Source organism: Chloroflexota bacterium (assembly GCA_040902225.1).
Classification (GTDB): domain Bacteria; phylum Chloroflexota; class Limnocylindria; order QHBO01; family QHBO01; genus CF-167.
Genome location: JBBDXT010000005.1, coordinates 1 through 55,907 on the forward strand (window position 1 = coordinate 1; position 55,907 = coordinate 55,907).

General features: G+C 68.7%; 55 protein-coding genes, 5 tRNA genes, 1 rRNA gene and 1 other RNA gene (1 of these 62 running past the window's edge). 21 read left to right on the forward strand and 41 right to left on the reverse strand.

Features of this window, described 5'->3' with window-relative positions:
- The 9 genes from WEB29_07630 to WEB29_07670 form a co-directional block, all read right to left on the reverse strand.
- Positions 1-1,080, reverse strand: a 16S ribosomal RNA gene (locus WEB29_07630); the annotation flags it as partial.
- 252 nt (positions 1,081-1,332) lie between these two features.
- The gene (locus WEB29_07635) at positions 1,333-1,638 is read right to left on the reverse strand and encodes a hypothetical protein (GenBank protein ID MEX2136810.1); all 306 of its coding nucleotides are present in this window, start codon (positions 1,636-1,638) and stop codon (positions 1,333-1,335) included.
- Between the two features lie 171 nt (positions 1,639-1,809).
- Positions 1,810-2,424 carry a recombination mediator RecR gene (gene recR / locus WEB29_07640; protein MEX2136811.1) on the reverse strand — a complete coding sequence of 205 codons (615 nt, stop codon included), beginning with the start codon at positions 2,422-2,424 and terminating at the stop codon, positions 1,810-1,812.
- A 10-nt stretch (positions 2,425-2,434) separates the two neighbouring features.
- Positions 2,435-2,752 (reverse strand): YbaB/EbfC family nucleoid-associated protein, encoded by a 318-nt coding sequence (locus tag WEB29_07645; protein ID MEX2136812.1) that lies wholly within the window; start codon positions 2,750-2,752, stop codon positions 2,435-2,437.
- Positions 2,749-4,350 (reverse strand): DNA polymerase III subunit gamma/tau, encoded by a 1,602-nt coding sequence (gene dnaX / locus WEB29_07650; GenBank protein ID MEX2136813.1) that lies wholly within the window; start codon positions 4,348-4,350, stop codon positions 2,749-2,751. The genes WEB29_07645 and dnaX overlap by 4 nt, the downstream gene beginning before the upstream one ends.
- A gap of 62 nt (positions 4,351-4,412) precedes the next feature.
- An RNA gene (gene ffs / locus WEB29_07655) (signal recognition particle sRNA large type) lies at positions 4,413-4,678 on the reverse strand.
- A 46-nt stretch (positions 4,679-4,724) separates the two neighbouring features.
- A tRNA-Ser gene (locus WEB29_07660) sits at positions 4,725-4,812 on the reverse strand.
- Positions 4,813-4,826: 14 nt separating this feature from the next.
- A tRNA-Ser gene (locus WEB29_07665) sits at positions 4,827-4,913 on the reverse strand.
- Between the two features lie 25 nt (positions 4,914-4,938).
- Entirely contained in the window at positions 4,939-5,382 is a 444-nt protein-coding gene (locus WEB29_07670; GenBank protein MEX2136814.1) for a nucleoside deaminase, read from the reverse strand.
- Positions 5,383-5,527: 145 nt separating this feature from the next.
- On the opposite strand from WEB29_07670, the gene WEB29_07675 reads away from it, so the two are divergent.
- The gene (locus WEB29_07675) at positions 5,528-6,979 is read left to right on the forward strand and encodes a phospholipid carrier-dependent glycosyltransferase (protein ID MEX2136815.1); all 1,452 of its coding nucleotides are present in this window, start codon (positions 5,528-5,530) and stop codon (positions 6,977-6,979) included.
- Here WEB29_07675 and WEB29_07680 read toward each other — a convergent pair.
- Positions 6,976-8,322: a DEAD/DEAH box helicase gene (locus tag WEB29_07680; GenBank protein ID MEX2136816.1), complete on the reverse strand. Its 1,347-nt coding sequence runs from the start codon at positions 8,320-8,322 to the stop codon at positions 6,976-6,978. The two genes, WEB29_07675 and WEB29_07680, sit on opposite strands and share 4 nt — an antisense overlap.
- A 188-nt stretch (positions 8,323-8,510) precedes the next feature.
- Between WEB29_07680 and WEB29_07685 the strand changes: the two genes are divergently transcribed.
- Positions 8,511-8,846, forward strand: coding sequence for a hypothetical protein (locus WEB29_07685; protein MEX2136817.1), 336 nt, complete (start codon positions 8,511-8,513; stop codon positions 8,844-8,846).
- Positions 8,847-8,938: 92 nt separating this feature from the next.
- Complete coding sequence (gene dps, locus WEB29_07690) at positions 8,939-9,442, forward strand: DNA starvation/stationary phase protection protein Dps (protein MEX2136818.1); 504 nt, start codon at positions 8,939-8,941, stop codon at positions 9,440-9,442.
- Here dps and WEB29_07695 read toward each other — a convergent pair.
- From WEB29_07695 to WEB29_07705, 3 genes are all read right to left on the reverse strand, one after another.
- Positions 9,439-9,936, reverse strand: coding sequence for an SRPBCC domain-containing protein (locus tag WEB29_07695; GenBank protein ID MEX2136819.1), 498 nt, complete (start codon positions 9,934-9,936; stop codon positions 9,439-9,441). The two genes, dps and WEB29_07695, sit on opposite strands and share 4 nt — an antisense overlap.
- Entirely contained in the window at positions 9,908-10,291 is a 384-nt protein-coding gene (locus tag WEB29_07700; GenBank protein MEX2136820.1) for a metalloregulator ArsR/SmtB family transcription factor, read from the reverse strand. Before WEB29_07700 ends, WEB29_07695 begins: the two co-directional genes overlap by 29 nt.
- A gap of 155 nt (positions 10,292-10,446) precedes the next feature.
- Positions 10,447-10,959 (reverse strand): hypothetical protein, encoded by a 513-nt coding sequence (locus WEB29_07705; GenBank protein MEX2136821.1) that lies wholly within the window; start codon positions 10,957-10,959, stop codon positions 10,447-10,449.
- 313 nt (positions 10,960-11,272) lie between these two features.
- On the opposite strand from WEB29_07705, the gene cax reads away from it, so the two are divergent.
- Positions 11,273-12,352, forward strand: coding sequence for a calcium/proton exchanger (cax, locus tag WEB29_07710; GenBank protein MEX2136822.1), 1,080 nt, complete (start codon positions 11,273-11,275; stop codon positions 12,350-12,352).
- Positions 12,353-12,466: 114 nt separating this feature from the next.
- Positions 12,467-12,889 (forward strand): SRPBCC family protein, encoded by a 423-nt coding sequence (locus WEB29_07715; GenBank protein MEX2136823.1) that lies wholly within the window; start codon positions 12,467-12,469, stop codon positions 12,887-12,889.
- A 131-nt stretch (positions 12,890-13,020) separates the two neighbouring features.
- On the opposite strand, the gene WEB29_07720 is transcribed toward WEB29_07715, so the two are convergent.
- The 3 genes from WEB29_07720 to WEB29_07730 all read right to left on the reverse strand — a co-directional run bounded on the left by WEB29_07720 (position 13,021) and on the right by WEB29_07730 (position 14,618).
- Positions 13,021-14,232, reverse strand: coding sequence for an adenylate/guanylate cyclase domain-containing protein (locus tag WEB29_07720; protein ID MEX2136824.1), 1,212 nt, complete (start codon positions 14,230-14,232; stop codon positions 13,021-13,023).
- Between the two features lie 207 nt (positions 14,233-14,439).
- Positions 14,440-14,515 (reverse strand) — tRNA-Arg (locus WEB29_07725).
- An 11-nt stretch (positions 14,516-14,526) separates the two neighbouring features.
- Positions 14,527-14,618, reverse strand: a tRNA-Ser gene (locus tag WEB29_07730).
- Between the two features lie 54 nt (positions 14,619-14,672).
- On the opposite strand from WEB29_07730, the gene WEB29_07735 reads away from it, so the two are divergent.
- The 3 genes from WEB29_07735 (at position 14,673) to WEB29_07745 (ending at position 16,487) form a co-directional block, all read left to right on the forward strand.
- Positions 14,673-15,548, forward strand: coding sequence for a hypothetical protein (locus WEB29_07735; protein MEX2136825.1), 876 nt, complete (start codon positions 14,673-14,675; stop codon positions 15,546-15,548).
- Between the two features lie 9 nt (positions 15,549-15,557).
- The gene (locus WEB29_07740; GenBank protein MEX2136826.1) at positions 15,558-16,133 is read left to right on the forward strand and encodes a thymidine kinase; all 576 of its coding nucleotides are present in this window, start codon (positions 15,558-15,560) and stop codon (positions 16,131-16,133) included.
- Between the two features lie 111 nt (positions 16,134-16,244).
- Positions 16,245-16,487 carry a hypothetical protein gene (locus WEB29_07745; GenBank protein MEX2136827.1) on the forward strand — a complete coding sequence of 81 codons (243 nt, stop codon included), beginning with the start codon at positions 16,245-16,247 and terminating at the stop codon, positions 16,485-16,487.
- 72 nt (positions 16,488-16,559) lie between these two features.
- Here WEB29_07745 and WEB29_07750 read toward each other — a convergent pair.
- Positions 16,560-16,647 (reverse strand) — tRNA-Ser (locus WEB29_07750).
- A gap of 396 nt (positions 16,648-17,043) precedes the next feature.
- Between WEB29_07750 and WEB29_07755 the strand changes: the two genes are divergently transcribed.
- The gene (locus tag WEB29_07755; GenBank protein MEX2136828.1) at positions 17,044-17,520 is read left to right on the forward strand and encodes an OsmC family protein; all 477 of its coding nucleotides are present in this window, start codon (positions 17,044-17,046) and stop codon (positions 17,518-17,520) included.
- 218 nt (positions 17,521-17,738) lie between these two features.
- Complete coding sequence (locus tag WEB29_07760) at positions 17,739-18,629, forward strand: adenylate/guanylate cyclase domain-containing protein (protein ID MEX2136829.1); 891 nt, start codon at positions 17,739-17,741, stop codon at positions 18,627-18,629.
- 134 nt (positions 18,630-18,763) lie between these two features.
- Here the strand turns inward: WEB29_07760 and WEB29_07765 are convergent, their stop codons facing one another.
- The gene (locus tag WEB29_07765) at positions 18,764-20,551 is read right to left on the reverse strand and encodes an adenylate/guanylate cyclase domain-containing protein (protein MEX2136830.1); all 1,788 of its coding nucleotides are present in this window, start codon (positions 20,549-20,551) and stop codon (positions 18,764-18,766) included.
- A gap of 415 nt (positions 20,552-20,966) precedes the next feature.
- On the opposite strand from WEB29_07765, the gene WEB29_07770 reads away from it, so the two are divergent.
- A complete protein-coding gene (locus WEB29_07770; GenBank protein MEX2136831.1) occupies positions 20,967-21,683 on the forward strand; it encodes a hypothetical protein in 717 nt (238 codons plus the stop codon).
- A gap of 72 nt (positions 21,684-21,755) precedes the next feature.
- Here the strand turns inward: WEB29_07770 and serS are convergent, their stop codons facing one another.
- The 6 genes from serS to WEB29_07800 all read right to left on the reverse strand — a co-directional run bounded on the left by serS (position 21,756) and on the right by WEB29_07800 (position 30,611).
- The gene (gene serS / locus WEB29_07775) at positions 21,756-23,027 is read right to left on the reverse strand and encodes a serine--tRNA ligase (protein MEX2136832.1); all 1,272 of its coding nucleotides are present in this window, start codon (positions 23,025-23,027) and stop codon (positions 21,756-21,758) included.
- The gene (gene lysS / locus WEB29_07780) at positions 23,024-24,628 is read right to left on the reverse strand and encodes a lysine--tRNA ligase (GenBank protein MEX2136833.1); all 1,605 of its coding nucleotides are present in this window, start codon (positions 24,626-24,628) and stop codon (positions 23,024-23,026) included. Before lysS ends, serS begins: the two co-directional genes overlap by 4 nt.
- A 14-nt stretch (positions 24,629-24,642) precedes the next feature.
- Positions 24,643-25,104, reverse strand: a complete 462-nt coding sequence (greA, locus tag WEB29_07785) for a transcription elongation factor GreA (GenBank protein MEX2136834.1) — start codon at positions 25,102-25,104, stop codon at positions 24,643-24,645.
- 188 nt (positions 25,105-25,292) lie between these two features.
- The gene (locus tag WEB29_07790; GenBank protein MEX2136835.1) at positions 25,293-26,138 is read right to left on the reverse strand and encodes an undecaprenyl-diphosphate phosphatase; all 846 of its coding nucleotides are present in this window, start codon (positions 26,136-26,138) and stop codon (positions 25,293-25,295) included.
- Between the two features lie 24 nt (positions 26,139-26,162).
- Complete coding sequence (locus tag WEB29_07795) at positions 26,163-28,370, reverse strand: sodium-translocating pyrophosphatase (protein ID MEX2136836.1); 2,208 nt, start codon at positions 28,368-28,370, stop codon at positions 26,163-26,165.
- Between the two features lie 165 nt (positions 28,371-28,535).
- On the reverse strand, positions 28,536-30,611 hold the full coding sequence (locus WEB29_07800) for an Ig-like domain-containing protein (GenBank protein MEX2136837.1): 2,076 nt from the start codon (positions 30,609-30,611) through the stop codon (positions 28,536-28,538).
- Positions 30,612-30,666: 55 nt separating this feature from the next.
- On the opposite strand from WEB29_07800, the gene lepB reads away from it, so the two are divergent.
- Positions 30,667-31,386: a signal peptidase I gene (gene lepB / locus WEB29_07805; GenBank protein MEX2136838.1), complete on the forward strand. Its 720-nt coding sequence runs from the start codon at positions 30,667-30,669 to the stop codon at positions 31,384-31,386.
- On the opposite strand, the gene ndk is transcribed toward lepB, so the two are convergent.
- The 4 genes from ndk to WEB29_07825 all read right to left on the reverse strand — a co-directional run bounded on the left by ndk (position 31,332) and on the right by WEB29_07825 (position 34,407).
- Positions 31,332-31,799, reverse strand: a complete 468-nt coding sequence (gene ndk / locus WEB29_07810; protein ID MEX2136839.1) for a nucleoside-diphosphate kinase — start codon at positions 31,797-31,799, stop codon at positions 31,332-31,334. The genes lepB and ndk overlap by 55 nt on opposite strands.
- A gap of 25 nt (positions 31,800-31,824) precedes the next feature.
- Positions 31,825-32,616: a hypothetical protein gene (locus WEB29_07815; protein MEX2136840.1), complete on the reverse strand. Its 792-nt coding sequence runs from the start codon at positions 32,614-32,616 to the stop codon at positions 31,825-31,827.
- Positions 32,613-33,875: a pitrilysin family protein gene (locus WEB29_07820; protein MEX2136841.1), complete on the reverse strand. Its 1,263-nt coding sequence runs from the start codon at positions 33,873-33,875 to the stop codon at positions 32,613-32,615. The genes WEB29_07815 and WEB29_07820 overlap by 4 nt, the downstream gene beginning before the upstream one ends.
- Before the next feature lie 64 nt (positions 33,876-33,939).
- The gene (locus tag WEB29_07825; protein ID MEX2136842.1) at positions 33,940-34,407 is read right to left on the reverse strand and encodes a hypothetical protein; all 468 of its coding nucleotides are present in this window, start codon (positions 34,405-34,407) and stop codon (positions 33,940-33,942) included.
- 101 nt (positions 34,408-34,508) lie between these two features.
- Between WEB29_07825 and WEB29_07830 the strand changes: the two genes are divergently transcribed.
- The 3 genes from WEB29_07830 to panC are packed head-to-tail and all read left to right on the forward strand — an operon-like array spanning position 34,509 to position 37,476.
- Positions 34,509-35,354 (forward strand): type III pantothenate kinase, encoded by an 846-nt coding sequence (locus tag WEB29_07830; GenBank protein MEX2136843.1) that lies wholly within the window; start codon positions 34,509-34,511, stop codon positions 35,352-35,354.
- Positions 35,351-36,619 carry a bifunctional phosphopantothenoylcysteine decarboxylase/phosphopantothenate--cysteine ligase CoaBC gene (gene coaBC / locus WEB29_07835; GenBank protein MEX2136844.1) on the forward strand — a complete coding sequence of 423 codons (1,269 nt, stop codon included), beginning with the start codon at positions 35,351-35,353 and terminating at the stop codon, positions 36,617-36,619. Before WEB29_07830 ends, coaBC begins: the two co-directional genes overlap by 4 nt.
- A gap of 2 nt (positions 36,620-36,621) precedes the next feature.
- Positions 36,622-37,476 (forward strand): pantoate--beta-alanine ligase, encoded by an 855-nt coding sequence (gene panC / locus WEB29_07840; protein ID MEX2136845.1) that lies wholly within the window; start codon positions 36,622-36,624, stop codon positions 37,474-37,476.
- 158 nt (positions 37,477-37,634) lie between these two features.
- On the opposite strand, the gene WEB29_07845 is transcribed toward panC, so the two are convergent.
- From WEB29_07845 to folE, 13 genes are all read right to left on the reverse strand, one after another.
- On the reverse strand, positions 37,635-38,213 hold the full coding sequence (locus tag WEB29_07845; protein ID MEX2136846.1) for an HhH-GPD-type base excision DNA repair protein: 579 nt from the start codon (positions 38,211-38,213) through the stop codon (positions 37,635-37,637).
- Positions 38,214-38,247: 34 nt separating this feature from the next.
- Positions 38,248-39,336: an AAA family ATPase gene (locus WEB29_07850; protein ID MEX2136847.1), complete on the reverse strand. Its 1,089-nt coding sequence runs from the start codon at positions 39,334-39,336 to the stop codon at positions 38,248-38,250.
- Positions 39,333-39,938 (reverse strand): hypothetical protein, encoded by a 606-nt coding sequence (locus WEB29_07855; protein MEX2136848.1) that lies wholly within the window; start codon positions 39,936-39,938, stop codon positions 39,333-39,335. Before WEB29_07855 ends, WEB29_07850 begins: the two co-directional genes overlap by 4 nt.
- Before the next feature lie 10 nt (positions 39,939-39,948).
- Positions 39,949-41,217 (reverse strand): Glu/Leu/Phe/Val dehydrogenase, encoded by a 1,269-nt coding sequence (locus WEB29_07860; protein MEX2136849.1) that lies wholly within the window; start codon positions 41,215-41,217, stop codon positions 39,949-39,951.
- 117 nt (positions 41,218-41,334) lie between these two features.
- On the reverse strand, positions 41,335-42,516 hold the full coding sequence (locus WEB29_07865) for an acetyl-CoA C-acetyltransferase (protein MEX2136850.1): 1,182 nt from the start codon (positions 42,514-42,516) through the stop codon (positions 41,335-41,337).
- Between the two features lie 39 nt (positions 42,517-42,555).
- On the reverse strand, positions 42,556-44,496 hold the full coding sequence (locus tag WEB29_07870) for a long-chain fatty acid--CoA ligase (protein MEX2136851.1): 1,941 nt from the start codon (positions 44,494-44,496) through the stop codon (positions 42,556-42,558).
- Positions 44,493-45,677 (reverse strand): acyl-CoA dehydrogenase family protein, encoded by a 1,185-nt coding sequence (locus tag WEB29_07875; GenBank protein MEX2136852.1) that lies wholly within the window; start codon positions 45,675-45,677, stop codon positions 44,493-44,495. Before WEB29_07875 ends, WEB29_07870 begins: the two co-directional genes overlap by 4 nt.
- Positions 45,677-46,549, reverse strand: a complete 873-nt coding sequence (locus tag WEB29_07880) for a 3-hydroxyacyl-CoA dehydrogenase NAD-binding domain-containing protein (protein ID MEX2136853.1) — start codon at positions 46,547-46,549, stop codon at positions 45,677-45,679. Before WEB29_07880 ends, WEB29_07875 begins: the two co-directional genes overlap by 1 nt.
- Before the next feature lie 57 nt (positions 46,550-46,606).
- Positions 46,607-47,536: a methylmalonyl Co-A mutase-associated GTPase MeaB gene (meaB, locus tag WEB29_07885; GenBank protein MEX2136854.1), complete on the reverse strand. Its 930-nt coding sequence runs from the start codon at positions 47,534-47,536 to the stop codon at positions 46,607-46,609.
- Positions 47,537-47,541: 5 nt separating this feature from the next.
- Complete coding sequence (locus WEB29_07890; GenBank protein ID MEX2136855.1) at positions 47,542-47,955, reverse strand: cobalamin B12-binding domain-containing protein; 414 nt, start codon at positions 47,953-47,955, stop codon at positions 47,542-47,544.
- On the reverse strand, positions 47,948-48,874 hold the full coding sequence (locus WEB29_07895; protein MEX2136856.1) for an LLM class flavin-dependent oxidoreductase: 927 nt from the start codon (positions 48,872-48,874) through the stop codon (positions 47,948-47,950). Before WEB29_07895 ends, WEB29_07890 begins: the two co-directional genes overlap by 8 nt.
- The gene (locus tag WEB29_07900; GenBank protein MEX2136857.1) at positions 48,871-49,173 is read right to left on the reverse strand and encodes a 4a-hydroxytetrahydrobiopterin dehydratase; all 303 of its coding nucleotides are present in this window, start codon (positions 49,171-49,173) and stop codon (positions 48,871-48,873) included. Before WEB29_07900 ends, WEB29_07895 begins: the two co-directional genes overlap by 4 nt.
- Positions 49,174-49,177: 4 nt before the next feature.
- Positions 49,178-49,759 (reverse strand): GTP cyclohydrolase I FolE, encoded by a 582-nt coding sequence (gene folE, locus WEB29_07905; protein MEX2136858.1) that lies wholly within the window; start codon positions 49,757-49,759, stop codon positions 49,178-49,180.
- A gap of 104 nt (positions 49,760-49,863) precedes the next feature.
- On the opposite strand from folE, the gene WEB29_07910 reads away from it, so the two are divergent.
- The 6 genes from WEB29_07910 to WEB29_07935 form a co-directional block, all read left to right on the forward strand.
- The gene (locus WEB29_07910; GenBank protein ID MEX2136859.1) at positions 49,864-50,430 is read left to right on the forward strand and encodes a hypothetical protein; all 567 of its coding nucleotides are present in this window, start codon (positions 49,864-49,866) and stop codon (positions 50,428-50,430) included.
- Positions 50,420-52,486 carry a DUF2298 domain-containing protein gene (locus tag WEB29_07915; protein MEX2136860.1) on the forward strand — a complete coding sequence of 689 codons (2,067 nt, stop codon included), beginning with the start codon at positions 50,420-50,422 and terminating at the stop codon, positions 52,484-52,486. Before WEB29_07910 ends, WEB29_07915 begins: the two co-directional genes overlap by 11 nt.
- The gene (locus WEB29_07920) at positions 52,483-53,616 is read left to right on the forward strand and encodes a betaine/proline/choline family ABC transporter ATP-binding protein (GenBank protein MEX2136861.1); all 1,134 of its coding nucleotides are present in this window, start codon (positions 52,483-52,485) and stop codon (positions 53,614-53,616) included. Before WEB29_07915 ends, WEB29_07920 begins: the two co-directional genes overlap by 4 nt.
- Complete coding sequence (locus WEB29_07925) at positions 53,613-54,275, forward strand: ABC transporter permease (protein MEX2136862.1); 663 nt, start codon at positions 53,613-53,615, stop codon at positions 54,273-54,275. The genes WEB29_07920 and WEB29_07925 overlap by 4 nt, the downstream gene beginning before the upstream one ends.
- A 3-nt stretch (positions 54,276-54,278) precedes the next feature.
- Positions 54,279-54,992 carry an ABC transporter permease gene (locus WEB29_07930; GenBank protein MEX2136863.1) on the forward strand — a complete coding sequence of 238 codons (714 nt, stop codon included), beginning with the start codon at positions 54,279-54,281 and terminating at the stop codon, positions 54,990-54,992.
- Positions 54,993-55,087: 95 nt separating this feature from the next.
- On the forward strand, positions 55,088-55,907 hold the 5' portion of the coding sequence (locus tag WEB29_07935; protein MEX2136864.1) for an ABC transporter substrate-binding protein. It continues 107 nt past the right edge of the window; only the first 820 of its 927 coding nucleotides appear in the window; it begins with the start codon at positions 55,088-55,090; its stop codon lies beyond the right edge, outside the window.

Genomic DNA, 55,907 nt, shown 5'->3' on the forward strand with positions numbered 1-55,907 from the left:
CTCGTTGCGGGACTTAACCCAACATCTCACGACACGAGCTGACGACAGCCATGCAACACCTGCATGACGGTCCCTTGCGGGAGGACGACGTTTCCGCCGTTTTCCGCCACATGTCAAGTCCTGGTAAGGTTCTTCGCGTTGCGACGAATTAAACCACACGCTCCGCTGCTTGTGCGGGCCCCCGTCAATTCCTTTGAGTTTTAGCCTTGCGGCCGTACTCCCCAGGCGGAACACTTAATGCGTTAGCTACGGCACAGCCGGGGTCGATACCGACTACGCCTAGTGTTCATCGTTTACGGCTAGGACTACCGGGGTATCTAATCCCGTTTGCTCCCCTAGCTTTCGCGCCTCAGCGTCAAGAATAGGCCAGGTAGTCGCCTTCGCCACTGGTGTTCCTCCCGATATCTACGCATTTCACCACTACACCGGGAATTCCACTACCCTCTCCCACCTTCAAGCCGATCAGTTTCCGATGCAGTTTCCCAGTTGAGCCGGGAGATTTCACATCGGACTTGACCAGCCGCCTGCGCGCTCTTTACGCCCAGTAAATCCGGACAACGCTTGCCACCTACGTATTACCGCGGCTGCTGGCACGTAGTTAGCCGTGGCTTATTCCTCAGGTACCGTCTTGGATCTTCCCTGAGAAAAGAGGTTTACGACCCGAGAGCCTTCGTCCCTCACGCGGAGTTGCTGCCTCAGACTTTCGTCCATTGGGCAAAATTCCCGACTGCTGCCTCCCGTAGGAGTCTGGGCCGTTCTCAGTCCCAGTCTGGCTGATCATCCTCTCAGACCAGCTACCGATCGTCGCCTTGGTGAGCCGTTACCCCACCAACTAGCTAATCGGACGCAGGCCCCGCCGGAAGCGGATTACTCCTTTGGACGACGAAACGAATCGTCGACCGTATGCGGTATTAGCCACCCTTTCGGGCAGTTATTCCCCACTTCCGGGTAGGTCACCTACGCGTTACTCAGCCGTCCGCCACTAGGTTGATCGAGCAAGCCCGCTCAACCCCGTTCGACTTGCATGTCTCATGCACCCCGCCAGCGTTTGTCCTGAGCCAGGATCAAACTCTCCAAACAAAAACAGTGGTCTTGCCCGAGGGCTCCACCACCGTTCACAGTTCAGACGTTTGTCCCGTTGACTCGTGTGGGTTCCTGTCACTCTTCAGCTGTTAAGGTCACGTTACCGACGGATCGGTCTCGCTCGATGCTTGGCCTCCGTGATGGGAAGCTTGGCGCGGAGCGTGCAACCCGGGCGGGTCGCCGTTCTCCCTTCGCCTGCCGGCTGCATGCCGGCGCGATCTCGGAGTCTACGCGGCGTCCGCTCGCAGGTCAAGCCGCGACGGGCCGTGGCGAGGCCGCCTCGAAGGCGAGCTCGGTGGTCAGCCCGATCGTATCGCCAGGATCGAGGGCGTGGAGCCCGCCCGGCTCGCCGTTCAGGAACCGGCGCAGTCCCTGCGGGGCATGGGTCTGTGGCTCGACTGCGACCGCGTCCAGCGAGCTCGGGCTGGCGACGACGATGCAGACGCCGGCGCCGGATCGGACCCGCATCGTGGCCGTGACGCCGATCGCGGGCCAGTGCAGCTGCACCGCGGGGTCCGCTGGCGCGAGCCATGTCGCATCAAGGTCGTCCGGCACGCGCGAATGGCACGCAGGTCCCAGGGGCCGGAGGCTGTTTGAACTGATGCGTCAGGATCCAGGTTCGAGGGCAGGACCGCGTCGGCATGGATCGCCAGATCGAGGGGTCGCCGGAACCATGGGTGGAGTCCCAGGCCGGCGGGCATCGGACCATCGGAGAGAAACGACCACTCAGGACCGGTCAACCTGCCGGCGACCCTGGAGCGAGCGGATGAGGGTCACGTCGTCGGCGTACTCCAGGTCGCCTCCGACCGGTAGCCCGCGCGCGATGCGCGACACCATCGGGACGTACGGTGCCAGCAGGTCGGCCAGGTACATGGCGGTCGCCTCCCCCTCCAGGTTGGGGTTGGTGGCCAGGATTACCTCCTCGACCCCGCCGGCCGCCACGCGCGCCACCAGCTCGCGGGCCCGGATCTGGTCCGGGCCGATGCCGTCGATCGGGCTGATGGCCCCGTGCAGGACGTGATACCGGCCGCGGTACTCCCCCGTGCGGTCGATGGCCAGCACGTCGAGCGGCTCCTCCACCACGCAGATCCGCGTGGCGTCCCGTCGGTCATCGGCACAGAAGGCGCAGGGATCGACTCCGCGGTCGGTGATGTTGCAGCAGGTCGAGCAGTAGGCGACCTCCTCCTTCACCGCGACCAGGGCTGAGGCGAGGCCGCGAGCCTCGTCCGCCGGGGCGCGCAGCATGTGGTACGTGAGGCGCTGGGCGGTCTTGCGTCCGACCCCCGGGAGCTTGCTGAACTCCTCGATCAGGCGCGCGACCGGCGCGATCAGGCCAGTCACGCCGGCCGATTCAAGGCAGCCCCGGCAAGCCGGGGAGGCCCATCCCACCGGCCACCGACGCCATCCGCTCGCGCTCGAGCTCCTTGCTCCGCGCGATGGCATCGTTGACCGCCGCCATGACCAGGTCCTGCAGCATTTCGACCTCGGCCGGGTCGACAGCGGCCGGGTCGATCTCGATCAGGCGCACCTCCTGCGCCCCGGTGACCACGACCCGCACCGCGCCACCGCCGGCGGTGGCCTCCAGCGTCATCTCCTTCAGCTCGGCCTGCGCCTGGGCCATCTGGGTCTGCATCTGCTGGGCCATCTTGGCGATCTGCCCGATGTTCACGATCTGACCTCGGGGGCTTCGACCAGCTCGCCGCCAGTGATGCGCAGGACCCCCTCCAGCAGCGCCAGGCCGTCGGTGTCATCGGGGCTGGCGACGACCGCCTCGGCAACGGTCAGCGGCTCCAGCTCCACGTTGCTGGCGACGCACTCGATCGCCCAGCTCCCGCCCAGCACGGTGCTCAGCAGCTGCTCGATGGCCGGGGCCCGGGTGGCGGCCTTGGCGCGCATGAAGGAGCGCTCCTCCGGGAATGCCAGCGTCACGCGAACGCCGTCGAACGCGATCGGCCGGCACTCGCGCAGGAGCGGCTTGATGGCGGGGGCCGCACGTTCGACGACGTCGCCCCAGCGCGACCGAAGGCCAGTCAGCTCGGTCGGCGGGGCGTCTCCGTTGGAGGGTTGCGGTTGGGCCGATGGCGGTGCCTCCGCGGCCGGCGCCTGCGCTACGCGCGCGGGCGGTGGAGCAGGCAGCTCCTCGGCTGGCGCGGCAGGTGCCGGTGATGGTGCAGCGGCCGCGATGGGCACCACAACGGGTGCCGACACGGCGGCGGCGGGGCGAGGCGCCTCGACCGCCAGCAGCTCGAGCGCCAGGCGCGCACGGCCCTCACGGGCACCGACGGTCGCCGCCTCGGCCAGGGTGCGCAGCATGCCTGCCAGGCGTCGCGCCAGGGCCGGATCGGAGGCCGATCGCAGCAGCCGCCGTCTTGCCTCTCCCTCGGCCTGCGAGGCGACCTGCCCCATGTCGCGCCCGACGTCGGCCAGGGTTTCGATCCGGTCGAGGGCGGCTCCGGCATCGCCAGCCAGGTAGGCGTCGATCAAGCGGCTGATCTCGCCCTCGTCGGCCAGGCCCACGGCTTCGCGCACGCCGTCTGCCGTGACTCGCTCGCCTGCGTAGGCGAGCACCTGGTCCAGCAGCGACTCGGCATCCCGCATCCCTCCGTCGGCGAGCTGGGCGATCACCTCGAGCGCCTCCGGATCGGCCTGTGCGCCGTCCGCGGCAACGATCCGCGTCAGCTTCTCCACGATCAGCGGCACGGAGATGCGCCGAAAGTCGAAGCGCTGCGTACGGCTGATGACGGTGGCCGGCACCTTGTGCGTGTCGGTGGTGGCGAGGATGAAGACGACGTGCGGTGGCGGCTCCTCGATCAGCTTCAGCAGCGCGTTGAAGGCGTGAGCGCTGAGCATGTGGACCTCGTCGATGATGTACACCCGTCGGCGTAGCTCGGAAGGCGCGGTCAGCGCCCGCATCACCAGGTCGCGGGCGTCCTCCACCAGCCCGTGGCTGGCGGCGTCGATCTCGATGACGTCCATCGCGCGACCCTCGCGGATAGAGACGCAGGCGGGGCATCGGTCACATGGCTCGCCGTCGGATCCGCGCTCGGTGCAGTTGATGGCCTTGGCCAGGATGCGGGCCATGGAGGTCTTGCCGGTGCCGCGCGGGCCAACGAACAGGTAGGCGTGCGCGATCTTGTCGGCGGCCACGGCGTTGCGCAGGGTGGTGACGATCGGCTCCTGCCCGATCAGCTCCTCGAAGCGCTGCGATCGCCATCGGCGATAGATGGCGGATGGCTCCGGAGATGCTGCGGCTGCGGGTTCGACCATGGCCTCCTAACCGTACACCGAACCGCGGCTCGGTCGCGGTCGCCGATGAGCAGATGAATTGGCCGTGCACCCGACGTCGATCGATCGCTTCCGCACACACGTCCATCGACCGGCTCCAGCCAGGTCGTCCCACGGCACCCGAGGGCGATCGCTTACCGCTGCTTCCTTCCGGACCTGACGGGGTTCACGGACTCTCGCTGCGTGGGACCCGACTCTCAACGTCGGTCAATGTCGTAGGAGACGAAGGCGGATCAGCCTCGGCCGGGGATTCAGTCCCGCTGTAGCGGATTGCGGGTGCAGGGCACCGCTAGTTCCCCACCTAGCACGGCCGCCGCGATGGTAGCCGCGGTCTAAGACATCGGTCAATCGAGGGCTGGCGGAGAGGGGGGGATTCGAACCCCCGACGGGTTTCCCCGAACCGCATTTCCAATGCGGCGCCATAGGCCACTAGGCGACCTCTCCGAGGGTGCGGCGCGTGGCGGAGAGGGTGGGATTCGAACCCACGGTGCTCATCGCACACCGCTTTTCGAGAGCGGCACCTTAAACCACTCGGACACCTCTCCGGCTGGGGAGTCTAGCAGCGGAGGGTCAGGCCGGAGCCTGGGCGATGGCCAGCAGGCGGCGCGCCTCGTCCTCCCGTACGCCGGAGATGACGGAGATCTGGTGCGGCATGCCGGGGGCGCGCGCGAGCTGCACGGCGCCACCGGCGGCGCCTCGTTCGTGGTCCGGCACGGCATACACCAGCGTCCGAACCTGGGCCTCGAGGAGCGCGCCCACGCACATGGCACAGGGCTCATGGGTGGTGAACAGCGTCACCTCGGGGAGGCGCTTGGCATCCAGCTTGCGCGCCGCCGCCTGGAGCGTGAGCAGCACGGCGTGCGCGGTCGGGTCGCGCTGGAGGAGGATGCGGCGGTGGTCGCGGGCGATCATGGCGTCGTCCAGGACTGCCACCGCGCCGATCGGCTTCTCCCCCTCCTCGGCGCCCCGGCGAGCCTCGGCGATCGCCTCGGCCATGTACAGCTCGTAGTTCACGGCTCGGAGTCTAGCAGCCCGTCCGCGGGCCTCCGCGCCCGCTAGCATGGACCGGCGGCCACCGACGGGCCGCGCTCCCTGGCAGCTCGAAAGGGGTCCAGCCATCCAGCAACTGCCGGCCTGGGCACGCCGCGATTGGGTGGCCATGGCGCTGGTCGCCGTTGGCGCTGCGACGGTGCGGCTGGTCGGCCTGACGACTCCGGCTGGCTTCGTCTTCGACGAGATCTTCTACGCGCGCAACGCCTGCCGCTTCGTCATCGACACGGCCCAATGCGGGATCGACGACCTGGTGAGCGGTGCCCATCCGCCGCTCGGCAACTGGCTGATCGGGATCGGCATCCGGCTCTTCGGCTACGACGAGTTCGGGTGGCGCATCGCCTCGGCCGTGGCGGGCACGTTGAGCGTGGCGCTGCTGTACGCACTGGTGCGCAGGCTGCTGGCGGGGCACGTATCGCGCACCGCCGCGACGGTTGGCGCCACAGCCGCCGCCGCCCTGCTGGCCACCGACTTCCTGGACCTCGTGCAATCGCGCGTCGCCATGCTCGACTCGTTCGTGGCCATGTTCGTGATCGCCGTGGTCCTGTGCGTGGTGCTGGACGGGGGCCGGCGACGCGGGCCGCGAGGCGAGGACCTTGGCGCGCCGCGCTGGCTCCAACGCCTCTCCCTGGGCCGGCCCTGGAGGCTGGCAGCCGGCCTCGTGCTTGGATCGGCGGTGGCGGTCAAGTGGTCGGGTGGCTACGTGGCGATCGGCCTGGTGCTGCTGCTGGTTGCCTGGGAGGTCGCGGCCTCCGCCGCCCGGCCGGGCGAGGATTCGCGCCGCGGCTGGCGGGCGGCCCTCGGCAACTCGTTCCGGCGCGAGGCGGGCCCGTCGCTGGTGCTGCTGGGCATGGTGCCGCTGATCGTCTACGTCGCCTCGTACGCCGGGCGGGTGGACGGCGACCTGGTTGCGCTCCCCTGGCGCGAGGGATCAGCCTGGCGGGAGATCCTGGAGCATCAGCTGGCGATGCTTCGCTTCCACGTCGGCCTGGCAGGCGACCACGCGTACGAGTCGGCGCCATGGTCGTGGATCCTGCTCAAGCGCCCGGTCGCCTACTCGTGGGCGTTGGACGGGAGCGCGTACCGCGAGGTCCTGGCGATCGGCAACCCGCTGACCTGGTGGCCGGGAGGCGTCGCGCTGGTGGCAGCCGGGGTGCGGTTGCTGCGATCCGGTTCCCCCCTGGCCCGTCCGGAGGTCGTAATACTCGTGGCGGCGCTCTCGACCCATCTCCCCTGGCTGGTCCTCTCGGGCTCACGCTCGCAGGTCTTCATCTGGTACCTGCTGCCGACGATCCCGTTCCTGTACGCAGCGCTCGGCCTGTGGGCGGCACTGGCGTGGAGTTCCCTGCCGGGGCGGATGGCAATCGGGCTGGGGGCGATCGCAATCGCCGTCTCGTTCGCCTTCTTCTATCCGATCTTGACCGCCGCTCCCCTGACTCCGGATGAGTGGCGATCCCGAGTCTGGTTCACCGATTGCAGCCGGCCGGGAGCCCCGACCCTGACGCTGCCTGACGACGAGATCGACCGGGGACCGCCACCGTTGGGGTGGTGCTGGATCTAGCGGTGCGTTCGCTCGCCGGGGAGACTTACCCAGGAGCCGCTGCGCTGACCTGATCCCGACCCGGTCGGGCGACGGTGTGGCCGCCTGCCGGGACGTGGCCGCCAGCCATTGGCCGATGCGGCTGGGGCGGGACGACGCAGTCCACGTGATCCCTGCGGACGGCCGCCGCCAGCGCTGCGGAGGCGGATCGGCTCGGGACGGATCGATGGATCGATGGCAAAGCCAGGCACGACCTCCGACGGGATGGGCTGGCCGAGCAGGCGCTCGATCTCGCGCAGCATCGGTGCCTCGTCGATGCAGACGAGGGAGATGGCGTCACCCTCGATCCCGGCACGGCCGGTGCGGCCGATGCGGTGCAGGTAGTCGGAGGGGACCATCGGCAGCTCGTAGTTGACGACGTGCGGCAGCTGCTCGATATCCAGGCCGCGAGCCGCCACCTCGGTGGCGATCAGCAGTGTCACCCGTCCGGCCTTGAAGTCGTTGAGGGCGCGCACACGCTGCGGCTGCGACTTGTTGCCGTGGATCGCGGCGGTGGCGATGCCATCCTCGAGCAGCTGCTTGGCGAGCCGATCGGCGCCGTGCTTGGTGCGGGTGAAGACGAGCGCCTGATCGACCGCATGGGTGCGCACCAGGTGCGAAAGAAGCTCCCGCTTTTGAGCGCGGTCGACGGGATGCACGACCTGGCGCACCAGGTCGGTGGGCGTGTTGCGCGGCGTGACCTGGACCGATGCCGGCCGATCGAGCAGGCCCTCGGCAAGAGCGCGGATCTCATTCGAGAAGGTGGCGCTGAAGAGCAAGTTCTGTCGACGGGGTGGAAGCAGGCCGATGATCGAGCGGATGTCGCGGATGAAGCCCATGTCGAGCATGCGATCCGCCTCGTCGAGGACGAGGATCTCGACCGCACCAAGGTCGATCGTCCCCTGCCGCGAGTGGTCGAGCAGCCGACCGGGAGTGGCGACGACGATCTCCGGACCGTTGCGCAGCGCGCGCAGCTGACCGGGGAAGCCGACCCCGCCGTAGATGGTGGTCGAGCGCCGGCTGTTCGAGCCGTAGACGCGGACGCTCTCCTCGACCTGGATCGCCAGCTCCCGGGTGGGGACCAGGATCAGCGCGCGGATGCGCGGCCGTCCACTGGTACGCGGTGGGGTCGTGGCGAGCAGCTGCAGCATCGGCAGCACGAAGGCGGCCGTCTTGCCCGTGCCGGTCTGGGCGCCGGCCAGCAGGTCGCGTCCGGCGAGGACGAACGGGATCGCCTCGCGCTGGACGGGAGTTGGTTCGGTATAGCCCTGCGCTGAGACGGCGCGGAGCAGTCCGGGCGCAAGCCCGAGCGTGGAGAAGGACATGAGAGCTCCTGACGAGGCCCTCCCGCTTCAGATGCGGGGCCCGGTCAGGGCAAAGGATTGGATCGGGATCGGGACGGGGTTGAAGCCGCGGCCGCGGACCGGAGCGCCTATCGAACACGTTTTCGAAATGATACACGATCGGCGTCAAGGCGCGGAAGTGGTACCCTTGGGGCCCCACGAAGGACGCCATGACGGACCCCTGCATCCACGGATTCCGCACCGAAGAGTGCACTTCCTGTCGAACCTGCCCCCACGGGCTTGTCACCTCCCGGTGTGGCCGATGCATCCGAGCTTCCAGCACGCCGGCCGGTCGCAAAGCGCTCCTCGTCGCCAAGGGTGATCACCCGTCCGAAGAGCGCGCCGGGTTCGAGATCGTGTACGTCCCCGAGCTCAGCGGATGGCAGGTGCGCTCGGGCGACTCCGCCACGTCGGACGAGTCCTATCGGTCCATCTTCCTTGCCCGCAAGGCCGCCGACGACCTGGCCGCGGCAGCGTCCGCCAAGGAGTTGTCCCGCGCTGACTGACCGTCCCCGCGACGGACGGTGCATCGGATCTAAGAGGCGGACCTCCGTCCGATAGGGTGTCCTCGAAATCATCGGCAGCGATGATGCTCGACATGCCAACCACCAAAGCAGCAACCCGCTCGTTCACGACGAGCGTCGACCTTCCCGCCGCCGATCGGGCCAAGGCGATCAAGCTCCTCAACCAGCACCTGGCCGATGCCTCCGACTTCTGGAGCCAGGCCAAGCAGGCGCACTGGAACGTCAAGGGCGCCGACTTCTGGCAGCTCCACAAGCTGTTCGACGACGTCGCCGGCGAGGCGGCGGCGTGGGTCGACGAGTTTGCCGAGCGCGTGACTGCGCTGGGCGGCTACGCAGGCGGCACCGTGCGGATGGCTGCCTCGAGCAGCACGCTGCCGGAGTTCCCTACCGACATCACCGACAGCATGGAATACGTGAAGGCGGTCGCCACGCGGCTCGCGGCCTTCACCAACTCGGCCCGCGAGGCGATCGACACGACCGACAAGCTCGGCGACGCCAATACCGCCGATCTCTTCACCGAGATCAGCCGATGCGCCGACAAGTACCTCTACTTCCTCGAGGCGCACCTGCAGGACTAACTGGCGAGCAGGGCCTCGAGGCGGTCCCAGGTCTCGATCGCACCACCGACCATGCCGGTCGCCAGCGCGCCCTCGATGATCTCGGGCGACCCCATGTGGCCGATGGAGGTGACCTTCGTCTTCCCGTTGACTTCTTCGAGGATGAAGGTCTCCGGGCCTCCCTGCGGGCCGACCCCCTCCACGTCGAACATGAAGGTCCATTTGAAGCCGTTGGGCGGGTCGATCTCCAGATACTCCCCGTAGAAGGCCACCTCGTCGCGATCGGGTGCGCTGCTGACGTAGCGCCACTTGCCGCCCGGCCGTACATCCATCTCGGCGACCGTGGTCGTGGTGCCGTGCGGACCCCACCAGCGTGGGACCTGGTCAGCATCGGTGAAGGCCTTCCAGACCCGCTCGCGCGGCGCGTCGAAGGTGCGCTCGAAGACGAGGTCGCCGCCCTCTGAGTAGATAGTCGTGGTGTCGGTGCTACCTCGGTCGATTCGAGTGTCGGTCATCGTCGTCTCCATTTCCTTGCTCCTGCCTTTCGTTCAGCTCGCGTAGATAGGAATCCAGCCGCTCGAAGCTCTCCTCCCAATGGCGCCTGTACTGGTTGACCCATTCAGAGATGTCCCGCAGCGGGCCTGCCCGCAGCCGACGCGGTCGCCACTGCGCCTGCCGACCCTGCTCGATCAGCCCTGCCCGCTCCAGCACCCGCAGATGCTTGGAGATGGCCGGCTGGCTCATCTCAAATGGCGCAGCCAGGTCCTTCACCGATGCCTCCCCCTCAGCGAGGCGAGCCAGGATGGCCCGGCGCGTTGGATCGGCCAGTGCCGCGAAGGTCGTGCTGAGTGCGTCCTGCTGCGTGTCCATCACCTCTTGGTTATATAACCTTCGGGTACTGTACACGCTCCGACGTGATAGTCAACCCCTCAAACGAGAAAGAGGCCCCGAAGGGCCTCCTTCTCTCACCATCGTGAGACTCAGGTGCAAGCCGCAACGGCATGCACGCGGACCTCGTCGATTTGTCAGGGCGTGACCGCCTCCCAATTGGTGTACACGCCATTTGAATCACCAGGGGCCTCGTCACCGATGAAGAAGTAGAGCGGCAGCCCGTTGTAGGTAACCTGGATGGTGCCGTCGTCGGCGCGGGTGATCGTCCCGAGCGTACCGGACACCCCGGTTCCACCACTCGGTGTCACACCCGCAGGAACGGTCAGGGCCGGCCAGTTGACGAGGCAATCGCCGGTGCAATTGCTCGTGCCGCTGTCCTTGACGTCCATCGTGAAGGTGTAGACGGTCATCCCGTTCGAGCCGGCGACCAGGACGGTTCCGAGGCTGCCCACCTCGGTCGCCTCAACGGTCACTTCTCCGGCCGGGGCCGATGGAGCGGCAGCCGAGGCCGATGGAGCGGCTTCAGATGGAGCCGCGGTCGAAGGCGATGGTGCTGCTTCAGAAGGCGATGAGCCCGCGTTGCTGCAGCTGGCCAGAACGGCGGCGGCAAGAACGGTCGTGGCGATGGTCAGGAATTTCGCGCGCATGTGCTCTCCCCTGGAACGGTTGCGTCCGGCGACGATTCCCCCGTACACAGGTATGTACGGACGCGGTTTCGCGGATTCCCCACGGGGCGCGCGGCGGCAACCATGGTCTGCCGCTGAGAGAGAACATGGCGTGCCCGAGAGGACTCGAACCTCCGACCTTCAGGTCCGCAATATGGGAGCGACCCTCACTCGCCGTCCCTCGACGTCACTCTGGAAGCGGCGCAGGCGATCCAGCCCGAGGGCGACCGGCGGCGCGCTCGCCGCCATCCAGCGCGCCTTCGCGTCCGGCTGAGCCCGCGCTACCATCGACGGTATGGTGAAGCGGATCGCCTACGGCGTCTCGGCGGTCGGCACCCTGGCCGCCGTGGCCATGCGTTTCACGGGCGTGGACGAGACGATCACCTTCGGGGTGGCCGCCCTGGCCATCCTTGGCCTGGCCTTCACCCTGGGTCACGCCACCGAGCAGCTGGGCGCTGCGGCCGGCCCGCGCATCGGCGGCATCATGAATGCCACCGTCGGGAACGTGGGCGAGATCATCATCGCCGCCTTCCTGATCCTGGACGGCAAGATCGAGATCGTCCACGCCTCGATCACCGGCTCGATCGTCGGAAACCTGCTGCTGGTCCTGGGCGCTTCGCTGCTGCTGGGCGGCCTGAAGAACGGCGTGCAGCGCTACGACGCCGAGGTGACGGGCATGAACGCCGCGTCCCTGATCCTGGCCACCATCGGCCTCGTCATCCCGGCCACCTTCGCCTTCCTGATCGGCGGCGGCGAGGGGACGGGACCGGGCGATCCCGAATTCTTCAGCATTGAGGCGCTAACGATCGGGGTGGCCACCCTGCTGCTGGTCACCTACGCGGCGCAGACCTGGTTCTTCCTCCGCTCGCCGGAGTCGTCCACCACCGCCCAAGAGCCCGAGGAGCCGCCCGAGTGGAGCTGGCGGATGTCGCTTGGCGTGCTGCTCGTTTCGGCCGCGGCGCTGACCGTAACCAGCGAGATCCTGGTCCATACCCTGGAGCCGGCGGTGGCCTCGCTGGGCATCAGCGAGTTCTTCATCGGCATCATCCTGATCCCGCTGATCGGCAACCTGGCCGAGCACGTGGTCGGGATCACGCTGGCCTGGAAGAACAAAATGAACTTCAGTCTGATCACCTCCATCGGCAGCGCCACCCAGATCGCCCTATTCGCCGCGCCGGTACTCGTATTCTTCGGCCTGATCGTCGGCAACCCAGTGACGCTGGTCTTCAGCCCGCTCGAGGTCGTCTCAGTGGCGGTGGGCGTGATGATCGCCGCCTACATCGCCCTGGACGGCCGCAGCAACTGGGTCGAGGGGCTGCAGCTGGTCAGCGTCTACCTCATCTTGGCGATCGCCTTCTTCTTCCTGACCCCGTGACGGCCACGCGGGAACGGACGGCCGCTGGAAAACGCTGCGCTTTGAGGGACTCGCGTCCCGGCTAGACTGCGCCCATGTCTAACTCCCTGGTTCCGTCTGAGCAGACCGCCCGGCATGCGCTTTGAGAAGTCGATAGATATAGATGCTCCTCAGCAGCGCGTCTGGGACGTGCTCAGCGCCCTCGAGGCCTGGCCGCAGCGCATCGAGACCGTCGAAATCGTCGAGCTCCTGACGCCGGCGCCGATCAGCAATGGCAGCCGCGTGCGGCTCAAGCAGCCGAATCTACCCGAGGGCACCTGGGACATCACGGTCTGGGATGCGCCGTCCTACTTCGAGTGGACGCAGAAGACGGGCGGCACCACCAGCGTCGCCGGCCACCGCGTCGAAGCGCTGGGAGAGGGTCGGGCACGGCTCACGCTGACACTTGACATGCGCGGCTTCCTGATCCCGATCATCGCCCTGTTCTACAAGAAGCTAACCAACCGCTACATGAACCTCGAAGCCGAGGGCATGAAGCGGGCAGCCGAATCGGACTAAGCACGGCCGCGTGAATCGGTGGCGTGCCCGAGAGGACTCGAACATTCGCTAGCCACCTGTGGCTCCGACCACTCACTGGACTTCCCAATCGTCGGGCGCGACCAGTGAGAGCGGGCAACCGGCTAGGCGATTCACGCCGACCGCGCGCGGCAGGATCGAACGGCGTACGCAGCCGTCGCCGTGCTGAAGCCCTTGAGCTCGAGGTCTGCGACGGCATCGGCCTCGACCGAGTCCTCGACGATCGCCATCACTCGCTGGCTGATCAGGATCTCGGCGGCCTTGGCGGCCGACGAGAGCCGCGAGGCGAGGATGACGGACGTCCCGATCGCGGCGTAGTCGTAGCGGCCCTCGAAGCCGATGCGACCAACTGTGGCGTAGCCCGCGGCGATCCCTATCCCAAGGCCAAGCTCGTAGCCGCGCTTGCGCCAGTCGGTCGCCAGGACGGCAAATCGATCCCGCATCTCGCATGCCGTTCGAACCGCCGCGAACTGGTGGTCGGCGATCGGCGTCGGGTCGTTGAAGAAGACCATGAGACCGTCGCCCGCGAAGTGCTCGACCGTGCCACCGTTGGCGACGGCCAGCCGGCCGACCGTCGAGTGGTACTGCCGCAGGACGCCAAGCACCTCCTCCGGATCCGCGCGCTCCGCGAACGCCGTGAACCCGCGCAGGTCCGCGAAGAGCGCGGTGATCTCGCGGCGGTGGCCGGCGAGGAGCTGCTCGCCCTCGGCCGATGACAGCAGCTCGGCCGCCTGCGGCGCAAAGCGCGCCAGCTCGGTTCGCTGGCGCTCGACGGTCGCGAACAGCTGGGCCAGGACGATCGCGATTGCGGCCTGGTCAGCGAAGTGCTCCACGAGCCCGATCTCCCGCTCCGAGAACGGGCGAACCTCGTTCCGGGCGGCTGCGATCACCCCGATCAGCTGGCCGTCATTGCGGATCGGCACGCCCAGGTCCGTTCGGATGCCGCCGGCCCGCCGGACCGCTGCCTGGAACGGGTTCCCCCTGAGCTCCGGGTCGGCGAGGACGTCCTCGATGTGCACGACGCGCCCGTCCAGGATGGCTCGGCCCACCACCGATTCGCGATCCGGCGCGTACATCACGCCCCGCACGAGCTCCTCGAACTCGGGCGAGAACCCGGTGAAGGCGCGCATCCGGTAAGCGTTACCGTCGCGAACGGCGATGTTCGCGGAGTCGGCATGGCACAGCTGTGCGGCCTCTTCGACAACGGCCTGCAGGACCTCGTCGAGGTCGAATCGGGAACGCGCGATCGATGCGAGCGTGCGACCGAGGGCTGCAAGAGCGGCGGCTTCGCGCTGCTGTTCTGCTTCGATCGGACGATCCTTCATGCGTCGGGGACGTTCGACCCGCTCAGACCTGGGTCAGGATCTCGGGGCCGTTGGCGGTGATCGCAATAGTATGCTCGAAGTGGGCGGCGAGGGCGTCGTCGACGGTCGCGACACCGAAGTCGCGGCGGATGTGGTCAGTGCGTGGTCAGGGCGGGAATGACGAAGGGCCTCCGGACGGCTCCAGGGGCCCATTCGTGCGTGAATCTGTGGCGTGCCCGAGAGGACTCGAACCTCCGACCTTCAGGTCCGCAACCTGACGCTCTATCCACTGAGCTACGGGCACCCGGGGAGGCGTGGCGGAGAGGGAGGGATTCGAACCCTCGGAAGAGGAAACCCCCTTCAACGGTTTAGCAAACCGCCGCACTAGGCCACTATGCGACCTCTCCGCGAGCGGCGCCGATGATAGCATCAAGGCCCTTCCCGCCAGGCAGAGCCGACCCGTGCAGCGCCTACCCGTCATCGGCCAGTCGTTCGCCCATTCCGCCGTCGAGGCGGTGCAGCGGGCCGCCTTCGAGGCGAGCGGCCTGCCGATCGCCATCGAGCGCTGGGAGCGCCGGCCGCACCAGCTGGCGGATGCCATCGATGCCCTGCGCGACGGGGCATTCGCCGGTGCTCTCATCGCGGCTCCCCACAAGGAGCGCACGGCCAGCCTGGCGGACGCCCTCTCTGATGACGCGAAGATGAGCGGCGCAGCCAACCTGGTCGTGCGCGACGGCGCTCGACTGCGCGGCCACAACACCGATGTCGACGGCGTGCGGGCCGGCCTCGCGGCCATTCTCCCCAAGGCACAGGCGGCGTGGCCTCGCCAGGCCGTGGTGCTGGGCGCCGGCGGCGGGGCTCGGGCGGTGGTGGCGGTCCTCATCGGCTCAGGATTCCAGCGGATCGCGGTCTTCAACCGGCACCTCCACAAGGCCGAGGCAGTGGTCGCCCACTTCGCGCGGGCTGCCCGAGGGTTGGACCTGCGCGCGCTGCCGTGGCACGAGACCTTTCTGGAGGTCGAACTTGGGCGGGCCAAGCTGGTCGTCAACGCCAGCGGGATCGGCGTGGAGGAGGGAACCAGCGCCCTCCCGGCCGAGATGCTCGGCTCAGGCCTGTTCGTGCTTGACCTGGTGCTGAATCACGCCAGCACCCCGCTGATGATCGACGCGCTGGCCCGAGGAGGCACGGTGGCCAACGGGCAGGCCTCGTTCCTGTCCGCATCGGCGGAGACGTTTCAGCTGCTCTCCGGGCAGGAAGTGCCAACGGAGGTGATGCGCAGCGCGCTCGCCGTTGAGCTGGGGCTCCCAGAAGAGGGCATCGCCGTGGTCGGCGACTAGACAGGCCCGATGTTCTACACCGCCGGCTGGGTGCACGTGATCTGCGGCTGCATGTTCTGCGGCAAGACCGACGAGATGCTCCGCCTCCTGCGTCGCTTCTCGATCGCCGGTCGCACGGTGGTGCTGGTCAAGCCCCGGCTGGACACCCGCACCGAGGATGGCACCGTCATCTCGCGCTCCGGCGCGCACCACACCGCCGTGGCGGTCGACGACTCGCGGCAGATCGAGGACCTGGTGGGCAATTCCGATATCGTGGCCATCGAGGAGGGCCAGTTCTTCGACGAGCGGCTGCCTGAGGTGGTTGGCCGCCTGGCCGACGCGGGGAAGCAGGTGCTGGTGACGGGGCTCGACCAGGATTTTCGCGGGATCCCGTTCGGGCCGATGCCACGCCTGATGGCGCTCGCCGACGAGGTCACGAAGCTGACTGCCATCTGCGTGGTGTGCGGCGAGCCGGCCACCCGGACTCAGCGGCTGATCGATGGGCAGCCGGCGCCCGCGGACTCACCGCTGATCGTGATCGGCGGCATCGGAGACGAGAAGTACGAGGCTCGCTGCCGGCTGCACCACGAGGTGCCGCCGGCGTAGGGAGCGGTCAGACGGTGGTGCACCGCCGCCCCGCTTTCGTCGCATTTGGATGCACGGGGATATCGACGGCACCAGGGCGAGAACTTCACCAACGGCAACCTGGGCACCTGCATGGATTACACCAACAGCCCAGGGACCAACCAGCATCCGAACAACCACGACTATCAGGAGCTGGAGATCATCTATAGCCATCTCGACAGCACCACCACGGTGGGCTCGGTTGTCACTGGCTCCGCCACGGCGAGCGGCTGGGGACGGCTCGTCAGTTCGTCAGCCAGCAAGCATTCCTCGATTTATCGGCTGGACCTCGGCAACGGACAGAGCATGCTGACGCACGTCATCTGGGCCGAGTAGTCGATCGAGGCCTCACGCGCACAACGCCCCCGCCGAGCGCAGGGGCGTTGTCATGTCACAGCCGGGGTCCGGTGGCGGAGGGGGTGGGATTCGAACCCACGGAGGCTTGCACCTCAGCGGTTTTCAAGACCGCCGCATTCGTCCACTCTGCCACCCCTCCGGGACTCAATCCTAGCGTGGGACCTTTTTCGGTCAGGTGCGTGAGTCTGCGGTGGTGCGAGAATCTTGCCATCTGGGCCTCCGCGGCAAGCCGTGACCACAGATCCTCGAAATCGCGACGAGAGAGGCCGCCCACTATGACAGCAAGTAGTGTCTCCTTCGGGTCCAGGAGGTTCTTGACCGCGACCCAGGACCTGTCGCCAGCTGGTTTCGCTTCGCGGGACCTTGAGAGGCCGGATCGAGAGGGCCAACCTGTATCTCGAAACGCGGCGTCGGACGTTACGGGCGGCAAGCAGAACGCCAGGGCTTACACTGCGACAAGCACTCCGCAGTCAACACGAAGGGAGCTAGGCACGTGGTCACGACGCGAACCGGCCCGCGGCTTAACGGGTTGGATGTGGACGAGCTGCGGGAGTACATCGACTCCGTGACGGCCGACGCCACCCAGGCTGACCGTAATCCAATGGTCACTGCCCGCTGGGTCGGCGGTACCCGAGCCGAAGTGATGTCGACCGTCGGGGGACCGCCCGTCTACATGGGCGGCGACCATGACCCGAGCGCTATGGGAATCCTGCTGCGGGCCCTCGCGGCGTGCGACGTCGAGGTCGTCGTTACGCGCGCGACGCTGCTCGGGATCGAGATCGAGGACCTGACGATCGAGGCGAAGGGCTACTTCAACGTCGCTGGCTACCTGGGTGTGGAGGCGCCCTCCGGGGCCGGTTACCAGCGGGCCTCGTACATCGTCCGCCTCAAGACGAAGGGGGGCGCGAGCCCTGAACAGATTGCCGACCTCAGGGCGGCTCTGGAGGCGTCGCCCGTCGGCGACACGTTCGAGCGGAACGTCCCGGTCACCTTTGAGTTCGACGTGAGCTGAGGGAGCTTGCCCGCGACCATCGCCATCATCTCGAACGCAAAACTGCAGGACGGACGCACCGCGATCCGGGCGTGCATCGTCAATATCAGAACTAGTTGCGATGAAGTCGAGGCACTCGTCATAGCGTGCCGCGATCTCGGCGAGGGGCGGGCCTCCTCCGTCTGACGGTGAACCGGCCGACACCCTGCGTGGCACCATTCAACACACGAGACAGATAAATGGCACACCTGCAGCGACGCCGATTCACGGACCCGGATGACGTCCGGACAGTTCCCCACGGCCGGATCGATGTCGTCGAGCTCGATGACCGGGTCGTCGGCCGGATGACCTACGAGCCGGGGTGGAGATGGTCGGTGGATGTCAAGCCGATCGCCGCAACGGACTCGTGCCAATTCCATCACGTCGGGGTCACCCTCAGCGGCCTCTTACGAGCTCAGATGGGCGATGGGACTGAGCTCGAGATTGGGCCGGGCGACGTCTTTGAGATCCCGCCCGGGCACGATGCTTGGGTGGTCGGCGATGAGCCATGGATCTCGGTCGATTTCGAGGCTATGCGCGCGTACGGACGCGCCGAGCCCGCCAGCGGCCGACGCACGCTGTTCTCGATCCTGTTCACCGATATCGTGGACTCGACCGCGCAGGCCGTCGCTCATGGCCCGGCCGCCTGGCGCGACATCGTCAGGGGCCATAACGAGTTGGCCGAACGGGAGATCGACCGATATGAGGGACGTCTGGTCAAGACCACGGGCGATGGCGTGATCGCCCTGTTCGACAGCGCCGAGCGGGCAGTTCGCGCAGGCGCCGCGCTCGGCGACGTGCTGAAACCGCTTGGCATCCGGGTTCGGGCGGGAGTCAATAGCGGCGAGGTCGAGCTCGCCACCGGAGACGTCCGCGGTGTCGCGGTCCACGGCGCTGCGCGGATCATGGCGCTGGCGTCCCCGGACGACGTGTGGGTCTCTGCGACTGTGCGTGAACTCGTCGACGGGACCGGGCTCGAGTTTGTCGACTGTGGGCTCCATGAATTGAAGGGCCTCCCGGGGAAGCGACAGCTCTACGCGCTCGTCCGACCCCGCAGCGCCCGCGTCAGACCCCTTGCCGGCGGGCAGTAGCGACGTCCCGTTGGTGGACCTTTGGCCCGTTGGCTCCCGGCCGCACACAGCGGCGGCCGCCTCGGAGGCACTGGTCCGTGGCCGCGAACTCGCCATCCAGTTCCATCTCCCCGGGGCTGCGTGCTGGCGCACGGCTATTGGCTGCGTCGCCCGATCACATAGTAGGTCGCGGTCGGTCCCAGCCCCTTGACCTCGATGGTGCCGCGCGGCTCGAACTTGAACGCGTGCCGCAGCCGGCGGTAGGTCGACTCGGCGACCTGAATGCGCCCTGGCTCGCCCAATGTCTCCATTCGGCTCGCCACGTTGACGGTGTCGCCCCACACGTCATAGATGAATTTCTTGAGGCCGATCACGCCCGCCACCGCCGGCCCGACGTGCATTCCGATCCGCACCTCCAGGCCCGGGAATGACGAGGCGCGCAAGCGCGCCACCTCGTTCAGCATCTCCAAACCCATGGCCGCCACACGCTCGGGGTGGTCCCCGCCAGGCAGCAAGCCGCCGGCTACCATGTAGGCGTCGCCGATCGTCTTGATCTTCTCCAGGCCGTGCTGATCGGCCAGGCTATCGAAGGCGGAAAAGACCTGGTTCAGCTTGTCGACCAGCTCGGCCGGCGGGAGCCGCGATGACATCTCAGTGAAGCCCACGCAGTCGGCGAAAAGGACCGTCAACTCGTCGAAGCGATCCGCGATCACCGTCTCCCCGCCGCGCAGCCGCTCGGCGATGGAGGCAGGCAGGATGTTCAGCAGCAATCGCTCGTTCTCCCGGGCCAGGCGCTCGATCTGGCGCGCGGCGGTCACATCGGTCCCGTACAGGTTGATCGAGTCAAACTCATAGACCGATACCACCAGCAGCTCGTAGATGCGCCCATCGGCCTCCACCTCCATGGTGCCGCCCGCGTCTGCCTCCAGCATCTGCTGGATCTGATCGCAGAACTCGCGTGGCAGGTCGTCGCCGACGTCGGTGCGCAGTGCCTTGCGCACGAGGGCGCTGGCCGAGTTGGCGTAGGTCAGCCGGCCGTCGCGGGTCATGCGCAGCACCGGGTTGGGGTTCTGGTCGGGGAACTTGTCGATCGCCTTGGTGGCGGTCACATCGGTGCCGTAGATGTTCGTGAAGCCGAACTCCTCGATCAGCACCGGCTTGAGGGTGTAGGTCCGCCCCTCGTATTGCACCTCGATAGGGTCGGCCAGATTTCCGGCACGAGCGCGACGTAGTGGGTCCGCCACCTCGGCGGGGATCGGCTCGCCGATCGCGACGCCAGTGGCATTGACGATTCCGGAACTGGCCGCGTTGGCGTAGATCAGGGTCCCCCGCTCATCCATGCGCAACACCGGGTTGGGGTTCTGGTCGGGGAACTTGGCCACCACTTTGACGGCGGTGACATCGGTCCCGTAGACGTTCATGAAGTCGAACTCTGGAACGTGAACGGGGAACAGGGCGAAGGTCTGTGTGCGGCTGCGCACCTCGACCTTGCCGCCGGCGTCAGCCGCCTGCCGGAGGTCGCGCAGCAGGTCGGCCGCGAGCGGCTCACCGACAGTGAGCGCTTGCCCGGACATGATGGGTGCGCTGGCCAGGTTGGCATAGGTCAACTCCCCGTCGCGCGAGACGCGCATGACCGGGTTGGGGTTCTGGTTCGGGAAGCGATTGATCGTCTCGATTTGCTGTCCGGTGAGCAACAGGTTGTGCTGATCCATGCGTCGCTGCCGGTGCATGGCGGTCACGCTCGCCACGCTGGAGACCACGAACGGCGCGAGGTAGAGCAGCCCAATCTGCCAAACGAGCCCGGTGTCCCAGTTGGGCGAAAAGAGGACATCACCGTGAGTGATGAGCGTCAACACCGTGCCCACTACGAGCGCCGTCAGCAGGCAACGTTGCAGGACCGAGCGATCGGCGGCGGTCCGGAGCCAATCGGCGATCCACTTCACGGCGAGCAGGATAGGGCAGGCGCGAACCGCCCGAGCGTTGCCGAGCGGGTTGACCCGCACGAGGTCCCGACCCTCCCAGGCGCCAGGCCCAGACTACTTGCTCGCCGGTAGGCGCGAAAGGTCGTGTTCCCCTGGGTCGACGGTCCGTGCCGTCAGAAAGCGCTGGTCCCAGGCTCTCCCCGGAGGTACGTCCTGAAGTCCCGTGTCAAACAGGTTTCGTTGTCTGAGCCGATTGCGAAGCCCGATCAGCATGCAGAGGGCGATCGGCCCCGGCAGCCGATACCAGGAAAAGCGTCGGTCAAGTCTTTCGGCGACGTTGCCGATCAGCGACGAGAGGACCCCCACCACCATCCCTCCGATAAGGTTCCGGCCTAATGTTACGCAGACGACCTAGCCCGATGACCGGGGAGGACCGATGGCCACCAGCATGGAAGACGATCCGCTCGTCGCCGCACTCGTCGACCAGCTGCGTTCGATGCGGGAAGCGGAACGCGACGTGTTCGGGAAGCTCGACCCTGCCGTTCGGGATCGACCGATGCGCCCGGGCGACTGGTCGCCGAAGGATGTCCAGGCGCACCTGACTGCCTGGAAGAGGATCCAGAGCGAGCGGATGCGCGCCGCCGCCAAGGGTGAAACGGTCGCAGCTGACACTCGCGAGACGGATGAGCTCAATGCCGAGCTGCAGGCCGAGCGAGCGGACTGGCCCTGGGCGGACGTCGTGCATGAAGCCGATGAGGTCAGCGACCATCTCCAGGCCGAGATCCGCGCGGCCGGCGCGCCGATGCTGATCGAGACCGATGGACTGGTGGGCCGGATCTACGGGAACAGTGCCGCCCACGCCCTGACCCATTTCGCCTGGCTGGTGGCCGCGGGGGTCGGCGTGGACGAGTCGCGGGTCGCCGACTTTTTGGACGAGCACGAGCGACACCTGGACAGTGCTCCGCTGCCCGATGCGGACCGTGGCGTTGCCCTCTACAACCTGGCCTGCGCCCACGCCGTCGCGGGGCGGCTCGATCGCGCGCGACCCCTGCTTCGCATCGCGTTCGGCGCTCGGCCGGATCTCGCCGAGTTCGCGAAGCAGGATCCCGACCTGGTGGAGCTGCGCGAGGAGCTGCCCACGCTCGCCGGCTGACCGCCAGCTAGCTGGATCTCTGCAAGCCGGGGATGTCGTGACGGTCCATAAAGAGTGGCATCGTCGGCTCCTTCAGCGAATCTCGGCCGCGCCGAAGTGGGGCTGGAGCGCGGCGGGGATCCGAATCGAGCCGTCCGGCTGGAGGTGCGTCTCGAGCAGCGCGGCGTAGGTGCGCGACATGCCGAGCGCCGAGCCATTCAACGTGTGGAGCAGCTCGGTGCGCGCGTCGGCGGCCGCGCGATAGCGCAGGTTCATGCGCCGGGCCTGGAAATCGGTGTAGTTCGAGCACGAGCTGACCTCGAGCCACTTCCCCACCCCGGGTGACCAGGCCTCGAGGTCGTAGCCCTTGGCCTGGGAGAAGCCAAGGTCGGCGGTGCAGCGCTCGACCGTGCGGTACGGGATCTCGAGCGCCTCGAGCACCGCTTCTGCGTTGCGGGTGAGCGTCTCGAGCTCATCCCAGCTCGTATCGGGGTGCACGAACTTGACCATCTCGACCTTGTCGAATTGGTGGACCCGCAGCAGGCCACGCGTGTCCTTGCCGGCCGCGCCGGCCTCGCGCCGGAAGCACGGCGTGTAAGCGGCGTGGTAGATGGGCAGGTCGTCGCCTGGCAGGATCTCGTCACGGTACAGGTTGGTGACCGGCACTTCGGCCGTCGGGATCAGGTACAGGTCGTCGCGCTCGACGACGTACATCTGCCCTTCCTTGTCGGGCAGCTGTCCGGTGCCCCGCGCCGAGGCCGCGTTGACGAGGATCGGCGACCAGACCTCCCGGTAGCCGTGTCGCTCGGCGAGCTCGAGCATGAGGGCGATGAGGGCGCGCTGCAGGCGCGCGCCCGGTCCGGTGTACAGGATGAAGCCCGACCCGGAGATCTTCGCGCCGCGCTCGAGGTCGAACAGCCCGAGCCGCTCCCCGATCTCCCAGTGCGGTGGCGAGCTGCCCGCGGCGGCCGGCTTGCCCCAGGAGCGGACGACCGGGTTGTCGGCCGCGCTGGCGCCGTCCGGGACACTTTCGTGCGGAAGATTCGGGACAAGGAGCAGGTCGGCCTCGATCGCGGTGTCGACCTCGGCCAGCTCCGCAGCGAGCGCGTCGATCCGCGCGGAGAGCGGAGCCATCCGGCCCTTCAGCGCGTCCGCATCGTCGCGCTGCGCGTTGCGCATCAGTTCGCCCAACTCGCGGTTGCCGGCGTTGCGCTCGGCGCGCAGATCGTTGGCCTCGGCCTGCAGCTGGCGGCGGCGCGCGTCGGCAACAAGCAGGCGGTCGACAGCGTCCGGAAGCTCTCCCTTGCGCGCGATCGCCCCCTTCACCGCGTCGGGGTCGTCGCGGATCAGCTGCAGCGAGATCATGCGGTGAGCGTATCCGGCGTGGAGGCGGCACGCAGCCGGTCGACGACGAAGTCCCTGGGCAGTGACGCCAGCAGCCAGCCGGCGCGCGGGCCGCTCGGCTGACCGAGGAAGGACAGGTACAGGGCGGCGAACATGCGCCCGGCGGGAAGGCCCGCGCTGCGGGCCGCGTCGAAGATGGCCGCCTTGAGGGACTCACCGTCCCATGCCCCTGCTGTTTGCAGGGTCGCCGCGAGGCCGCTCAGCGCACGGCGCTGGTCCTCAGCCAGCTCGGCGGCAGCCGGCGGCAGCCCGTCGCGGCGCACCTGGATCCGGGCCCGCTCTGGCGCATACACCTCGAGCCAGCCACGCGCGGCGCGCATGCGCTCCTCGAGAAGCGCCCGCTCGGCGTCGGTGAGGGGCGCGCCCTTCTCGGCCTCCATCCGGGCTGGCACGTCGACGCCCGGCACCTGCAGCAGGAGGGCGAGGTGCGCGAACGGCGGCCGATAGGCGGAGCCGGCGGCCTGGAGGTCGGCATCGGGATCGACCAGCGATGCCGCAAAGACCCGGTCGTGGTCGGGCGGCAGGTCGCCCTTGACCTCGATGCCGGCGCTTGCCGCGGCGATCCGGTCCGATTCGTCGAAGAGCCGCGGGATGGCATCGGTCCCGTCGGGGTCGAACTCGATGGCATGGTTCGGGCGCGGTCGAATCATCAGCAGGCGCAGCTGCTCGGCAGGGACCACCTCGGCGATCTCGTGCGCAGCCGCTCCTCGCCCCTTGCTGCTGCTCATCTTCCGCCCGCCGATGTTCAGAAACTCGTACGGGAGGTTGCGTGGCGGCTGGCGGTCGAAGACCTCGCGCGCGATCGCGTCCGATCGGTCGCGGGACCCTCCCGCGGTGGCCAGGTCCTTGCCGCACGGCTCGATGGTGACGCCGAACATGCTCCACTGCACCGCCCAGTCGAGGTTCCACGGCAGCTTGGCGGCGCCGCCGAACGGCGCGATCCGACCGGTCGCCGAGCAGCCGCTCGCCCAGGTCACCAGGTCGGGGAGGCACTCGAAGGCGACCGTCTCGCCATCCCAGTCGCGCGCCAGAGTGGTTCCCACCTTGCCGCAGGTCGGACAGATGACGTGCACCGGCAGCCAGCCCGGTGGCCGCTCGACGCGGCTGACGCGGCGGTAGATGTCACGCACCACCTCCGCCCGATCGAGGGCGGTGCGGATGAACGGGTCGACCTCCCCGCTGGCGTAGATCTCGCTCATCCAGTAGTAGCGATCGGGATGGATGCCGAGGCCGCTGAAGGTGTCGATGAAGAGCGCCGCGAAGTGCCGCGCGTAGGACGGATGGCAATCCCCCACCGGGTCGGGCACGTTGGCGAGGGGCGCTCCCATCCAGCGCTGGCTGGCATCGGCGGTGAGCATCGCCTGCGCGTCCATCGGGTCCAGGTCGTCGACCCCGTACAGCAGGGTCGTCGGCAGGTTGCGCGCACGCAGCGCCCGCACGATCACGTCCAGGATCACCGGCCCGCGCAGGCTCCCGACGTGCACAGTGCCGGAGGGAGTCTTGGAGTCGTTGACGACCTGCGGGCCCTCGAGGCGCGCCGCCAGCTCGTCGGCCCAGAACACGTGATCGGGCGCGGCTAGTGGATGCTGACGACCGTGAAGGTGGATGCCCCGGCCGGGGCCTCAACGACGACGGTGTCGCCCTTCTTGTGTCCCATCAGGGCGGCGCCGACCGGCGACTCATTGCTGATCCGACCTTCGCGTGGGGCGGCCTCTGCCGAGCCGACGATGGTGAAGGTCTCCTGGCCGTCCTCTCCGCGGATGACCACCTTCGATCCGATCCCGACCTTGTCGCCGTTGGTCTTCTCGATCACCTCGGCGTTCTTGAGCTGCCCCTCAAGCGTGCCGATCCGACCCTCCAGGAACGACTGCTCCTGCTTGGCGTCCTCGTACTCGGCGTTCTCGGTGATGTCGCCATCCAGCTTCGCGTCATGAATTCGTGCAGCCACGCGCGGCCGCTCGACGGTGATCAGGTGAATCAGCTCCGCCTTGAGCTTGGCGAGCCCTTCGGCGGTGAGGTAGACGGGCTTGTTGTTCATGGTCATCCACTAACAAAAAATGCTCCAGGTCCCGCCATCGGCTCTCGCGTGGCGTTCCTGAAGCTGGCCGTCGGCCAGGTGTGCGGTCGGCCCTCCCTGCGTGGGTGGTCCGGCGTCGCCGGATTGTAGGCCCGCCGCGGAGTGGTGTCAAAGGTCGCCGGGACCCTCGGAGCGGCCTCGATTCGACCTCAGCGGCCCACGATCACCAACACGACGATGAGTCCGGCAAACAGCAGCCGATAGACACTGAAGACGGTGACTGACCGGGTCCGCAGCCACGACAGCAGGAATCCGATGGCCAGCATCCCCGAGATGGCCGCCGCGACGAAGCCCGCGGCGATCGCCAGCCACTCAGTTCCGGTGTGACTCACGTCGAGCAGCTTGCGGGAGCCGTACAGGCCGGCGCCAAGGGTGATCGGCGTGGCCAGCAGGAAGCTTAAGCGCGCGGCGGACTCCCGCGTCAAGCCGAGGGCCAGGCCTGCGCTGATGGTCGCGCCGGAGCGGCTGATACCCGGCAGCAAGGCGAGCGCCTGGCTGAGCCCGATTGCCAGCGCGCTCGGGGCATCGAGGCCGTCGATCTCGCGTCGGCGGGAACCGAGGCGATCGGCCAGCCAGAGCGCGACGGCTCCCAGGACAAGGAAGCCCGCGATCGCGAGGCGGACGCCGTCGTTGTCGGCATGCAGCACCCGATCGATCAGATCCTCGCCCACGAAGCCGATCAGAGCCGCGGGGACGGTTGCGAGGACGAGGAGCCACGCCAGGCGGCGATCCGCATCGCCCCCGATTCTGCGTTCGCGGACACTTGCCACCGCCGCGCCGAGCAGGCGCAGCCAGTCACCGGCGAAGTACCAGAGCAGCGCCAGCAGCGTGCCCAGGTGCAGGAAGACGTCGAACGAGAGGGTGCCGATCACCCCGCCGCTCCGCCAGCCGGCGATCCAGGGTGCCAGCTCGAGATGGGCGCTGGAGCTGACCGGGATGAACTCGGTCAGCCCCTGCAGGATCCCGATCAGCGCGGCCTGGAGGACGAGGTCCACGGCTCTCCCGTGCTCGAGCTGTTGCTAACGGATGAAGAGGGGGGCCAGGACCAGCGTGATCGTCGCGAGGAGCTTGACCAGGACGTGGAGCGACGGGCCGGCAGTGTCCTTGAAAGGATCACCGACCGTGTCGCCCACCACAGCCGCTGCGTGAGCGGGCGTGCCCTTGCCGATGACGTTGCCGTCGTCATCCTTGAGGTTCCCCGATTCGATGTACTTCTTGGCGTTGTCCCACGCGCCGCCGCCATTGTTGAGCACCGTGGCCAGCATCACGCCCGCGATGGTGCCGACCATCAGCAGCCCGGCGACCGCCTGGTAGCCCAGCAGCAGGCCGACCAGGATCGGGGTGGCCACGGCCACCAGCCCGGGTGCGACCATCTGGCGCAGGGCGGCCCGCGTGGTGATGTCCACCACGCGGGCGTAGTCGGGCCGCTGGGTGTAATCCATGATGCCGGGCATCTCGCGAAACTGCCGACGCACCTCGACGATGATCGCCTGGGCCGTCGTCCCCACCGCCCGGATGGCCAGCGAGCTGAAGAAGTAAACCAGCATGGCGCCGATCAGCGCCGCGACGAAGACGCTGACATCCGCCAGGTTGACGGAGGTCAGCAGCTCGCCGCCACGGTTGCGCTGGATCAGGTTGACCTTGTCGATATAGGCGCTGAAGAGGAGGAAGGCGGCGAGGCTGGCGCTGGCGATGGCGTAGCCCTTGGTCAGCGCCTTGGTGGTGTTGCCGACCGCGTCGAGGCGATCGGTGATCTCGCGCGCGCCGGCCTCGGCACGGCTGAACTCGGCCACGCCACCAGCGTTGTCGGTGATCGGGCCGAAGGTGTCCATGGCCAGGATGTAGGCGGTGGTCATCAGCATGCCCATCGTCGCCACCGCGGTCCCGAAGATGCCGCCCACGTCGTGGCCATCGGCTGCCTTCAGGCCGGCCTGCGAGCCGAGCCAGTGCGAGGCGAGGATGGCCACCCCGATCGAGATGGCGGTCACGAACGTCGTCTCGAAGCCCACCGCCGTGCCCGAGATGATGTTGGTTGCCGGCCCGGTCTTCGAGGCTTCCGCGATCTCACGCACCGGTCGGTAGCCACCGGCGGTGTAGTACTGCGTGATGTAGACGAACACGACGCTGGTGGCGAGGCCCACCAGCCCGGCGCCGAAGAACCAGACCCAGGCCGGCCAGCCATTGCCGCCGACGGTGCCACCGGTGTCCATCATGATGCTGGTCGTGATGAAGAGGCCGACCACCGACAGCAGGCTGGTCACCCAGTAGCCGCGGTTCAGGATGTTCATGGGGTTCTCGGTCTCGCTGCCCCGGATGAAGAACATCGCCACGATGGTCGCCAACAGGCCGAAGCCACGCACGACCAGCGGGAAGAAAATCCAGCCCTCCGGGTGCGGCCACCCGGCGGTATCGGCGATGGTGAAGACGGCGACGCCCAGGATCATGGCGCCGATGTTCTCGGCGGCAGTCGACTCGAACAGGTCGGCACCACGGCCGGCGCAGTCGCCGACGTTGTCGCCGACCAGGTCGGCGATCACGGCCGCATTCCGGGGATCGTCCTCCGGGATGCCCTTCTCGATCTTGCCGACCAGGTCGGAGCCCACGTCGGCGGCCTTGGTGTAGATGCCGCCACCGAGCTGCGCGAAGAGGGCCACGAACGAGGCGCCGAAGCCGAAGCCGACGATCAGGAACGGCGCCTCGGCGATCGTCACCTCGCCGATCAGGGTCTCGTAGGCGGTGAAGATGCCCCACACGCCGAGGAGCGAGAGGGCGACCACCAGGAAGCCGGAGACCGCGCCACCGCGCATCGCCACCTGCACCGCCTCGACCAGGCTGCGCCGAGCAGCGGCGGCGGTGCGGACGTTCGAGCGCACGCTGATGAACATGCCGATGATGCCCGAGGCCATCGAGCAGGCCGCGCCAACCAGGAATGCAACGGCGGTCATGATCCCGATCGGCGCGCCGGCAAGGGCGGGGACGTCGGCCACGTCCCGGGTCTCGACGAGGGTGATGACGACGCCGATGATCAGCGCGCCGACCAGGGCCAGCAGGCCGATGGTCGTGTACTGGCGCTTGACGAAGGCGTCAGCTCCCTCGCGGATCGTGTCACCCACGTCCTGCATCGCCTGCGGGCCCTTGTCGCGGGAGAGGACATCGCGGGCCAGGTAGAGGGCGAAGGCGACCGCGGCCAGGCCGGCGGCGGGGATCACCCAGATGATGAACTCCATGAAACCTCCGAATTGGGCTGAGCGATTCGGTCGCTGCTATTCAGGGCGCGCCCGGCTCGCTTATCGCATCGTCTCGCACACGGAAACGCCGGCGGAGGGTCGCATCAGCGCGTCCGCCAGCGGAGCGCCGGTATGGTAGCCCGGCCTCTCGCAGCGGGTCAACCTTCAGGGCAGCCAGTGTGGCAGCCAGCCATCCGCGGTGAGCCGCTGCACCTGGCCGCTCCCCAGGCTGAGGAGCCAGATGCCCCCCGGCTCCGCGCCGATCACCATCGATCCCGGTTCGGGGGCGAAGGATGCCGAGCGCGTGCCGGGGCCCGGGACGGCAATCGCCTCGCCGGTCGCCCCGAGCGCCGATGTTACCCAGAGGTCTCCTCCGCCAGTCTCGGCGCCAGCCAGCCGAACGAAGGCGTAGCGGCCAGCGGCGTCGACGGCCGGCCGCGAAGCGCCGGAACCGAACGCGGTGGCGCTGACCGAGGTTGCGAAGCGGCCCAGGCTCACGACCTGCAGCACGGCCACCTGGGTCGCCCCCAGCTCGCGCGATGCTGGATCGAGGATCGCCACCGCCGAATGGGGCCGATAGGGCATCGGGTCTATCGCCGAGCCGGCAGTCAGGCCCGCGACCAGCACCCCGCTCCCGTCGGGGAGCCAGGTCGGCTCAGAGAGCGCCACGAAGGGGGCGGAGGTGTGCTGCTGCAGCTCGAGGTCAAGGATGCCGACTCGCCCCGCCTCATCGACGAACGCGAGGGCGGTTCCGTCGGGGGACATGCGCGGGGCACGCAGCAGGGGCACCGGCGTCGCCTGACCCGCCGACGGGGACGCGAGCGAGCCCGACGGGAGCTCGATCGGCCGCGCGTCGCTCCCATCGGCGTCACGCATCCAGAGGCCCAGGCTCGATCCCAACACAGGATCGGCGCGACCGAAGGTGATGACCGTGCCATCGGGCGAGTAGGCAGCGTCGAACTCGATGACGCCCGGTTCGGTCAGCAGGCGACGCGCCGTGCCGTCCGTCCCCTGCCAGACGATCCCGGCGCCGTCCCCGGTGAGATAGGCACGCCCGTCGGGCGACACCGCATACGAGATGACGGGTGAGAGCTCGGCCGAGAGCTGACGCTGGTTCGACCCGTCGGGATTCATGGCCCACAGGTTCGCGATCCCGGCGCGGTTGGAGACGAAGACGACCTGGTTGGAGAGGGTGGCCGTTGGAGCCCCGGTGGTGAAGGTCCACGACATGCCCGTGGGCATTCCCGTCCCGTCGGCACCGAGCAGGCCGGGTCCGAGCGTGACCTGGTAGGTCGTGTTGGGATCGAGCGGGCCGGACGGCTGGAATCGCAGGATCCGCGCAGCAGCGTCAGTGAGGCCGCCCGCGCCCGGCGGAGCGATCACGTCCAGGGAGCCCGCCACGGCCGGCGTGATGGTCAGCAGGTCATCGTGCACGCTCTCCGGGTCGAGCGGCTGGCGGAAGACGAGCGCGATCGGGGTGATGACGGAGATTCCGGCAACCCCGTCGGCGGGAACGATCGCATCGACCGTGAGCCCGGCCGCCACGGTGCGGAACGAGAGCCGGAACGGGCGCTCGAGCGGCGTACCCGCCTGATCCCGTGCGCCGACCCCGATCGTCAGCGAGTACCGACGATTGGCCTCCCAGCCGGCAACCGGCACGACCGTCAGTCGCTCGCGGCTCCAGCGCAGCGCCACTTCGGAGGTGGGCGTAACCTCGATCGCACCCTCAACCGAGGCGGTGTCCATCAGGGTCGAGAAGTCCACCACGATCGGTGCGTCGAGTGCGACATCGCCGGCGGCATCGAGCGGATCCGACCCGACGACCGTGGGATTCCCGACGGTCACGAAGGTGAACCGCTCGGGCACCCCGACCATCTCGTTGCCCGCACGGTCACGGACGCCAGGGCCGATGGAGACCTCAAACTCAGTCCGCAACGGCAGACGAGCGGCCGGTGTGAAGGTGAGGCTGGTCGCGCTCCAGCTGAACGCGCCGTCGATCGGGGGGTCGATGGCGAAGGCTGCCTGTGCCGAGGCGTGCTCGACGGGCTCAGAGAAGTCGACCTCGATGCTGGTGGTGGTCAGCGCCAGATCGGCATCGTCACTGAGGTGCTGCGTCAGCGAGATCGCGACCACGGCCGGGCCGCGGGCGTCGACCGTCGATGCGTAATACAGGATGGCGGCAAGCACCGCGAACCCGAGCACGAGTACCGCCATGTTCCTGAGTGGCACGGCGCGCTTCATCACTGAGCCCGCTATGCTACGCGCCGCCTGCCACGCCCTCACCTGACGGAGCCCGATGACCTACACCCCTCCGCCGACGCCCGGCTCAGACCTGCCGGCCAGCGGCGAGCCACCGGCCCCGCGTCGCAGGCTCGGATGCGCCCTCGAGATCGTCGAGACACTGGTGCTGACGCTGGTGATCTACCTGGTCATTCACAACTTCGTGGCCCAGCCGTTCGAGGTTGAGCAGCAGTCGATGGTGCCGACCGTCAACCCCGGCGAATACGTGCTGATCGACAAGATCTCGCCGCGGTTCAACGATTACGAGCGGGGCGACGTCGTCGTCTTCCAGCCGCCCGACGGGTTCGGACAGGGCGGGGTGCCGTTCATCAAGCGCGTCATCGGCATGCCCGGCGACAAGGTCAGCCTGGAGAACGGTCGCGTCTTCGTGCAGGAGCCCGGCGGGAGCCCGGTGCGCATCGAGGAGCCGTACGTCGTTCACACCATCGGTGGCGGGATCGCACCGACCCTGCCGAAGGACTCGGAGGGGACCACCTCCTGGACCGTCCCCGCGGGCACCTATTTCGTGATGGGCGACAACCGTCCCGACAGCCAGGACTCGCGCTTCTTCGGGGTGGTCGAGCGCGAGCTGATCGTGGGTCGCGCCTGGCTGCGCTACTTCCCCCTGGATCGGGTGGGCCTGGTGGACCACCCGACCTACGCCGGCCTCTCGACCGCAGCCTACGACCGGGCAGGCTCCTCGGCCACGATCCAGCTGTCGATGGCGCGTCCGTAGTCGACCAGGTCCTCCGGATCGAACCAGAACGCGAGCTCCGCGGCCGCGGTCTCCACCGCATCCGAGGCGTGAATCAAGTTTCGCAGGCCGCTGATCCCCAGGTCGCCGCGGATGGTGCCCGGCTCGGCCTCGTTGGGCATCGTGCTGCCAACCATGCGGCGGACGGTGGCAATGGCATCGGGCCCCTCGAGCGCCACTGCGGCGACCGGGCCGGAGATGATGAAGTCGACCAGGCCCGCGTAGAAATGCTTCCCTTCGTGAACGGCGTAATGCCGTTCGGCGAGGGCTCGTGACACGTCCAGCATGCGCAGTCCGACCAGTTTGAGTCCCTTCCGCTCGAATCGGCCGACGATCTCTCCGACGAGCCCTCGCTGGACGCCATCCGGCTTGATCAGGACGAGTGTGCGTTCCATGCGGAAGTCGGCTCCGTGCAGGTGGTCAGGAGCGTGCAGCGCGGTCGAAGGCGATGGTGGCATCCGCCTCGCGGCCGGCGGCGCGCAAGAGGTCGCCGTAGAGTAGCAGACGCTCCGCCGGGGCCTCCTCGCCGAGGGTCGGCTCCAGGACGATGGCCCCCTCGGGCCCGATCCTGGCGTCGAGTCGCAGCGCCGCCGCCAGCTGGCGATCTCCTGCGTCGAGCTCCCCCGCCGCAAAGGCACGACGCGCGGCCTCGAGCCGCGTGTGGGCCGCTGCGGTTCGCTCGGGCGTGGGTGGCGCGGGCGGCGTCTCCGCGAGGCTTCCGGCACCCTCGGTTCGTCGAGCCGGCGAGCGAAACGACGATGGAGCGGGCCACGTGATCCGCGTCGCGACACCGCCCCGCAGCTTCCATGCCTCATCGACCCCGATCGTCGACACAACCCGCTCCGCGAGCCGGGCGGCGCGGTCTGGGTCCCCCGCGGCCGCCACCGCCTCGGCCTCGATCAGCATGACCAATGGGCTGCGCCGTTCGAGGCTGCTGCTCCGAATCGCCTCGATCGCGCTGCCGGCGGCGAGCGGCCGGCCCTGGCGCCAGAGGGCCTCGGCCAGCAGGGCTCGCGCGCCGTCGAGCTCCTCCAGGCCTCCCTTGCCGGCTGCCTCCAGGCCGGCGATGAAACGGAGCAGGACCCCCTCGGCCAGGCCATACAACCCTGACCCCAGCTGCGCACGCGCCAGGCCAAGCTCGTCCGGGATGAGATCGACGACCTCGAGCGGGGCGTCCCAGCCCGGGGCGGTGGCCGGTGAGCGCCGGGTCATCTCTGCACCATCCGTTCGAAGCCGAGGCGCGAGCGGAACGGGCCGAGCACGGCGAGGCGGGCGAGCTCGGGTCGCACGTGTTGTCGTGCCACTCGCAGCAGGTCATCGACCGTCACCGCCTCGAGCCGCTCGATCACCTCGTCCACGGTCAGGATCCGCGGCAGCAGGCTCTCGCCCGTCCCGAACCAGGATGCCACGGCTCCCGTCTCTTCCATGCGCAGCTCCAGGCGTCCGCGGGTGTAGGCGCGAGCCCGATCGAGCTCTGCCGAGCTGACCGGCTCCTGAACGACCCGCTCCAGCTGCTCCAGGATGGCGGCGATCAGGGCCGGCGCCTGGTCCGGCTCGAAACCGGCGTGCACGCCGAACGTTCCACAATCCGCGTACGTGGCGCCAAAGGTCGACACGTCGTAGGACAACGATCGTCGCTCGCGCAGCTCCACGAACAGGCGGCTGCTCATCCCGTCGCCCAGGACTGCACCCAGCAGGTCGAGCGCCCAGCGGTCGGGGTGATCGCGGGCCACGCCGGGCATCCCGATGCACAGGTTTCCCTGGGAGAGCCGGCGGAAGGCGAGCCGTACCGCACCGGGCGCCGCCGGCTTGGGTGCCTCCAGCGCGGGCGGCAGGTGGGTCGGAACCGATTCGGGCCCACCGGCCTCGAACCAGCCTCGTGCTGCCCGCAGGACCGCGTCGTGCTGGATAGCACCCGCCGCGGTGAGCACGATGTTCGCTGGCCGGTACCAGCGCTCCCAGTGACCGATGACGGTGTCGTGCCGCGCGCGGCGCACACTGCGGGGCGTGCCGGCGATCTCCCGTCCGAGCGGGTGAGCGCCGAAGAGGAGCTCGTCGAAGAGGCTGAAGACGTGGTCTCCCGGCGAGTCGACGTACATGCGGATCTCGTCGACGATCACCGGCTTCTCGCCGATGAGGTCGCGCTTGCGAAGGAGCGGCGACAGGACGAGATCGGCCACCACCTCCAGGGCTCGCGACGCGGCCTCGGCCGGGACGCGTGCGGTATAGATCGTCAGCTCGCGGTCGGTCGCCGCGTTGACGCTGCCACCACATCCCTCGACCGCCTCCGACAGGCCGCCGGGCTCCGGATAGCGCCGCGTCCCCTTGAAGACAAGGTGCTCGAGGAGGTGGGAGAGCCCGGCGTGCGCCTCGTCCTCGCTCCGCGAGCCGACGCCGACGAAGAGTCCAACGGCGACGGAGCGTGCGGTCGGCATCGGCTGGGTGACCACCCGCAGACCGTTGGGCAGCACGCTCCGCTGATAGGGGACCCTCGCCCGCGCGCGGACCCGTCCGGCGGGCGCGCCGGACCGCACCTCAGGCCTCCTCGTCGTCGTCGCTCGCCTCTGGCGACATGAGCAGCTCCATCTGGATGAATCGCAGGTCGCGGGCCAGCTCGCCGCTGGTACGGGGCAGCGGATGCGCCTCGTCCGTGTCGTCCTCGACGTCGGCGCGGGGCGCGGCGGTGGCGAATTCAAGCACGACCCGCTCCTCGCCGATGACGAGGGTGTAGACGAGCAGCTGATCTGAGGTGGTGTCGAACTGGAGGTAGTCGAACGAGTCGAGGTTGAGGCAGATCGCCAGCGGCGTGAAGTAGCTGGCGATCTCGGGGTGGTCGACCACGATCCGTTCCACCCAGCCGGTCCCACTGCCGGTGATCTGCGTCCCCCGCCGATAGGTGTACGTCACGGTCTGCTTGAGCAACGGGCGCAGGAGGTTGTAGATGTCGCTCTTGTTGGTGACGACGCCGGTGTTGATGTAGAGCTTCGCTCGAGCGTCGTTCATCGGGTGCTCACGGGCTGCGCCTTGCAGTGGGGAATCGCGGGCGAGTCTAGCACCGGACTCCGGGCGCGGGAGGGCGCCGGGCGGCTGGTAGCATGTGGCGCGTGAAGCTGCTCGCCGCCGATGTCGGCAACACGAACATCACGCTCGGCCTCTTCACGGACGGCGAGCTGATCGGCTCATGGCGGTCCACTGCGCATGCGACCGCCACTCCGGACGAGGTCGCTGCCATGACCGCGGAGATGCTGGCTCTCGACGGCCACCGGCTGGATGAGCTGGGGGCGGTGGCGCTCGCATCCGTGGTGCCGCCACTGACGGATACCTTCGACCGCTTCGTTCGAACGCGCATCGGCCTTGAGCCGATGATGATCGACGCCGCTTCCCTGGCAGGAACGCTGAGCATCGAGATCGACCGGCCGGCGGAGGCCGGCGCCGATCGACTCTGCAACGCCCTCGCCGCGCGCAACGAGTTCGGCGGGCCGGCCATCGTCATCGACCTCGGCACGAGCACCAACTTCGACCTGCTCAGCGCCGACGGGGCATACATCGGTGGTGCTATTGCTCCGGGACTGGGGCTCTCGCTGGAGGCGCTGGTCGGTTACGCCAGCAAGCTGCCGCGAATCGAGCTGCGCCGCCCTCCACATGCGATCGGCTCGAACACCATCCACGCCATGCAGAGTGGTACGGTGCTCGGCTACATCGGCCTGGTGAGCGGCCTGCTGACCGCGCTGCGCGGCGAGCTGCTCGAGCGCTCGCCCGCCGACAGCCGGGTGACGGTCATCGCGACCGGTGGATACACCCACGAGCCGTGGCTGCGCGACGTGCCGGGCATCGACGCCATCGAGCCGGACCTGACGCTGCGTGGCATCCGCTACGGGTACGAGGCGATCCGCGGGGCCGACATCGCAACCAGCAGCTCCAGCGTCGGCAGCCCCGGGGCCGACCGATGACGGAGGATCGCGGCTCGCTCGCCGGGCGGCGCGTGGTGGTCGGCGTGGCGGGCAGCATCGCCGCCTACAAGGCCGTCTCCCTGGTCCGCCTGCTGGCCGAGCGTGGCGCGGTGGTGGACGTGGCCATGACGCCGGCGGCGAAGCAGTTTGTTACGGCGCTGACCTTCGCGTCGCTCACCCATCGCCGCGTCGTCGACGACGTGATGGCGCTCGACGCCGACTCGCAGATCGCCCACGTCGAGCTGGCGGAGGGGGCCGATGCCATCGTCATCGCGCCTGCCACAGCCAACCTGCTGGCCGAGCTCGCCGCCGGCAACGCTGGCAATGCGGTGACCGCCATCGCGCTCGCCAGCCGAGCTCCGCTGGTGGTGGCGCCGGCCATGGATGCCGGGATGTGGACTCACCCCGCCACGCAGCGCAACGTCGAGACGCTGCGCGGCTTTGGGCACCTGATCGTCGAGCCGGAGGTCGGCCCGCTGGCCAGCGGGCTGACGGGCGTGGGGCGCCTGGCCGAGCCAGACATGATCGTCGAGGCGGTCGAGCGTCTCTTCGCCCGTGCCGGCGACCTGGAAGGGCTGCAGGTCGTGGTGAGCGCCGGCGGCACGCGCGAGCCGATCGACCCGGTCCGGTTCATCGGCAACCGCAGCAGCGGCAAGATGGGCGTTGCCATTGCCGAGACGGCACGCGATCGCGGCGCGAGCGTGACATTGATTGCCGGCGTGATGAGCGTCCCGCCCCCGCGCGGCGTGAACGTGGTGGATGCCACCAGCGCGGCCACCATGCGGCAGGCCGTGCTGCGTGCGGCCTCAGGAGCCGATGTCCTGGTGATGGCCGCGGCCGTGGCCGATTTCGCGCCGAAGCGGGCCAGCAGCAGCAAGATCAAGCGCGGTGGCGGCGACCTGCAGATCGACCTGGTGGCGAACCCCGACATCATCGCCGAGGTGGGCGAGATGGCCGACGGGACGCGCCCCTTCCTGGTCGGCTTCGCCGCGGAGAGCGACGAGCTGGAGGCCAATGCGCGCAGCAAGCTGCGCGACAAGGGCCTGGACCTGATCGTCGGCAACAAGGTCGGGGGGCCGTTCGACGCCATCGGCTCGGACGAGAACAAGGTGATCGTCTTCGGCGCCGAGGGCGTGCTCAGCGACTGGCCGATGCTCCCCAAGCGCCAGGTCGCCGAACGGCTCTGGGACCTGATCGTGGACCGCTACCGCAAGGCTCACCCGCCGGAGCGCCCGGAGCGCCCGGCGCGCTCCCGTCGACGCTGATCGTGCAGGTGCTGCGCGGCGTCCCTGAGCTGCGTGCCGCGATCCTGGAGCGGCGCCTGGCCGGGGAGTCGGTCGGCTACGTCCCGACCATGGGGGTGCTGCACGACGGGCAGCTCTCGCTCGTGCGGCGCGCCAGTGCCGAGAACGGCTGCGTCGTCGTCAGCTCGTTCGTCAATCCGGGCGAGTTCCCGACCCTGGACGAGTCGAACCCGATGCGGCGAGACGAGCATCGGGACCTGGCGCTGCTGGAGCGAGAGGGGGCCAGCCTCGTCTTCATGCCGGAGGTCGCGAGCCTCTACCCACCCGACGACGTGACCCGCGTCAGCGTCGAGGGGCTGACCAGGCAGCTGGAGGGAGCCTCGCGGCCGGGCCACCTGGATGGGCTGACCACGGTGATGCTCAAGATGCTGAACCTGGTCGGACCGGCCAGCGTGTACCTGGGGCAACGTCACGCCCAGCAGATCGTGATCCTGCGGCGGATGATGCGTGACCTGTTCATGAACATCGAGCTGGTGATTTGCCCCACCGTTCGCGAGACGGACGGCCTGGCGCTGTCGAGCGCCAACGCCACGCTCTCGATCGAGGAGCGACATGCGGCGACCTGCCTCTTCGCCGCCCTGAGTGCCGCGCGAGCCGCCTACGACGCCGGCGAGCGTTCCGCGGAGGTGCTGCGGGCGCGGATGACCGAGCTGATCGCCGCCGAATCGATGGCGCGGCCCGACTACATCAGCGTCGCCGATGCGGCCAGCCTGGTCGAGCTGCAGCGCGTGACCGGCCCGGCGCTGGCGCTGGTCGCGGTCTGGATCGGCCGCACCCGGCTCACCGACAACATGCCGCTGGCGTGGGACGTGGCCTGAGGCGAAAAACGCGGCCACAAAGTACTAGTGACGTCGGGGGTCGGCTCCGTATGATGCTGGCTGTCACCGCGCGCACCGGTTTCGCCCGGTTGCGCCGGCGTACGAGGAGGCCGGCGAGTGCCCACGTCCGGCCTCCTTCCCTGTCCGGAGCCCAGACCTCAGCTCTTGGCGTCCCGGTGCGCCGCCTTCCAGGCTCGCTTGCTGGCCTGGTAGTTGGCCAGCGCCTCGGCTGAGTCCACGTCGCCCAGGGTCGGGTGCGTCGGCATCACGTCGTCGAGTCCGGGGAGGCGGATGCCAAACCGCTTGCCGAGGATCGCGATCAGCGATCGCGCCTTCATGTCGCCGATCGACGGCAGCGCCAGCAGCCGCGCCTTCAGATCCCGCCCGTCGCGCGCATCGGCCCAGACGCGGCTCGCATCGCCACCGTAGTTGTCGACCAGGTAAGCGCACAGCGCCTGCACCCGTCCTGCCATGGCACCCGGGAACCGATGCAGCGCGGGCCGCTGGCGAAAGGCTTCCTGGAGCGCCTCGGGATCCATGGCCGCGATCCGCGCGGCATCCAGGTGACCGATGCGGCGGCGCAGCTCCACCGGGCCGGAGAACGCCTTCTGCACCGAGACCTGTTGATCGAGAGCAAAGCCGATCAGCAGCGCCAGAGGCTCGCTGGCCAGCAGGCGGTCGGCCTCGTCGTCGCCGGTGAAGTACAGCCGATCGACGGCTGGCTGGGTGGCGGTCATGCGCGGCATGCTACCCCGACCGCGCCCGGGGCGGCTAGAGGTGCGCCAGGAAGTCGCCGATGTCGAGCGATGTGTCGACCAGCCGGATGATGGTCTCGATCTTGTCGGTGTCGGTGGGATGGGTCTTGACCAGGATCTCGTCGACCGCCTGGGCCGTCCGGTAGGTGTCGCTCTTGACGAGGTAGGTGAAGAGGCTCGCCGCCCGCAGGTCCGCCAGCATGGCGTCCCCCGGCAGAAAGCCCCCCGTCAGCACGATGCCGGTCACCTCTCCATCAGTCCCGGCATTCAGCTCGAGGGCCATCTGGATCATGTCCTCGCGATCTCCCGGGGTGATCAGCAGGGTGCGTTCGCGGATGAAGCCGGCGGCATGATCGGCCAGCATGGCGCCGATGGCCACATGGCCGATCGTTCGGCCCGGGGTCGCCTCGCCTGCGAGCAGCTCTCCGTCGAGGTGGGTGGCGATCAGCTCCAGCGAGGGGTTGGCGAGGAGGTCGCTGTACGGGATGCAGCCCAGCAGGTCGATCCCGTGCTGGGCCAGGCCGCGCCGCAGCACGTCGGGGAGATGGGGATGTGACTCGACATCCACCTTGTTCACCACCGCACCCGCCACCCGCACCCCGTCACGCGCGAAGAGCGCGTGGTTGAGCACGATCTCGTCGATCGGTCGTCCCACGCCTCCCTCGCTGACGATGACCACCGGCGCTTCGAGGAGGGACGCCACCCGCGCATTGGAGAGGCCGACCACTGCGCCGACCCCGGCGTGGCCGGTCCCCTCGATGACCAGCAGGTCCTTGTCGGCAGCGACCCGCGTCGCCGCCTCGGTGACGTCGCGCTCGAGGTCGTCCTCGATCCTGCCCATGACGTAGTCAGTGGTGAAATGGCGCGGCAGGGTCACCGGGCTCATGTCGTCGAGTGCGTCGGGGAGGTCGAAGACCGCCTTCATCAGCACCGCATCCTCGTCGGCGCGGGTCCCCTCCACCACCAGGTAGCGCTGGCCGACCGGCTTGATGAACCCGGTCTTCGACCCGCGCCCAATGATCGCGGCGGTAAGGCCCAGGGACGCGGTCGTCTTGCCCCGGTTCTGGCCGGTGGCCGCCACGAAGACCCGCTGGCCGGCCGTCACCCCCGCGGCTTGCCGCGCCGTTCGATCAGCTCGACCGCTTCCCGCAGCCGGGCCACCAGCTCCGGCTCGACCATCTCCGGCTCGAGATGCTCGCCAAGGCGCTCCATCACGTCGGCAGCCATGCTCAGCAGGACGTCGGCATCGGCGATGAAGAACTGCGGCTCGTTGTTGTAGCGGACCAGTGTCAGCCGGCCCTGCAGGGTCAGGCCGCCCTCGGCGTGGGTCAGCTGGGTGCCGAAGTTGTGCCCCTGGATGCCATCGGGGTTGTTCAGGAAGTTGAGGGCGTTGTCGATCGCCAGCCCGAACCGCGCGCGCCAGCCGACCAGGCGCTCGTGGACCTCGGGTGTCAGGCCGATCTCACCGACCTCGTCGAAGACCTCCCGCGTGACCGTCAACAGCCCCACCAGGGTGGAGCCGGCACGGCTGCCGAGCATCACCTGCAGGGAGCGCTCGAGCGTGAAGACGTCGCTGTCAAAGCGGGGCGAGGTCGTGACATCGGCGAGCAGGTCCTCGACATTGTCCAGCGCGCCCGCCTCGGCCAGGGCGTTGGCCAGGTTCAGGATCTCCTCGCGAAACAGGAAGCGCTCTTCGTGGTCGAGCATGCGCAGGAGTCTAGGGGTACAGGCCTCGCAGCGTCGTCGCCTCCGCCACCCGCGCCACGGCGACCATGTAGGCGGCGGTGCGCATGTCAACCGAACGGCGCTGGCTCATGGCATGCACGCTCTCGAAGGCCCGATCCATGATCTCGTGCAGGCTCTCGTTGATGCGCGACTCGGTCCAGAAGAAGGACTGCATGTCCTGCACCCACTCGAAGTAGCTGACCGTCACGCCGCCGGCGTTGCACAGGATGTCCGGGATCACGAAGACGCCGCGGTCATAGAGGATCCGATCGGCCTCCGGCGTGGTCGGGCCGTTGGCGGCCTCGGCCACGATGCGGGCGCTGATGCGGGGCGCGTTGTGCTCGGTGATCTGGTTCTCCAGCGCGGCGGGGACCAGGATCTCGCAGTCGAGCTCGAGGATCTCGGTGTTGCTCACCGAATCGGCGCCGGGGAAGCCGACGACCGTGCCGTGCTCGGCCTTCCAGGCGCTGACCCGCGCCGGATCGAGCCCCTTCGGGTTGTAGATGCCGCCGCTCGAGTCGCTGACCGCGACGACCAAGGCGCCCTCATCGGTGAGCAGGTCGGCCGCGATCGAGCCGGCGTTGCCGTAGCCCTGGATCGACACGCGGGCACCGATGAGCGGGATGTCCAGCGCCCGGCTCGCCTGGTTCAGGGTGTAAACCGCGCCGCGTGCGGTTGCCTCGTTGCGGCCCAGAGATCCGCCAATGGCGATCGGCTTGCCGGTGACCACGCCCGGTATGGTGTAGCCGCGGTGCATCGAGAAGGTGTCCATCATCCAGGCCATCACCTGCGCGTTGGTGTTGACATCGGGCGCCGGGATGTCGCGGTCCGGCCCGATCAGCGGGCTGATCTCGGTCGTGAAGCGACGGGTGAGCCCCTCCAGCTCGCGCAGCGAGAGCTGCTTGGGGTCGACGATGACGCCACCCTTGCCGCCGCCGTACGGGATGTTCACGACGGCGCACTTCCAGGTCATCCACATGGCCAGGGCGGCGACCTCGTCGCGGGTCACGTCCTGGTGGTAGCGGATGCCGCCCTTGGCGGGGCCACGGCTGACGTTGTGCTGGATGCGGAATCCGGTGAAGACCTCCACGTTGCCATCGTCCATGGTCACCGGGAAATTGACGGTGAGCTCCCGCTGTGGGACGCGGAGCACGCGACGCAGGCCTGGATCCAGGTCGAGCTGCTCGGCCGCGGCATCGAACTGCTCCTGGGCAACCGCCCAGATGTTCGGCGCCTCGGCGACCGGATTCGAACTTGCCATGGGTGCTGCCATGAGCCTCCAGTAGGTCGCGCTCCGACGCCTCCGCCGATGTTTGGCGCGGGAGCTGGCCCGAGCGCGGCGGCCCGATTATAGGGTTGGGTCAAGCGCCGGAGGTGCTCAGATCATCTCCACCGCGAGCGCCACCGCTCCCCCGCCGCCCAGGCACAACGTGGCCAGGCCGCGTCGACCGCCGCGCCGCCGCAGCTCGTAGAGCAGGGTCGTCAGGACCCGTGCGCCGGACGCGCCGATGGGGTGGCCGAGGGCGATGGCGCCGCCATTCACATTCACGCGATCCCAGTCGAATCCGAGCGCGTTGCCGTCGGCCAGCACCTGCGCCGCAAACGCCTCGTTGATCTCGATCAGGTCGAACTCGTCCAGGCGCAGGTCGAGCTTGGTGAGGAGCCGGCGGACGCCGTCGATCGGGGCCTCGAAGAGCCACTCCGGCGCGACATCGGCCTGGGCATAGCCGGTGATGCGGGCGATCGGCTTCAGGCCGTCACCTGCCACCGCCGCCTCCGAGGCCAGCACCAACGCCGCCGCTCCGTCGGTGATGCCCGGAGCGTTGCCGGCCGTGACGGTCCCACCGTCAGGCTGGAAGGCGGGCTTGAGCCGCGCCAGCGCCTCGAGCGAGGTGTCGGAGCGAGGGTTCTCGTCGGTGTCCACGACGGTGAGGCCTTTCTTGCCGTGCACCTCCACTGGGACGATCTCATCGGAGAAGCGGCCCTCGGCGATGGCCGCCAGGGCGCGCTCATGCGAGCGCACCGCGAACTCGTCCTGGGCGTCGCGCGTGACCTCGTGCTTTGCCGCGACACGCTCGGCGTGGACTCCCATGTGGACGTCGCAGATGGCGCACCAGAGGCCGTCGTGGACGGTCGCGTCGACCAGCTCGGCGTTGCCAAGCCGGTAGCCTGCTCGAGCACCCGGCAGCAGGTAGGGACCCAGGTTCATGTTCTCCATGCCGCCGGCCACGATCACCTCGGCGTCGCCGGCGCGGATCGAGGCAGCCCCGAGCATGACCGCCTTCAGGCCGGAGCCGCACACCTTGTTGATCGTGGTCGCTCCCACTCCGTTGGGGAGACCTGCCGCGAGCGCCGCCTGGCGGGCCGGCGCCTGGCCGGCACCGGCCTGGATGACATGGCCCATGAAGACCTCGTCAACGCGCTCAGGGGGGATCGCGGCCCGTTCGACCGCCGCACGGATGGCGACGGCTCCGAGCTGGGTGGCAGGTACGGTCGAGAGGCCGCCGCCGAACTTGCCGATCGGTGTCCTTGCGGCGGACAGGATGAAGACCTCGTTCATGCTGAAATGGTACCGCCGCAGGCTCGGATCGGCGCGGGACTACTCCTTCTCGTCCTCGCCGAAGAGGTGCGCCACCTTGTCCTCCCACTTGGCGACGACCACCCGTGTCTTGATCTTGAGCGACGGGGTGAGCTCGCCCTCCTCCTCGGAGAGCAGGCGCGGCAGCAGCGCCACACGACGCGGACGCTCGTAGATGGCAAAGCCGTCGAGCTTGGCCTTCACCTCGCCCTCCATCAGCTTCTGAACCGCCTTCTCGCCAACCAGCTGTTCGGGGGGTATCTCGGCCATGCCGTTGGCCGCTGCCCACGTCCCGAGCTGGTCGAAGTCGGGCACCAGCAGCACGCCGGTGTACGGCTGGTTGTCGCCCAGGATCAGCGCCTGCGCGATGTAGCGGCTGGTCAGGATCGCGATCTCCATCGGCGCCGGAGCCACGTTCTTGCCGTTGCCCAGCACGATGATGTTCTTGAGCCGGTCGGTGATCAGGACCCGCCCTTCGGAGTCGAGCTCGCCGATATCCCCGGTGTGGAACCAGCCATCGGCGTCGATGACGCGGGCAGTCTCCTCGGGCTGATTGTGGTAGCCCTTCATGACCTGGGGTCCCCTGGCCAGGATCTCGCCCGTGCCCGGGTCGATCCGGATCTGCGTCTCAGCGACCGGGCGACCGACAGTTCCGAACTTGAAGTCGCCGGGTCGGTTGATGGTCAGCAACGGAGCGGTCTCGGTCAGCCCGTACCCCTCCAGGATGAGCATTCCCATGGCGTAGAAGAACTCGCCGATCTCCTGCGACAGCGGGGCGCCGCCCGACACGAAGTAGCGAACGCGACCGCCGGTGCGCGCCGTGATCTTGTGGAAGACGAGCCGATCCGCGACCTTCAGCTGCAATCGCAGCCACGCCGAGTTCGGCCGGCCGGCGAGGTGGTTGGCGTACTTGGCGCGCCCCAGCCCCAGCGCCCAGCCGAAGATTCGCTGGCGCAGGGCCGGCCCGGCCTCCACCGTCGACAGGACCCGCGCGTAGAGGCGCTCGTAGAGGCGCGGTACGGCGACCATCACGGTCGGACGCACCTCAGCCATGTTGGCCGCCAGCCGCTCGATGGCGGGCTCGGCGTAGGCGATCGTGCAGCCGCGGCCCAGCGGCACGATCTGACCGGCCGCGCGCTCGGTCATGTGCGAGAGGGGCAGGAAGGAGAGGAACAGGTCGTTCTCGTTGAAGTCGACCGCCTGCACCCCGCCCTCGAAGTTGTGCAGGATGTTGCCGTGGGTGAGCACGACGCCCTTGGGGTTGGCGGTCGTCCCCGAGGTGTGGACGATCGTCGCCACCTTGTCACGGCCGTATCCGCGCCAGGTCTCCGACCACTCCCGGATCTCGCCCACATCGGCCGTGGCCAGGTCGAAGATGTCGTCGAAGCTGATCGCCCCGGCGGGGAGCCGGCCGCGGTCGTCGATCACGACCACGTGCTCGAGCGTCGGGCACTGCGCCCGCACCTGGTCGATCTTGGCAGCCTGCTGCAGGTTCTCCACGAAGATCAGGCGGGCCTCGACGTTGTTGATCACGAATGCGGCCTGGTTCGGCTCGACCGAGGGGTAGATCGGGCAGGTCACCGCGCCGAGCGAGAGGGAGCCCAGGTCGGCCGCCAGCCAGGCAGGGCGGGTGCGGCTCATGATGCAGACCCGATCGCCGTCGCGGATGCCGAGGTGCTTCAGGCCAAGCGCCACCTGCGTGATCCAGTCCCACGTCTGGCGATAGGTGGTGCTCGTCCACTCTACCGCCTCCTCCTCCGGCGGCCCTCCGACCTGTCGCTTCGTCTTGGGCAGCTTCCAGCGCAGCGCCTCCTTTTCCGGGTTGCGCATCATCGAGTTGTGGACCAACGACACGAGGCTGTCGGCGCGCAGCTCAGCCGGGATGTCGAGCGGCTCGATCTCGGTCTGCATCAGGCGCCGCGCGGGGGCGTCCACCATCTCATCGGTTGCCGTGGTCGTCATCGGTCGGACCTCCGCATATCCTCGATCAGCTGCTGCGCAATGATGAGCCGCTGAATCTGGTTGCTGCCCTCGTAGATCTGGGCTCCCTTGGCGTCGCGCATGAATCGCTCCACCGGGTTGTCGCGCGAGTATCCGGCACCCCCGTAGACCTGGACGGCGTCGGTCGTCACGCGCATGGCGGTGTCGCTGGCGAACATCTTGGCCATGCTGCTGGCCGCGTTGATCGAGCCTCCGGCGTCCCGCAGGCGCGCGGCACGCCAGGTCAGCAGGCGGGACGCGTCGACCGCCACCGCCGCGTCGGCCAGGATGGCCTGGATCATCTCCTGCTCGGCGATGGGGCGGCCGAACTGGGTGCGTTGCGAGGCGTAGCGAGTGGCGTGCTCGAGCGCTGCCCGGGCGAGGCCGGTGCAGGCTGCCGCGATGCTGATCCGTCCCGAGGCGAGCGAGCCGAGGGCCACCTTGAGGCCCTCCCCCTCCGCTCCCAGACGGTCGGCCTCCGGGACCAGGGCCTCTTCGAAGACAAGCTCGGCGGCGGGGGAATCGCGGATCCCCATCTTGCGTTCGTGGCTCCCGACCCGGAAGCCGGGCGTGTCGCTGCCCACCACGAACGCCGTCACCCCATCGCGACCACGCGAGTGGTCCACCGTGCCGAAGACCACGTAGACATCCGCCTCTCCCCCATTCGTGATCCATACCTTGGTGCCGGTGAGCGTGTAGCCGTCGTCGGTGCGCCGCGCGGAGAGCGACAGCGCTGCCGCATCCGAGCCCGCGCCCGGTTCTGTCAGGGCGAAGGCGCCGAGATGAGCGCCCGACGTCATGGGGGGAAGGAAGCGCGCCTTCTGCTCATCGGTCCCGTAGGAGTAGATGCAGAGCTGCGACAGAACGTGGACCGAGAGGCTGATCGCCATGCCCATGTCGGCCGCGGCGATCTCCTCGCAGGCCAGGGCCCACGCAAAGTAGGAGAGGCCGGCGCCGCCGAGCTCCTCCGGGTACGGGATCGCCGTCAGGCCCAGCTCACCCATCCGCGTGAAGAGCCCGCGGTCGTACCACTCCTCCTCGTCGCGCTTGGCAACCGTCGTCGCCAGCTCGCGCTGGGCGAACTCGCGGGCAGTGTCTCGAACCGAGCGCTCCTCCTCACTGAGGGCGAACGGATCCGGAACGGGCGTCGCGGTGCTTGTCATCAGCCGATCTTCGTCCCCCGCTCGTCGTACTGATAGAAGCCTCGACCCGTCTTCCGCCCCAGGTGGCCCGCGGCAACCATCTGGCGCAGGAGCGGGGCGGCGCGGAACTTGGGGTCGCCGAAGCCGCGATACAGCACGTCCAGGACGCTGAGCATCACGTCGTTGCCGATAAAGTCGCTCAGCTCCAGGGGGCCCATCGGGTGGTTGAGGCCGAGCTTCGCCCCGGCGTCGATGTGATCGGCGCTGCCAGTGCCGTCCATGAGGGCGAAGACCGCCTCGTTGATGAAGGGGCCGAGCATCCGGTTGACGATGAAGCCCGGATAGTCCTTCGACTCGATCACCGTCTTGCCGAGCTCCTCGGCGAAGGCGCGGGCCGCGGCCCGGGTGGCATCATCGGTCTCGAGCCCGCGGATGATCTCGATCAGGCCCATCACCGGCACCGGTGAGAAGAAGTGCAGGCCGATGAAGCGGCCGGGCCGGTCGGTCGCGGTGGCGAGGGAGGTGATGCTGATGCTGCTCGTGTTGCTGGCGAAGATGGCGTCCGCATCGGCTGCTGAGCTGAGGGCCTGCCACGTCTCACGCTTGACCGATTCGTCCTCGAAGACGGCCTCGATCACGATGTCGTGGCCGGCTGCGCCCTCCGCACCCGCGCCGGTCGCGATCCGGGACAGCACAGCGTCGGCATCTTCCTGCGTGAGCTTGCCCTTCTCGACCTGGCCGGCGAGGTTGCCCGCGATCCGGGACTTCCCCTTCTCGGCCAGTTCAGCCGTCCGATCGGCGAGGGTCACCTGCTTGCCCGCCGCCGCGCTCACCTGCCCGATGCCGTGTCCCATCAGGCCGGCGCCGATGACGAAGACCCGGTTGAGGCTCATGGCTGAGTAGCGTACCAGCACCGATAATCCCCCCGAACCATGACGCCTGCCCCTCGGCTAGGACTCCGCGTCCTCGGCGAGCAGCCTTTCGGCGGCTGTGATCGGGTCGAGCTCGCGCGTTGCCACCGACTGCACGGTCGCCTCCCAATCGGCGTGATGCGAACCACGGCCCATCGCCAGGTCGGCGAGCGCACGGCGCACCTGGTTCCGCGCGCGGGCGGTGGCCTGCTCCGGTGAACGCGCCGTGGAGCGGTGCGCCTCGATGGCGTCCGCCAGGACGGCAACTCCCTCCGCTTTGGTTGCGGTCGTGAGCATGATCGGCGGCTTGCGGCCGACACGACCCCCCGCGGTGGACAGCATCGCGCGCAGGTGGCGTGCGGCGAGATCGGCTCCCGGACGGTCGCCCTTGTTGACGACCAGCAGGTCGGCGACCTCGAGCAGGCCGGCCTTGATGGCCTGCACCTCATCCCCCATCTCCGGGACCTCGACCACGACCGTGGTCTCCGCCAGGCGCGCGATCTCGACCTCGCTCTGGCCGGCGCCGACCGTCTCGATCAGGATCGGGTCGTACCCGGCCGCGTCGAGGGCCGCGGCGGCCATCCAGGTTGCGGCCGCGATGCCACCCAGCTCGCCGCGGCTGGCCATCGAGCGCATGAAGACGTCGCGGTCCGCCGCATGACCCATCATCCGGATCCGGTCCCCCATGATCGCGCCGCCGGTGTAGGGCGACGATGGGTCCACGGCCACGATTCCCACCCGCCTGCCGCGGCCCCGCCATTCCTCGGTGAGCGCATTGACGAGGGTCGACTTGCCGCTCCCCGGTGGTCCGGTGATGCCCACCAGGTGTCCTCCGCGCCCGGCGGCGAAGAGCTCGGGCAGCAGGTCGCGCAGGCCGGGAGCGTCGTTCTCGATCGCGGTCAGCAGACGAGCCAGCGCAAGTCGCTCACCCGCCACGGCGCCGCGCAGCAGCCCCGCGAGGTCGGCCACGACCCTCAGGCGCGCCGGCGCGCGTGCTCGCGGAAGTAGCCCGCGATCTGGCCGATGCTGGTCCCCGGGCCGAAGATCTCACCGATCCCCGCCGCCTTCAGCTTGGTGACGTCGGCATCGGGAATGATTCCGCCGGCGGCGATCAGCACGTCGTCCATGCCACGTTCGCGGCTCAGCTCGACGACGCGCGGCAGCAGGGCCATGTGCGCCCCCGACAGGATCGACATGCCGATCACGTCCACGTCCTCCTGCTCGGCGGCGTCCACGATCATCTCCGGCGTCTGGCGCAGGCCGGTATAGATGACCTCGAAGCCCTCGTCGCGCAGGCCGCGCGCGAGCACCTTGGCGCCGCGGTCGTGGCCGTCGAGCCCCGGCTTGGCGATCAGGACGCGGATCGGGATGCTGCGGGCGTCATCCATGCGCGCCGATTCTAGCGTCCGCCCTCGCCACCTCGGCTGCGCGCCCGAGCTCGGTGACCGCTGCGGCGTTGCGCGGCCACAGGTGCACGATCGCATGCTCGATCCCGAGCTCGCGGTAGGCAGCGAGGGCTCGGCCGACCTCCTCCGTGCCACCGGAGATCGCAATCTCGGGTGGGCCCTCGTCGGCAGGCTGCTGCAGCGCGGGGAACGAGACGAAGAGGCCAGCGGTGAGCGTGATCTCGGCCGGATCACGACCCTCGGCGACGCCTGCCTCGTGGAGTCGCTTTATGAGGTCCTCGAGCTCCGCGGCCGCCTCACGTCGACCGTACCAGGCAGCGTTCCACGCGTCGGCGTTTCGGGCCACGAGACCCAGCATCCGTGGGCCCTCTCCGGCGATGAGGATCCGCGGTCCATTGGGACGCGGGCCGGACGGCAGCAGCTCCGCATCGGCACGGTGCCACCTGCCCTCGAACGTCACCTTGCCAATCCGCAGGAGGGGCAGCGCGATGTTGAGCCCCTCCTCGAAACGGCCCACCCGATGGTCGAACGGGTAGTCGAACGCGTCGAACTCCGGCTCGTGCCAGCCGCCGCCGAGCCCAAGGATGAGACGCCCGGCGGAGACCTCGTCCAGCGCGGTCGTCATCTTGGCTACCAGCGCGGGATTGCGGAATGGGAGCGCCAGCACCATCGGGCCGATCTGGACCCGCCGCGTGATGGCGGCCACGGCTGTCAGGATCGTCCAGCACTCGTGAATGCCATGTGACTCGCCATCCGAGCGGAAGATGAGGTGATCGGCACCCCAGATCGAGTCGAGCCCCGCCTCCTCGGCGGCAAGCGTCATCCCGCGCAGCTCCTCCCATGCCAGCGGCCGGCCGAGCTTCTCCTGCTCGCCGAGCGGCAGCATCAGCCCCATCTTCATTCGTCCCCCTGCGCGGCCAGCCGGTCGATCGTCGCCGCCATCGCGGCATCCTTGGCGGTCAGCCCATGCGATGCCTTCGTGGTCAGCTTGAACGTCACGCGCCGCCAGTTGATCTCGATGTCCGGATGATGATCGGCCTCTTCCGCGGCATCGGCCACGCGGTTGACGAGGGCGATCGCCGCGCGGAAGGTCGGGCACTCGACTGTCCGAATCAGCCAATCTCCCTGGCGGCGCCAGTCCGGGATGGCCTCGAGCGCTGCGGCGATCCCCGCGTCGGACAGGAGCGGTGCGTAGGGCATCGGCCTAGCGGTCTGACGAGCGACCGATGAAGGTCAGGAACTCGGACCGCGTGCGGGCATCGGCCCGGAAGGTGCCGAGCATGGAGCTGGTGACCATGGTCGCTTCCTGCTTTCGGACGCCGCGCATGACCGTGCACAGGTGCGTCGCCTCGACCACGCAGCCGACCCCCTTGGGATCGAGGCGCTCCATCAGGAAGCCCGCCACCTGCTGGGTCAGGCGTTCCTGCACCTGCAGCCGGTGCGCATACATGTCCACGACGCGCGGAATCTTCGACAGGCCGATGATCCGGCCGCGCGGCAGGTAGCCGACGTGCGCCTTGCCGAAGAAGGGCAGCATATGGTGCTCGCACAGCGAGAAGAACTCGATGTCGCGGACCACCACCATCTCGTCGTAGTCGACCTCGAAGGTGGCGCTGCTGAGGAGGGCCCCCGGATCGGTGTGATAGCCCTCGGTCAGCTCGGCATACATGCGCCGGACGCGGTCCGGGGTGCCGGACAGACCCGCGCGATCGGGATCTTCGCCCAGCTCCACGAGGAGGGTCCTGACCGCCTCCGGGATCTGGCTGCCGGGTGAGCGCTCGTCCATGACCGGCATGCTAGCAGGGCACCCGCGCGGGCTAGGCGAGGGGCATTGGCGGCGGTAGACTCAAACCGCGCCCGCCGAATCCGCACGGACCGCCGCCCGTCGCCATGGTGATTCACCGACCGTCTTCTCCATCGCTGCGCCTTGCCCTGCCCCGGACCGCCGGTGATCGGCTGAGCGGGCCGCTGGGAAGGCGTCTCGACGACCGCTACCACTATCTGCGGATGGTCCTCGCCGGCGGCAAGGAGCCGATCGAGGCGGTCGTGGTGGGGCCAGGCGGGACGTGCGCGCTGACGCTGCGCGCCGAGCTGGGCCGGTACCGCAAGCGGAACGGCCACTGGTATCGGCTGAGCGGTGCGACCGATTCGTGGGTCCCGTGGGACGCCGACCGCATCACCGCCGCCCGGCTCGCCGGACGTCGCCTGGAGATGTACCTCGAGAGGGCGACGCTGCCGTCGGCGGTGACTGCCTGCCTGGTGCCGCCGCGGGGCGTGGAGATCGAATGGGACGCCGGCCAGCGGCCCGGCATCCAGGTCATCCGCGACGCGGATGCGCTCGCGGCGACGATCACGGCAGGGGGCAATCTCACCAAGGTCCAGGTCGATCGGATCGTTGCACTGCTTGATCCTCGTCAGCCGCTCCCAAAGCTGTCACGGACCGCGCGTGCCACCTGACCCACGAGGAGTCATCGGGCTGAGGGTCGTCGAGGCGATCGTGGCCGCCGTGGTGGTTGGCGGTGCGCTGCTCGCGGCGTGGGTGGAGCCTGCGGTGGCCGTGCTGGTGGTCTGGCCGCTCCTCTTCGTCCTTCCCGGCTGGGCGATCGTCGGCTGGGTGCGACCGCGGATCGCTGCCACCGGGCGGCTCGGGCTCGCGATCGTGCTGTCGGTGGCGCTCAGCGCACACCTCGTCTATTGGGTTGCACTCGCGACCGGTGGCTACCGGCGCGAGACGATCTTTGCGGTGGTGGCACTGCTGGCGCTCCCCATCCCGATCGGCGTCCTGCGCGGCGGCGCACGCTCCGTTCTCGACCAGGCCTCCGCGGTCTGGCACGCCGTCCGTCGCGACTGGCTCGCCTTCGCCCTGGCCGCGGGCTGCGCGGGCTTCGTGGGAGCGGTCCTGCAGTCCGGGCTGTGGCAGGCGACCCCCAACGGGATCTCTGCCGGAGGTTCCAACTGGAGCGACCTGGGGGTTCACCTCTCGATCGCCCAGTCGCTCAACGCCGGCAACTTCCCGCCGCAGGTGCCGTACTTCGCGGGCGAGCCGCTCATCTACCACTGGTTCGCGGATTTCCATGCCGCCATCGCTGCCCGCGCGGCGGGCCTCTTTTCCGTTCCGAGCTTCGTGGTCTCCTCGGCGATCCTGGCGGGCGCGCTCGCGCTCGTCGTCCACGGCCTGGTACGGACCCTGCTGCGCGGCCGCGGCGCGCGACGAGCCGCCGTGCTGGCGGTGGTCCTCGTCGTCTTCGCGGGCGGCTTCGGCTGGGTGCGGCTGATGGGGGACCTCGCCAACGGATTTGGCGACCTGCCCAGCCTGGTGACGCGCAACTCGTACGACAACTCGTGGCTGACGGACTGGCCTTACTTCCGCATCCCATCCGTGATGGGGACGGGACTCCTCGTGCACCGCGCCACGACCGCGGGGCTGCCGATGCTCGTCGGCGCCGTTCTCCTGCTGGTGGCTGGCCTGCCCTCCGCCCGCGCGCGCGCAGCGGGCTGGCGCGACCGACCGGCGCTCATCTTCCTTGCCGGCCTGCTGGGCGCGCTGCTTGCGCCGTTTCATTTCTTCTTCTTCCCGGTCTTCCTGGCCCTGGCGCTGGGGTGGGCCGTCGTTGGTGGTCGGCTGTTCGACCGGCACGCGCCGCGCAACGCCGCGTTGCTGCTGGCGCCCTATCTGCTGGCCGTGCCGTTCGCGATCGCGGCCGTGGCCCAGGCTCGCGGCAGCGGCACCCTCCAGTGGGTCGTCGGTTGGGAGTCGGCGCCGATGGGTGACGGGTCATGGGCAGTCCTCTTCTTCTACTTCACGAACCTGGGGCTGCCCTTCGTCCTCGCGCTGCTCGCCCTGCTCCTTCCGCGCGTCCCACACCGCGGGTTCCTGGCGATCTGGCTGGTTGCTCTCTTCGTGGTGCCCAACGTCGTGCAGGTGAGCGCAATCGGATTCGACATGAACAAGTACTTCCAGGCGATGTGGATCGCGGTGGCCGTGCTGGCCGCCTGGCTGATCCGGCGCTGGCCCGCGCCGGCCATCGCCGCCGTCCTGCTGGTGAGCATCCCCTCGCCCCTCCTCGTCTCGGCCTGGACCGCCCTCAATCGCGAGGTGGTGCTCGGCTGGAGCGAGGTCGAGGCCGCGGAGTGGATCGCCGCCAACACCCCGGAGCGTTCCGTCTTCGTGACGAACGGCTGGCTCAACTCGCCGACCGATCCGGCTGGCCGCCTGCGGGTGCTGACCTTCACGCCGTACATCGCCAACCTCGGCTACTCGCCCGACGAGCGCTCCGCGGTGGTCGAGGCGATCTATTGCTCGGGAGACCCGGTGCAGGCCGCGGACCTGACGCGCTCGCTCGGCGCCACCTATCTGCTCGATACCGGTCCGCCACGTGCCTGCCAGCCGACCATCTTCGACCAGAGCCCGGACTGGGAGCTCGTCTACGATCGGTCCGGAGTGCGGATCTGGCACGTCAGCGGCGGGGTCGCCTCGATCCGTGCGCCCGGCTCCCTATCATTCCGCCGGTGACCAGCAGCGCGGCGGTCGTAACCCTCGATCACGTCTCCAAGCGCTACGGGCCGGCGGGCACTCCGCCGGCCGTGTCGGATCTGTCGCTGACAATCCCCGCCGGGGAGATCGTGGTCCTCGTGGGACCGTCGGGCTGCGGCAAGACGACGACCATGAAGATGATCAACCGTCTGATCGAGCCCACCAGCGGCGGGATTACGATCGACGGCGAGGACGTCATGGCGCTGCCGCCGGTCGAGCTGCGGCGGCGGATCGGCTACGTCATCCAGCAGGTAGGGCTCTTCCCGCACTTCACGGTGGCGGAGAACGTGGCGGTCGTGCCGCGCCTGCTGCGCTGGTCGGAGGGGCGCATCCGCGACCGGGTCGAGGAGCTGCTCGACCTCGTCCGGCTGGAGCCGGCGACCTACCGTGACCGCTATCCTGCCGCGCTCTCCGGGGGCGAACGCCAGCGGGTGGGCGTGGCCCGTGCGCTGGCGGCTGATCCCCCGCTGATGCTCATGGACGAGCCATTCGGTGCCGTCGACCCGATCCTGCGCGACCGGCTCCAGAACGAGTTCCTGCGGCTGCAGGCGCAGGTCCGCAAGACGATCGTCTTTGTCACCCACGACGTGGACGAGGCGATCAAGATGGCCGACCGCATCGCCATCCTGCAGCGAGGCGGGATTCTGGCCCAGTACGACACTCCCAACGCCATCCTGGCGGCACCGGCCAGCGACTTCGTCGAGCATTTCGTTGGAGCCGATCGCGGCCTGAAGCGGCTCTCGCTGGCGCGGGTCCGCGACCTCCCGTTGCAGGAGCCGATCACCGCTCGGGCCGGGGAGCAGCGCGCCGATATCCGCAGGCGGCTGGCGTCCGCCGGGGCGCATTACGCGCTGCTGCTGGATGCCGACGATCGCCCCATCGGCTGGCTCGGGAAGCGCGACCTGGCCATCGACGGCGTCACTGCCGCCGAGGACGCCACGCCGGGCTCGCCAACCCTGCAGCCGGAGACGACGCTGCGCGACGCGCTGTCGACGATGCTCGGCTCTTCGGTCCAGCTGGGGGTGGTAGTCGACGAAGGTGATCGAGTCCTGGGCCTCGTCAGCGTGGACGCGATCTCCGAGGTCCTGCGCAAAGGAGGCGCCATGTGAGCTCGGACGAGCCCTTCATCCGATGGGACTGGGTCGTCGCCAACCTGGACGACATCGGCGAGCGGACCTGGGAGCACATCGTCATGACCGTCATTGCGGTGGGAGTCGGCTTTGTCCTCTCCTTCGCGCTCTCGCTGCTCGTCGTTCGCTGGCGTCGCCTGTATCCGCCGATTATCGGCGCGTCGGGGCTGCTGTACTCCATCCCCAGCCTGGGCCTCTTCGCCCTCCTCATCCCGTTCACCGGGGTGTCGCTGCTGACGGCCGAGATCGCGCTCGTCAGCTACACGCTCCTGATCCTGGTTCGCAACATCGTGGCGGGCTTCGACGCCGTGCCGCGGGACGTGCTCGAGGCAGCGCAGGGCATGGGCTACGGTCCGTGGCAGCTGCTGTGGCGTGTCCAGCTGCCGCTCGCGCTGCCGACGATCGTGGCCGGGCTGCGCATCGCCACGGTCACGACCGTTGGCCTGGTGGCGGTGACCGCCCTGATCGGGCAGAGCAACCTCGGCTCCCTGATCGTGCAGCGCGGGATCCGCGCCAGCTTCCCCACCGCGATCCTGGTGGGCGCCTTTGGATCGGTCGTGTTGGCCGTGCTGGCCGACCTGGGCTTCGTCGCGCTGCAGCGGCTGCTGACCCCCTGGACGCGGACGCGGAGCGCCTGACCGATGGATTTCGTGGGGCAGGTCGTCGCCTGGTTCGCCGCTCCCGAGCAATGGAACGGGCAGAACTCGATCCCGGTCCACCTCCTCGGCCACCTGGCGCTGTCTGTCTTTGCGCTGCTGGCTGCCGTCGTCATCGCTTTGCCGATCGGTATCGCAATCGGGCACACGGGAAGCGGGGCTTTTTTCGCGATCGCGCTGGCCAATATCGGCCGGGCCATCCCATCGATTGCGATCCTGGGCGTCGTCTTCCCGATCAGCCTGCGGCTCAATCTCGGATTCGGCTTCGTGCCGACCCTGATCGCCCTGATCGCGCTGGCCATTCCGCCGATCGTCACCAACGCGTACGCGGCGCTGCGCGAGGTCGATCGCGACCTGGTCGAAGCGGGCCGCGGGATGGGGATGGGCGAGCTGGAGCTGCTCACCCGGATTGAGCTGCCGGTGGGGGCCGGGTTGCTGCTGACAGGCATCCGCACGGCTGCGGTGCAAGTGGTCGCCACCGCGTCGCTAGGCGCCGTCATCTCGGCCGACTGTCTCGGGTACTTCGTCCTCAAGGGGATCGCCACGCAGGATATGCCGCAGATCTTCGCCGGGGCGCTGATGATCGCCGCGCTGTCGCTCCTGACCGAGCTGCTCTTTGGGGTACTGCAGCGCAGCGTCATCCCGCCCGGTCTGGGCACACTGCAGACAGCGTCGACCGGCGCCGAAGCCGGCGGCTGAACCCGTTTCCGACCTGGTCGGTGGCCGCTGCTAGACTCGCCGCTCGGCCAGCCGCCGCGCCGCGGCGCGCAGGGCCGGGACACAAGGAGGACCCAATGCGGAGATACCGCACGGCTGCCCTCGGGGCGTCGCTGCTCGCGCTGCTGGCCAGCGCCTGCACGACGGGTGGGAGCAGCACATCACCGAGCGCCAGCGAAGCGGCCAAGCCTGCCGTGACCGTGGGATCCGAGGGATTCGACGAATCGCAGCTCCTGGCCGAGATCTACGCACAGGCGCTCGAGGCGCACGGCTACACGGTCGCACGCAAGGACTTCGCCAGTCGCGCGCTGGCCATGCCCTCGCTCGACAGCAACGAGATCAACCTCGTGCCGGAGTACATCGGATCGCTCGTCCGCTTCCTAGGCGGCGAGGCGACCGGTGACACCGACGAGACGATGACGAACCTGGCTGCCGTCCTCGATCCGAAGGACCTGACCGTGCTCGATGCCGCGCCGGCGCAAGATGGCGACGGCTTCGTCGTCAGGCAGGAGACCGCCGACGAGCTCAGCCTTGTCACCATGAGCGACCTGGCCGAGGTGGCCGGTCAGCTGAAATGGGGCCTGCCACTCGAGTGCAGCGACAACCCGTCCTGCGGCCCTGGCCTGAAGAGCGTGTATGGCATCGACATCGCCACGCTGCAGGTCGAGAACCTTGGAGCCTGCTCGGGCGAGATGGCCACCGCGCTGAACGAGGGCGGCATCGGTGTGGCGGAACTGTGCACCACCCAGGCCGACATCGAGCGCTACAACTTCGTCCTGCTCCAGGACGACAAGAAGCTGATCCCCGCCCAGAACGTGGCGCCCGTCGTGCGGAACGACCTGCTGGACGCGGCGCCCGATGACTTCGAGACCACCCTCAACGCGGTCTCGGCCAAGC

Excerpts from the sequence above, each read along its gene's own strand:
- WEB29_07855 (MEX2136848.1), bottom strand. The coding sequence starts at position 39,938 with ATGCTCGACCACGAAGAGCGCTTCCTGTTTCGCGAGGAGATCCTGAAC.
- WEB29_07680 (MEX2136816.1), bottom strand. The coding sequence starts at position 8,322 with ATGTCCTTCTCCACGCTCGGGCTTGCGCCCGGACTGCTCCGCGCCGTC.
- WEB29_07815 (MEX2136840.1), bottom strand. The coding sequence starts at position 32,616 with ATGACCCGGCGCTCACCGGCCACCGCCCCGGGCTGGGACGCCCCGCTC.
- WEB29_07675 (MEX2136815.1), top strand. The coding sequence starts at position 5,528 with ATGGCGCTGGTCGCCGTTGGCGCTGCGACGGTGCGGCTGGTCGGCCTG.
- WEB29_07875 (MEX2136852.1), bottom strand. The coding sequence starts at position 45,677 with ATGACAAGCACCGCGACGCCCGTTCCGGATCCGTTCGCCCTCAGTGAG.
- dps (MEX2136818.1), top strand. The coding sequence starts at position 8,939 with ATGCCAACCACCAAAGCAGCAACCCGCTCGTTCACGACGAGCGTCGAC.
- greA (MEX2136834.1), bottom strand. The coding sequence starts at position 25,104 with ATGAACAACAAGCCCGTCTACCTCACCGCCGAAGGGCTCGCCAAGCTC.
- WEB29_07895 (MEX2136856.1), bottom strand. The coding sequence starts at position 48,874 with ATGAAGATGGGGCTGATGCTGCCGCTCGGCGAGCAGGAGAAGCTCGGC.
- WEB29_07795 (MEX2136836.1), bottom strand. The coding sequence starts at position 28,370 with ATGGAGTTCATCATCTGGGTGATCCCCGCCGCCGGCCTGGCCGCGGTC.
- WEB29_07700 (MEX2136820.1), bottom strand. The coding sequence starts at position 10,291 with ATGGACACGCAGCAGGACGCACTCAGCACGACCTTCGCGGCACTGGCC.
- WEB29_07770 (MEX2136831.1), top strand. The coding sequence starts at position 20,967 with ATGGCCACCAGCATGGAAGACGATCCGCTCGTCGCCGCACTCGTCGAC.
- cax (MEX2136822.1), top strand. The coding sequence starts at position 11,273 with ATGGTGAAGCGGATCGCCTACGGCGTCTCGGCGGTCGGCACCCTGGCC.
- WEB29_07715 (MEX2136823.1), top strand. The coding sequence starts at position 12,467 with ATGCGCTTTGAGAAGTCGATAGATATAGATGCTCCTCAGCAGCGCGTC.
- WEB29_07930 (MEX2136863.1), top strand. The coding sequence starts at position 54,279 with ATGGATTTCGTGGGGCAGGTCGTCGCCTGGTTCGCCGCTCCCGAGCAA.
- WEB29_07720 (MEX2136824.1), bottom strand. The coding sequence starts at position 14,232 with ATGAAGGATCGTCCGATCGAAGCAGAACAGCAGCGCGAAGCCGCCGCT.
- WEB29_07825 (MEX2136842.1), bottom strand. The coding sequence starts at position 34,407 with ATGAACGACGCTCGAGCGAAGCTCTACATCAACACCGGCGTCGTCACC.
- WEB29_07910 (MEX2136859.1), top strand. The coding sequence starts at position 49,864 with ATGGTGATTCACCGACCGTCTTCTCCATCGCTGCGCCTTGCCCTGCCC.
- WEB29_07865 (MEX2136850.1), bottom strand. The coding sequence starts at position 42,516 with ATGAACGAGGTCTTCATCCTGTCCGCCGCAAGGACACCGATCGGCAAG.
- serS (MEX2136832.1), bottom strand. The coding sequence starts at position 23,027 with ATGATCTCGCTGCAGCTGATCCGCGACGACCCCGACGCGGTGAAGGGG.
- WEB29_07900 (MEX2136857.1), bottom strand. The coding sequence starts at position 49,173 with ATGCCCTACGCACCGCTCCTGTCCGACGCGGGGATCGCCGCAGCGCTC.
- dnaX (MEX2136813.1), bottom strand. The coding sequence starts at position 4,350 with ATGGTCGAACCCGCAGCCGCAGCATCTCCGGAGCCATCCGCCATCTAT.
- lepB (MEX2136838.1), top strand. The coding sequence starts at position 30,667 with ATGACCTACACCCCTCCGCCGACGCCCGGCTCAGACCTGCCGGCCAGC.
- WEB29_07760 (MEX2136829.1), top strand. The coding sequence starts at position 17,739 with ATGGCACACCTGCAGCGACGCCGATTCACGGACCCGGATGACGTCCGG.
- coaBC (MEX2136844.1), top strand. The coding sequence starts at position 35,351 with ATGACGGAGGATCGCGGCTCGCTCGCCGGGCGGCGCGTGGTGGTCGGC.
- WEB29_07745 (MEX2136827.1), top strand. The coding sequence starts at position 16,245 with ATGGATTACACCAACAGCCCAGGGACCAACCAGCATCCGAACAACCAC.
- WEB29_07800 (MEX2136837.1), bottom strand. The coding sequence starts at position 30,611 with ATGAAGCGCGCCGTGCCACTCAGGAACATGGCGGTACTCGTGCTCGGG.
- WEB29_07740 (MEX2136826.1), top strand. The coding sequence starts at position 15,558 with ATGTTCTACACCGCCGGCTGGGTGCACGTGATCTGCGGCTGCATGTTC.
- WEB29_07705 (MEX2136821.1), bottom strand. The coding sequence starts at position 10,959 with ATGCGCGCGAAATTCCTGACCATCGCCACGACCGTTCTTGCCGCCGCC.
- folE (MEX2136858.1), bottom strand. The coding sequence starts at position 49,759 with ATGGACGAGCGCTCACCCGGCAGCCAGATCCCGGAGGCGGTCAGGACC.
- WEB29_07860 (MEX2136849.1), bottom strand. The coding sequence starts at position 41,217 with ATGGCAAGTTCGAATCCGGTCGCCGAGGCGCCGAACATCTGGGCGGTT.
- WEB29_07845 (MEX2136846.1), bottom strand. The coding sequence starts at position 38,213 with ATGACCGCCACCCAGCCAGCCGTCGATCGGCTGTACTTCACCGGCGAC.
- WEB29_07695 (MEX2136819.1), bottom strand. The coding sequence starts at position 9,936 with ATGACCGACACTCGAATCGACCGAGGTAGCACCGACACCACGACTATC.
- ndk (MEX2136839.1), bottom strand. The coding sequence starts at position 31,799 with ATGGAACGCACACTCGTCCTGATCAAGCCGGATGGCGTCCAGCGAGGG.
- WEB29_07870 (MEX2136851.1), bottom strand. The coding sequence starts at position 44,496 with ATGACGACCACGGCAACCGATGAGATGGTGGACGCCCCCGCGCGGCGC.
- WEB29_07685 (MEX2136817.1), top strand. The coding sequence starts at position 8,511 with ATGACGGACCCCTGCATCCACGGATTCCGCACCGAAGAGTGCACTTCC.
- WEB29_07890 (MEX2136855.1), bottom strand. The coding sequence starts at position 47,955 with ATGGATGACGCCCGCAGCATCCCGATCCGCGTCCTGATCGCCAAGCCG.
- WEB29_07880 (MEX2136853.1), bottom strand. The coding sequence starts at position 46,549 with ATGAGCCTCAACCGGGTCTTCGTCATCGGCGCCGGCCTGATGGGACAC.